This window comes from Achromobacter sp. 18P8.1.1 (genome assembly GCF_057799415.1).
On record NZ_JBYOKH010000012.1, the window covers coordinates 56,421 to 114,091 of the forward strand.

General features: G+C 64.8%; 46 protein-coding genes (2 of these 46 cut by a window edge). 19 read left to right on the plus strand and 27 right to left on the minus strand.

The window, feature by feature from the left end:
- Positions 1–542, plus strand: partial view of a four-carbon acid sugar kinase family protein gene (locus tag AC27VE_RS10365; protein WP_488703780.1) — the 3' end only. The gene continues 808 nt to the left of window position 1, outside the view; 542 of the gene's 1,350 nt are visible here — the last part of the coding sequence; its start codon lies beyond the left edge, outside the window; the stop codon is at positions 540–542.
- A gap of 79 nt (positions 543–621) precedes the next feature.
- Positions 622–1,059: an energy transducer TonB family protein gene (locus AC27VE_RS10370; RefSeq protein WP_488703781.1), complete on the plus strand. Its 438-nt coding sequence runs from the start codon at positions 622–624 to the stop codon at positions 1,057–1,059.
- A gap of 54 nt (positions 1,060–1,113) precedes the next feature.
- Here the strand turns inward: AC27VE_RS10370 and AC27VE_RS10375 are convergent, their stop codons facing one another.
- Positions 1,114–3,477 (minus strand): DNA internalization-related competence protein ComEC/Rec2, encoded by a 2,364-nt coding sequence (locus AC27VE_RS10375; protein WP_488703782.1) that lies wholly within the window; start codon positions 3,475–3,477, stop codon positions 1,114–1,116.
- Positions 3,478–4,045: 568 nt separating this feature from the next.
- Here AC27VE_RS10375 and AC27VE_RS10380 point away from each other — a divergent pair.
- Entirely contained in the window at positions 4,046–6,013 is a 1,968-nt protein-coding gene (locus tag AC27VE_RS10380) for an alkyl/aryl-sulfatase (protein ID WP_488703783.1), read from the plus strand.
- A gap of 88 nt (positions 6,014–6,101) precedes the next feature.
- On the opposite strand, the gene AC27VE_RS10385 is transcribed toward AC27VE_RS10380, so the two are convergent.
- From AC27VE_RS10385 to AC27VE_RS10400, 4 genes are all read right to left on the minus strand, one after another.
- Entirely contained in the window at positions 6,102–6,383 is a 282-nt protein-coding gene (locus AC27VE_RS10385; protein ID WP_488703784.1) for a hypothetical protein, read from the minus strand.
- On the minus strand, positions 6,380–6,637 hold the full coding sequence (locus AC27VE_RS10390; RefSeq protein WP_488703785.1) for a hypothetical protein: 258 nt from the start codon (positions 6,635–6,637) through the stop codon (positions 6,380–6,382). Before AC27VE_RS10390 ends, AC27VE_RS10385 begins: the two co-directional genes overlap by 4 nt.
- Positions 6,638–6,726: 89 nt before the next feature.
- Positions 6,727–7,617 carry a hypothetical protein gene (locus tag AC27VE_RS10395; protein ID WP_488703786.1) on the minus strand — a complete coding sequence of 297 codons (891 nt, stop codon included), beginning with the start codon at positions 7,615–7,617 and terminating at the stop codon, positions 6,727–6,729.
- Between the two features lie 125 nt (positions 7,618–7,742).
- Positions 7,743–9,179 (minus strand): MltF family protein, encoded by a 1,437-nt coding sequence (locus AC27VE_RS10400; RefSeq protein WP_488703787.1) that lies wholly within the window; start codon positions 9,177–9,179, stop codon positions 7,743–7,745.
- A 429-nt stretch (positions 9,180–9,608) separates the two neighbouring features.
- Between AC27VE_RS10400 and AC27VE_RS10405 the strand changes: the two genes are divergently transcribed.
- The 3 genes from AC27VE_RS10405 to AC27VE_RS10415 all read left to right on the plus strand — a co-directional run bounded on the left by AC27VE_RS10405 (position 9,609) and on the right by AC27VE_RS10415 (position 13,260).
- Entirely contained in the window at positions 9,609–10,475 is an 867-nt protein-coding gene (locus AC27VE_RS10405) for an RNA ligase family protein (protein ID WP_488703788.1), read from the plus strand.
- A 10-nt stretch (positions 10,476–10,485) separates the two neighbouring features.
- Complete coding sequence (locus tag AC27VE_RS10410) at positions 10,486–11,622, plus strand: AAA family ATPase (RefSeq protein WP_488703789.1); 1,137 nt, start codon at positions 10,486–10,488, stop codon at positions 11,620–11,622.
- A 198-nt stretch (positions 11,623–11,820) separates the two neighbouring features.
- Positions 11,821–13,260, plus strand: a complete 1,440-nt coding sequence (locus tag AC27VE_RS10415; RefSeq protein ID WP_006225245.1) for an NAD-dependent succinate-semialdehyde dehydrogenase — start codon at positions 11,821–11,823, stop codon at positions 13,258–13,260.
- Positions 13,261–13,326: 66 nt separating this feature from the next.
- Here the strand turns inward: AC27VE_RS10415 and AC27VE_RS10420 are convergent, their stop codons facing one another.
- The 8 genes from AC27VE_RS10420 to AC27VE_RS10455 form a co-directional block, all read right to left on the minus strand.
- A complete protein-coding gene (locus AC27VE_RS10420) occupies positions 13,327–14,274 on the minus strand; it encodes a Bug family tripartite tricarboxylate transporter substrate binding protein (RefSeq protein WP_280028220.1) in 948 nt (315 codons plus the stop codon).
- A 169-nt stretch (positions 14,275–14,443) separates the two neighbouring features.
- Complete coding sequence (locus tag AC27VE_RS10425; RefSeq protein ID WP_280028221.1) at positions 14,444–15,241, minus strand: TetR/AcrR family transcriptional regulator; 798 nt, start codon at positions 15,239–15,241, stop codon at positions 14,444–14,446.
- A gap of 123 nt (positions 15,242–15,364) precedes the next feature.
- A complete protein-coding gene (locus AC27VE_RS10430) occupies positions 15,365–16,117 on the minus strand; it encodes a maleate cis-trans isomerase family protein (RefSeq protein WP_280028222.1) in 753 nt (250 codons plus the stop codon).
- Entirely contained in the window at positions 16,114–16,578 is a 465-nt protein-coding gene (locus AC27VE_RS10435; RefSeq protein ID WP_488703790.1) for an acyl-CoA thioesterase, read from the minus strand. The genes AC27VE_RS10430 and AC27VE_RS10435 overlap by 4 nt, the downstream gene beginning before the upstream one ends.
- Entirely contained in the window at positions 16,575–17,732 is a 1,158-nt protein-coding gene (locus AC27VE_RS10440; RefSeq protein ID WP_280028226.1) for an FAD-dependent monooxygenase, read from the minus strand. The genes AC27VE_RS10435 and AC27VE_RS10440 overlap by 4 nt, the downstream gene beginning before the upstream one ends.
- Entirely contained in the window at positions 17,729–18,583 is an 855-nt protein-coding gene (locus AC27VE_RS10445) for a VOC family protein (protein ID WP_488703791.1), read from the minus strand. Before AC27VE_RS10445 ends, AC27VE_RS10440 begins: the two co-directional genes overlap by 4 nt.
- A complete protein-coding gene (locus AC27VE_RS10450; RefSeq protein WP_280028229.1) occupies positions 18,580–20,283 on the minus strand; it encodes an AMP-binding protein in 1,704 nt (567 codons plus the stop codon). The genes AC27VE_RS10445 and AC27VE_RS10450 overlap by 4 nt, the downstream gene beginning before the upstream one ends.
- 57 nt (positions 20,284–20,340) lie before the next feature.
- A complete protein-coding gene (locus tag AC27VE_RS10455; RefSeq protein ID WP_488703820.1) occupies positions 20,341–21,525 on the minus strand; it encodes an alpha/beta fold hydrolase in 1,185 nt (394 codons plus the stop codon).
- Between the two features lie 332 nt (positions 21,526–21,857).
- Between AC27VE_RS10455 and AC27VE_RS10460 the strand changes: the two genes are divergently transcribed.
- The 7 genes from AC27VE_RS10460 to thiM all read left to right on the plus strand — a co-directional run bounded on the left by AC27VE_RS10460 (position 21,858) and on the right by thiM (position 29,538).
- Positions 21,858–23,369, plus strand: a complete 1,512-nt coding sequence (locus tag AC27VE_RS10460) for an amidohydrolase family protein (RefSeq protein ID WP_454677268.1) — start codon at positions 21,858–21,860, stop codon at positions 23,367–23,369.
- A 113-nt stretch (positions 23,370–23,482) separates the two neighbouring features.
- Entirely contained in the window at positions 23,483–24,589 is a 1,107-nt protein-coding gene (locus AC27VE_RS10465; RefSeq protein WP_488703792.1) for an ABC transporter substrate-binding protein, read from the plus strand.
- A gap of 10 nt (positions 24,590–24,599) precedes the next feature.
- Entirely contained in the window at positions 24,600–25,499 is a 900-nt protein-coding gene (locus tag AC27VE_RS10470; RefSeq protein ID WP_488703793.1) for an ABC transporter permease, read from the plus strand.
- On the plus strand, positions 25,496–26,314 hold the full coding sequence (locus AC27VE_RS10475) for an ABC transporter permease (RefSeq protein WP_488703794.1): 819 nt from the start codon (positions 25,496–25,498) through the stop codon (positions 26,312–26,314). Before AC27VE_RS10470 ends, AC27VE_RS10475 begins: the two co-directional genes overlap by 4 nt.
- A gap of 16 nt (positions 26,315–26,330) precedes the next feature.
- Positions 26,331–27,200 carry an ABC transporter ATP-binding protein gene (locus AC27VE_RS10480; RefSeq protein ID WP_488703795.1) on the plus strand — a complete coding sequence of 290 codons (870 nt, stop codon included), beginning with the start codon at positions 26,331–26,333 and terminating at the stop codon, positions 27,198–27,200.
- 30 nt (positions 27,201–27,230) lie between these two features.
- Positions 27,231–28,589 carry an LLM class flavin-dependent oxidoreductase gene (locus AC27VE_RS10485; RefSeq protein WP_488703796.1) on the plus strand — a complete coding sequence of 453 codons (1,359 nt, stop codon included), beginning with the start codon at positions 27,231–27,233 and terminating at the stop codon, positions 28,587–28,589.
- A 127-nt stretch (positions 28,590–28,716) separates the two neighbouring features.
- A complete protein-coding gene (gene thiM / locus AC27VE_RS10490; protein ID WP_488703797.1) occupies positions 28,717–29,538 on the plus strand; it encodes a hydroxyethylthiazole kinase in 822 nt (273 codons plus the stop codon).
- A gap of 3 nt (positions 29,539–29,541) precedes the next feature.
- Here the strand turns inward: thiM and AC27VE_RS10495 are convergent, their stop codons facing one another.
- Entirely contained in the window at positions 29,542–31,644 is a 2,103-nt protein-coding gene (locus AC27VE_RS10495; protein ID WP_488703798.1) for a TonB-dependent receptor, read from the minus strand.
- Positions 31,645–31,901: 257 nt separating this feature from the next.
- Here AC27VE_RS10495 and AC27VE_RS10500 point away from each other — a divergent pair, with 257 nt between their 5' ends.
- Positions 31,902–34,022: a 5'-nucleotidase C-terminal domain-containing protein gene (locus AC27VE_RS10500; RefSeq protein WP_488703799.1), complete on the plus strand. Its 2,121-nt coding sequence runs from the start codon at positions 31,902–31,904 to the stop codon at positions 34,020–34,022.
- 56 nt (positions 34,023–34,078) lie between these two features.
- Here AC27VE_RS10500 and pgaD read toward each other — a convergent pair whose 3' ends face one another.
- From pgaD to pgaA, 4 genes are read right to left on the minus strand one after another with little or no spacing between them, the layout of a single operon-like run.
- Positions 34,079–34,573 carry a poly-beta-1,6-N-acetyl-D-glucosamine biosynthesis protein PgaD gene (gene pgaD, locus AC27VE_RS10505; RefSeq protein ID WP_006225255.1) on the minus strand — a complete coding sequence of 165 codons (495 nt, stop codon included), beginning with the start codon at positions 34,571–34,573 and terminating at the stop codon, positions 34,079–34,081.
- The gene (gene pgaC / locus AC27VE_RS10510; protein ID WP_427956834.1) at positions 34,566–35,834 is read right to left on the minus strand and encodes a poly-beta-1,6-N-acetyl-D-glucosamine synthase; all 1,269 of its coding nucleotides are present in this window, start codon (positions 35,832–35,834) and stop codon (positions 34,566–34,568) included. Before pgaC ends, pgaD begins: the two co-directional genes overlap by 8 nt.
- Positions 35,831–37,945, minus strand: coding sequence for a poly-beta-1,6-N-acetyl-D-glucosamine N-deacetylase PgaB (gene pgaB / locus AC27VE_RS10515; protein ID WP_488703800.1), 2,115 nt, complete (start codon positions 37,943–37,945; stop codon positions 35,831–35,833). The genes pgaC and pgaB overlap by 4 nt, the downstream gene beginning before the upstream one ends.
- A 12-nt stretch (positions 37,946–37,957) precedes the next feature.
- Entirely contained in the window at positions 37,958–40,333 is a 2,376-nt protein-coding gene (gene pgaA, locus AC27VE_RS10520) for a poly-beta-1,6 N-acetyl-D-glucosamine export porin PgaA (protein WP_488703801.1), read from the minus strand.
- Positions 40,334–40,789: 456 nt separating this feature from the next.
- Here pgaA and AC27VE_RS10525 point away from each other — a divergent pair, with 456 nt between their 5' ends.
- Positions 40,790–42,010 carry an MFS transporter gene (locus AC27VE_RS10525; protein WP_006225259.1) on the plus strand — a complete coding sequence of 407 codons (1,221 nt, stop codon included), beginning with the start codon at positions 40,790–40,792 and terminating at the stop codon, positions 42,008–42,010.
- Positions 42,011–42,051: 41 nt separating this feature from the next.
- Here the strand turns inward: AC27VE_RS10525 and AC27VE_RS10530 are convergent, their stop codons facing one another.
- The 5 genes from AC27VE_RS10530 to AC27VE_RS10550 are packed head-to-tail and all read right to left on the minus strand — an operon-like array spanning position 42,052 to position 47,838.
- A complete protein-coding gene (locus tag AC27VE_RS10530) occupies positions 42,052–42,810 on the minus strand; it encodes an iron ABC transporter ATP-binding protein (RefSeq protein ID WP_488703802.1) in 759 nt (252 codons plus the stop codon).
- Positions 42,807–43,733 carry an iron chelate uptake ABC transporter family permease subunit gene (locus tag AC27VE_RS10535; protein ID WP_488703821.1) on the minus strand — a complete coding sequence of 309 codons (927 nt, stop codon included), beginning with the start codon at positions 43,731–43,733 and terminating at the stop codon, positions 42,807–42,809. Before AC27VE_RS10535 ends, AC27VE_RS10530 begins: the two co-directional genes overlap by 4 nt.
- Before the next feature lie 58 nt (positions 43,734–43,791).
- The gene (locus tag AC27VE_RS10540) at positions 43,792–44,766 is read right to left on the minus strand and encodes an ABC transporter permease (protein ID WP_390882141.1); all 975 of its coding nucleotides are present in this window, start codon (positions 44,764–44,766) and stop codon (positions 43,792–43,794) included.
- A 49-nt stretch (positions 44,767–44,815) separates the two neighbouring features.
- Positions 44,816–45,766 (minus strand): siderophore ABC transporter substrate-binding protein, encoded by a 951-nt coding sequence (locus AC27VE_RS10545; protein ID WP_488703803.1) that lies wholly within the window; start codon positions 45,764–45,766, stop codon positions 44,816–44,818.
- Between the two features lie 50 nt (positions 45,767–45,816).
- Complete coding sequence (locus tag AC27VE_RS10550) at positions 45,817–47,838, minus strand: ligand-gated channel protein (protein ID WP_488703804.1); 2,022 nt, start codon at positions 47,836–47,838, stop codon at positions 45,817–45,819.
- Between the two features lie 212 nt (positions 47,839–48,050).
- Between AC27VE_RS10550 and AC27VE_RS10555 the strand changes: the two genes are divergently transcribed.
- Together AC27VE_RS10555 and AC27VE_RS10560 are read left to right on the plus strand one after the other, a co-directional pair.
- The gene (locus tag AC27VE_RS10555; RefSeq protein ID WP_280028250.1) at positions 48,051–48,764 is read left to right on the plus strand and encodes a response regulator transcription factor; all 714 of its coding nucleotides are present in this window, start codon (positions 48,051–48,053) and stop codon (positions 48,762–48,764) included.
- Positions 48,764–50,158, plus strand: a complete 1,395-nt coding sequence (locus AC27VE_RS10560; protein ID WP_488703805.1) for a sensor histidine kinase — start codon at positions 48,764–48,766, stop codon at positions 50,156–50,158. Before AC27VE_RS10555 ends, AC27VE_RS10560 begins: the two co-directional genes overlap by 1 nt.
- Before the next feature lie 70 nt (positions 50,159–50,228).
- Here AC27VE_RS10560 and AC27VE_RS10565 read toward each other — a convergent pair whose 3' ends face one another.
- The 4 genes from AC27VE_RS10565 to AC27VE_RS10580 form a co-directional block, all read right to left on the minus strand.
- Entirely contained in the window at positions 50,229–52,481 is a 2,253-nt protein-coding gene (locus AC27VE_RS10565; RefSeq protein WP_488703806.1) for a TonB-dependent receptor domain-containing protein, read from the minus strand.
- 211 nt (positions 52,482–52,692) lie between these two features.
- A complete protein-coding gene (locus tag AC27VE_RS10570; RefSeq protein ID WP_427956871.1) occupies positions 52,693–53,511 on the minus strand; it encodes a TatD family hydrolase in 819 nt (272 codons plus the stop codon).
- A 40-nt stretch (positions 53,512–53,551) separates the two neighbouring features.
- Complete coding sequence (locus tag AC27VE_RS10575; RefSeq protein WP_006225269.1) at positions 53,552–54,256, minus strand: ABC transporter ATP-binding protein; 705 nt, start codon at positions 54,254–54,256, stop codon at positions 53,552–53,554.
- Positions 54,249–55,481, minus strand: a complete 1,233-nt coding sequence (locus tag AC27VE_RS10580; RefSeq protein ID WP_006225270.1) for a lipoprotein-releasing ABC transporter permease subunit — start codon at positions 55,479–55,481, stop codon at positions 54,249–54,251. Before AC27VE_RS10580 ends, AC27VE_RS10575 begins: the two co-directional genes overlap by 8 nt.
- Before the next feature lie 178 nt (positions 55,482–55,659).
- Here AC27VE_RS10580 and AC27VE_RS10585 point away from each other — a divergent pair, with 178 nt between their 5' ends.
- Both AC27VE_RS10585 and recJ read left to right on the plus strand, forming a co-directional pair.
- On the plus strand, positions 55,660–56,604 hold the full coding sequence (locus AC27VE_RS10585) for a hypothetical protein (protein ID WP_488703807.1): 945 nt from the start codon (positions 55,660–55,662) through the stop codon (positions 56,602–56,604).
- Positions 56,586–57,671: the 5' portion of a single-stranded-DNA-specific exonuclease RecJ gene (recJ, locus tag AC27VE_RS10590; RefSeq protein WP_088590131.1), read on the plus strand. Its footprint extends 615 nt past the window's final position; only the first 1,086 of its 1,701 coding nucleotides appear in the window; its start codon is at positions 56,586–56,588; its stop codon lies off the right edge, out of view. The genes AC27VE_RS10585 and recJ overlap by 19 nt, the downstream gene beginning before the upstream one ends.

A 57,671-nucleotide genomic window follows, 5' to 3' on the forward strand; every position in this document is an offset into this window, starting at 1 on the left:
CCCCCGCCGCCCCCTTGGCGCCTGCGGCGGGACCTGTCCTGATCGTGGCCGGCAGCCTGTCGCCCGTCACGGCCCGGCAGATCGCCGCGTGCCAGCAATACACGCGCCAGCCGCTACAGGTCCAGCGACTGCTGGACGACCCGGACTACGCCGCGCAGCAGGTGCGGCAGGCTGCCTCGTTGCTGGCCGAAGGGCGCAACGTGCTGGTCCACACCGACCGCCCCGCGCAAGCCGTCACCGCCCAACAGGCGGCCGCCACGGCAAGCGGCACCGCGCAACTTGCGGCGTCGATCGTCGCGGCCAGCGCCCAAGCGGGCAAGCGGCTGTCACGCATTGGCATCGCCGGCGGCGATACTTCCAGCCAGGCCACGCTGGCGTTGGGGTTGTGGGGGCTGGCCTTCCATCGCGTATTGGCGCCAGGGGTCACCGTCAGCGTCGCCCGCAGCGACGATCCGGTCATCGATGGCGTCGAACTGATGCTCAAGGGCGGCCAGATGGGCGGCGACCAGCTGTTCGACGATCTGGCCACGGGCACGGCATAAGGCGCGAGCGGTCGTCGGTTATGCTGGCCGGGATTTGTCCGGCGGATGGCCGGACGGCCCCCACCCAGGAGATCCCCTCATGTCTTGGCGGTTCCGCGCATCTCTTATCGCCGCCCTCGCCCTGTGCCTGCCCTTGCCTTTGCTCGCCAGCACCTTGACCACGCAGGCAGAATGGCACACCGCCATCCGCCAGCAGCTGCAACGCAAGATCGAGGCGCCCCCACAGATCCACGAGGCGGCCGCGGACCTGAACGTCCAGGTGCGCATCGTCATCCTGCCCAGCGGCGTCATCGACACCGTGACCCTGGCTCGATCCTCGGGCAACGTCGCGGTAGACAATGCGACGCTCGCCATGATCCGGCGCGGGGGCAAACTGCCCGCCTTCACCCCTGACATGGCGCCCGACAAGCAAATCGTCATGCTGCCCGTGCGTTACGTTGTAGAGAAAAGCGACATCGCTCCCCCGCCGTCGCCGCCGCCTCTCGTGAAGCAAACCCGCAAGAACGCGCCGGACTGATCCAAGGCCTCTTGTGCCCATGCGGGCCATGAACGGCATCGCGCCCGGCTCCGCCTAGCGCCCGTGCCAATACCGCCGCCCGCGGTCCCGCTGCGACCACACGTCCAACCCTTGCATGGTGGATACCGCCATCACCGCCCCGTTCCGGTCGCTGCGCCAGAATGCTGCCCCCGCACGCAACCAGCGCCGCTCGACCGCCGGCGCCGGATGCCGAAAACGGTTCAGGTGACCGGCTTGCGCCAAGGCGTGGCTGGCCTGTGTCGCAACCACCCAGTCCCGTCCAGACGATGACGCCGAGCCGTGATGCGCCGCCATCACCACATCCGTCGCAGGGACGCCGCGCGCGACCAGTTCGCGCTCCTGCGCAACGCCGATGTCGCCCGTCAACAGCAGCGAATGGCTGACGCCCTCCACGCGCAGCACGCAACTGTCCGCGTTGCGGTCGGCAACCGCTCCGCTGCCGCCACCGGCCGGATGCAGGAAGGTGAACGTCACGCCATCGACTTCCCAGGCGTCGCCCCGTCGGCACCGCAACCTCTCTTGCGGCAAGGCCGGCTGCGCAGCGGCATCCGGCCACAGCCGAGCATCCCGCCGCACAAACGCCGCCACATCAAACGACGCATAACTGCGCCCCACCGGCACCGCGGCCAACACCGCCCGCGTGCCGCCCACGTGGTCCTGGTCGGCATGCGACAGCACCAGCACGTCCAGCGCGCCGATCCCGCGCGCCTGCAAAAACGGCGCCACCACGCGTTCGCCGGCGTCGCTCCCGCCGTAATGGCGCGGGCCGGCATCGAACAGCAACGTCTGGCTTGCGGTTTCAACCAGGATGGCGCTGCCCTGCCCCACATCCAGCGCGCTCATCCGCCAATGGCCAGGGTCCGGACGGTCCGGCCTCCAGCACAGCAATGGCAGCATGCATACCCACCCTGCATACCGCGCCGGCCAGCCCCGCGTCTGCAATGCCCACACCATTCCCGCCACCGCCAGCAGCAGCCACGGCCACGGTGCCGCCGCCACCGCAAAGCTCGCCCAGCCCGCGTTGCCGACCCACGCCACCGGCACCATCGTGTAATCGAACGCGGCCACCCCCAACTGCCCCACCCAGGCCGCGGCGCTTTGCGCACCCGGCACCACCGACAGCGCCGCGCACAGCAGCGCCAGCGGCGTCACAACGAACGTCACCGAGGGAATCGCCACCGCGTTGGCCAGCGGAGACCCCACCGATACCTGATACACCAGGAACGCCAGCAGCGGCGTCAGCCCCAAGGTGACCAGCAACTGCAGGCGCGTCGCCTGCCCCAGCCGGGCCATCCAGCGCTGGCGCCAGCCCGCCTCCACGTCGAACGGCGCATCCGCGATACGGAGCAGAATCGCCACCGCCCCGAACGACAACCAGAACCCCACCGACAACGGCGCCCACGGGTCCAACGCCACCACCCCCGCCGCCGCGCACGCCAGCACCCGGCCTGCCGTCAGCGGCAGCCGCGACATCGCCGCTGCCAGCACCACCGACAACATGAAAAACGTACGCCGCGCGGGCACGCCCCATCCCGCCAACAGGCAATACAGCAAGGCCACGACGGCCGCCGCCGCGCCGCCCGCAACGCGCGACGGCGCAAACTCCGCCAAGCCCACGCCCCGCCATCGCGCCCGCCGCCACAGCGCCGCGACCAGCACCCCCGCAATGCCGGCGATTGAGGTCACGTGCATGCCGCTGATTGACACCAGATGCGTGATGCCGCTGCGGTTGAAGATGCGCCAGTCGTCCCGCGCCACACCAGCCTGATCCCCAATCGCCAACGCAATCAGCACGGGCGCATAGCGATGCTCCCCCAACGCCTTGCGCAAGCCCTCGCGCACCAGATGCCGCGCCCGTTCAATCGCGATGCCCGGCGACACCCAGGGCGCGTCATCCAGCAAACGCGGCTGCCCCCGCACCGTGCCCACCGCGCGCAAGCCCCGGGCAAACATCCGCGCCTCCGCATCGGGCCCCGCCGGGTTCAGCACGCCATGCGGACGCCGCAAGACCAGCGCCATGCGCCAGACCTGGCCGGGCAGCAGCTGGGGAAGTTCCTGCAAGCTTCCGCGCTTTGCGCCGGGCGGCGCCTGCCACGTCACCTGGATGCGCGACGGAATGCCGGGCCGGGCGGGTTCCGCCAACTCGGCCACGAAGCGCTGATGTTGTTCGTCTCCGTCCGGCAGTTCAGCCACGCGCACGATCAGGCGCGACACCTGATCCTGGTGGAGGTCCGCCAAGGCGTCATCCAGGCGGTGTTGGGCCTGAAGGCTGGCGTTGAGCGTGCCCGTACAAAGTCCCAGCGTTAGGGCACAGGCAATACGAAGCGCGTCGGGGCGGCAGCGCGCCCAGCAGCCTGCGGCAACGATCCCCCCGCCCGCGACCAGCCACAACAGCATTCGTCCCGGCAATGCCGGCAAGCATTGCACCAGCGCTGCGCCGGCGACGAACGCCAAACAGAATGAACGACCGGTAATGACCCTCTCCCAAAGCCAGGAGCGTAGGTCGTGGCGCAACACGCTGGGGTATCTAGTGAACGGGGTTGTCCGCCTCGGGTGGCCGTAAGGAGGGCTTGCCGATCGATAGGGGGACCCATGCGGAGATGACGGAACGTTAGACGCGAGACTGTTTCGTCAACGCCACCGCTTTACCCATGGTGACAGCACCACTGGCATAAGGCCAGTTGACAGGAGCCTGCTTGGAAATTGCGGTCTGACACCGTACTCGATACGTATCAAAGAGCTTCCTGAATACAACGTACTGAATGCCCGGAGATTGCGCCAATGCAGCCAGGATCGTGACCGGGTTTTCCCCATCTCGCAATTCTGCGATTTACAGCTTTCTCAGCCCAATTTAGAGTGGTGTAGCGCCACCAGACAGGTGCTTCGAAACATCATTCTTGTGCGCGTCGTTCTTGGATTTCCTACCTGTATCAATCGTACCCACGTAACTTTTGAGAGGTCTGCGATGTTCCATACCTTCAGCACAAAAATTGCGGTCACCATGCTGGTGGCGGCGCTAGGATCCGGGGCGGCGGTAGCGGCGCCCAAAGAGGCGACGGACGCCACCAAGCAAGCTAACGACGCCTTAGCCAAATACCTGCCCTTCTCAAACAAACAAGACTTCGAAAACGCCCGGCGCGGTTTCATCGCGGACTTGCCCAGCCCCACCATCAAAGGCCAAGAGGGCAACACCGTTATCGACCTGGCGCAGTACGACTTCCTGAAGCAGGACGGCCCCACCCCACCCACCGTAAATCCCAGCCTCTGGCGGCAGTCGCAGTTACTGGCTATCCGCGGACTGTTCAAGGTCGTTGACGGCATCTATCAAGTGCGCAATATCGACTTGGCGAACATGACGTTTGTGCGCGGGAAAACGGGGTGGATCGTGATCGATCCCCTGACGTCCACCGAAACCGCCAAAGCCGCCCTCGACCTCATCAATGAAAAGGTGGAAAAACTGCCCGTCACCGGCGTGATTTTCACGCACTCGCACGTGGATCACTTTGCTGGCATACGCGCCATCGTTGATGAAAAGGACGTCCGCTCGGGCAAGATTCCGGTGATTGCGCCCGAAGGGTTCATGGAAGAAGCCGTTAGCGAAAACGTGTTCGCCGGCAACGTCATGAGCCGCCGCGCATCTTATATGTACGGCAACCTGCTGCCCAAGAATGCGCAGGGCAACGTGGGCGGCGGTTTGGGCCTGACCACGTCCGCGGGCACGATTACCTTGTTTGAACCCAACAAGATCATCGACAAGACCGGCGAGACCATCACGGTGGACGGGACCGAGGTCGTATTCCAGATGGCGCCCGGCACGGAAGCCCCCGCCGAGATGCTGTTCTACTTCCCGCAGTTCAAGGCCATCGACCTGGCCGAAGACGCGAACCACACCTTGCACAATATTCTGACGCTGCGTGGCGCCAAGGTGCGTAGCGCGCAAAAGTGGGCGCATACCCTGGGCGAGACCATCGACCTCTGGGGCAAGGACGCCGTGGTTTCGTTCGGCAGCCATCACTGGCCGCAATGGGGCAACGAGAACGTCGTGGCGCACCTGGAAAAGCAGCGCGACCTTTATAAGTACATCAACGACCAGACCTTGCGCATGGCCAATCAAGGCATGACCATGCACGAAATTGCTGAAGCGTTCGTGCTGCCCGACAGTTTGGCCAAAGAGTTCTACAACCGGGGCTACTACGGCAACTTGAAGCACAACGTGCGCGCCACCTATCAGCTGTATCTGGGTTTCTGGGACGGCAACCCCGCCAACTTTGACCCCCTTCCCCCCAAGGAAGAGGCCGTTAAGTATGTGGAGATGGTCGGAGCGGACAAGATGATCGCCACCGCCAAGGCCGCCTTTGACAAGGGCGACTACCGTTGGGCCGCCACGGTAGCTAACAAGGTTGTGTTCGCCGACCCGAAGAATCAGGCGGCGCGCGACGTGCAGGCGGATGCGCTGGAGCAGTTGGGCTACCAGGCTGAATCGGGCCCGGCCCGCAACTTCTATTTGTCTGGCGCACAGGAACTGCGAGGCGGCGTGCAAAAGATGGCCACGCCCAACACCAGTTCGCCCGACATCATCCGTGGCATGACCACCGAGATGTTCCTGGACTTCCTGGCCATCCACTTGAATGGACCCGAAGCGGGCGCCAAGTCATATGCCTATAACCTGATCTTCCCGGACATCAAGCAGAAGTACATATTGACGGTGAAGAACGGTGTGATGAACTACAGCAAAGATAAGCAGCTGGACAAGGCCGACGGCACGGTCACGCTGAATCGCACCACGCTGGATGACATCGCGTTGGGCAAGCTGAAGCTGGGTAATCTGTCAGAAAGCGGCGAAGTGCAGATCGAAGGCGACAAAGCCAAGTTCAAGGAAATGCTGACCAACTTCGACAAGTTCGATTTCTGGTTCACCATCGCCGAGCCGTGATCGTCGTCAGAGAAATGCCCCCGGACGGTTGCCCGGGGGCATTTTCATGGCCTGAACTTTTATCACAGCAACGTGAACAACAGCTTGGTCAGCGTACCAGCGTGGCCATTTGCACACAAAGCGACGGCACCGACACCTCGTGATAGAAGACGTTGTGCGCCCAGGTTCCCGCCACCACCGCCAATACCGCGAAAATGAACGGTGCAAAGACCATGGGCAAGCGGCCCAGAAAGCCCAAGCCGCCCACGCGGTCTGGGTGGGACGGTACCAGCTTGAGCGGCAAGCGCGCGATGCGCAGCAACACGATGCCGGCCAGTACCAGCCGCCATACCCACGCCAGCCGCAACACCGAGAACAGCGGACGCGTCACCAACAGAAACCACCACGCCGAAAACGAGCGCTGGCGGTCTGCCGAACCCGTCCACACCAGCTCGTCGGGATTGGGCGCAACCTGACGCTGTCGGCAACTACCTGCCGGAAGCGCGGCGCCAGCGCTTCGTCCACCAGCCCCGTGCGCCAGAACTGATCCAGGCACATCGGCACAAGCTTGTGCGCGATGCCCTCGGCCAGCACCAGCCGGCGTTGCAGCCGGAAGAACCAATCATTGCGGACCAGCGAAAACAATTCGATGCCGAGGCCGGGCGAGCGCTCTTGATTCTTGGGGGTCCGCCTCTAGCAAATATCGGCTGGCTGCACCTTCGGCTCGGATCAGCCTAGAAACTGACGGCGAGTCCCACCGAAAAACCGGAAACATTGTTGCCGAACACGTAGCGGCCCACGAGTCGTGTCCGCGTAATGAAAACGTTATGGGCGCTGGAATCCAGCTCCAGGCCGGCGCCCACCGACGTCAAGCGATCGAAGCCAAGAATGCCCCGCTGATCCCCCAGAAACTCCGAGTGCGTCAGCTCTAGCACGTAGCGCAAGGGACGATCCAGCGCCATGATTCCGGTCGGGGCTCGGTAGCGTGTCCACAGATTCAGTGACTGGGCGGTGGCGCGGCCTGTCACCGCGCTTGAGCTGTCAAAGCTCTGGAGTCGCATATCTGAATAGCGCAACTCGACATCGACCTTGTACTTTTCCCGGTAATGCTCATAGTCCAGCATGATGGAGCCACCCAAGCCATAAGCATTGAGCGAACCTCGATCCAGAAAGTCGATCTCGGTGTCTGTTTTACGACCGACGTACCAACTTGCTGCCCGCAGATCGCTGGTAACGTTACCCAACGCAAAATTGAAGATGGGCCGCAGCTTCAACTCGTCGGTCAACTTGAAGTCCCACCCGATGCCCCCGGTGGCCGACACGCTGGTCCACTTCGCCGGGATCTTTCGGGATTCGGTTCCATCTGACGCAATAAACGCCGGATCGTAGCGGCTGCCCGCCAGAACGCCCTCCAGGTAGATAGGCACGGACTTGCTGATGGTGTCTCCGCCGCCAAGCTGGGTCATACCGAACTCGGTGGATCCAGACACCCCAGCCCCGCCACTGCCGATCGACAACGAACTCGTCGTTATGTCTGGCACGATGGAGAACGACATCAGGGCCAGTACGCCGTTGGCGCGCTTTTGGAGGTCAGGCTTGATTAGCCGCAAGCCGTTTTGCGCCATGACCGGCGCCGCCAAACATACTAGGGCGACACTACTGATCCACCGGGCGCTCCGACGCGCGCCCCATCGCTTCAACAGTGAACGGAATACACGCTGGCGTGCCATCGTCATTGTGTTTTACTCGCTTAGTCTGCCGCCTTGGCGCCCTGTGCACGCACTAACGAATATGCAATGTAGTACTTATAAATATTGCTGACGTATTGGACCGTTTCCCGCCCTATGCGCTGAGCGGCGACTCGCTCCACGTTATCGAACCAGACGTTTGGGTCCAGCCCTTTTGCAGCGGCCTCCTTGCGCAGCTGACTGACCCTGCCTGGTCCGGCGTTGTACGCCGCAAAGGCGAACAAACCTTTGTTCAGATCCGTCATCGGTTCCTTCGCGTAATACTGATCAATCATGAAGCGGATGTACTTCACGCCGCCATGGATGTTCTCTTCTTCGCGCCGGATGTCACCCACTTTCAGGTCTTTCCCCGTGGCAGGCATGATCTGCATCACGCCCACCGCACCCACCGCACTTTTGGCCTGCTGATCCAGCCGTGACTCCTGGTAGCCCTGCGCCATCATCAGCAGCCAGTCAATGCTGTACTGATCGCTATATTTACGGAAGAACTCCGCCAGGCGATGAAATTTATCGATCTCCCCCGGGTCCGTCGCGGCCTTCACCCACTTCACCGACTTCAAGTACTTTGTTAGTTGCTGGTTGCCGAACGAGGTGCCAATGCGGTTCTTCTCCATGAAGGGATTCAGCGTGGCGGCGAGCTTGGGCGAATCTTTCCGGAAGGCAAAAGCGATGTCACTACCTGAATCCACCTCCAGGTTTTCATACACCCGAATCTGCTGAAAAATCTGCTTCCAGAAATTTGCCAGATAGCGATCCGACACGGTGTACTTCACCAGGTCGGCGCTGACCATTTCCAGAATATCGTCGGTTTCGAACACGCCAGGCGCGTCGCGGATAATTGTGGGCTTGAGCCCCTTGGCTTGCAGCTCAGCGTTCAGCTTCTTGACGCTGCCGTAATAGCTGCTGGCGGGGTTGAGGAACAGCTCTTGTCCCGCAAGATCGTCCAGTGACCTCAATTCCGGCGCTGCCGGCGCGGCGACGATAATTTCGCGTACTCCCGTTGCGAGCGGCGTGCTGAAATCAACTTGCTTCTGGCGTTCTTCCGTCACCGTCAGATTGGCGGCGATGATGTCGCCTTTTCCTGCCAGCAAATCGGGAATCAGACGTTCCCGAGACGTAGGTAAAAAGACAACATGGACTCGAACGTTCTTGTTCTTCAACTGGACGTTCAGGTCGTTCTCAAACGCCGTCATCATGTCGGCAATGATGCCGCGCTGCGTGCCGCCTTTGTCCAAAAAGTAGAGGGTTTTGTTGTAGGGCACCAGCACCCGAATCTGCCTGCGCTGGATCATCCCGTCGAGGTCACCAGTCCACGGTTTGACGTTATAGGCAAGTGCCAGGGGGTCTGAATTGGGCGGTGCATCCGAGGCTCGGGATATGCCTACGGGTGCGAAAGGCAGCAATGCGCAGAGCGCCAGGGCAAAAAGACGGGATGGCATACCACCTCCGAGCGAGGGAACGATGTGGCTTTCTCGTCATGCAAACCCTCGCGACCGAGTTGCGTCTCGTGGCTTAATTCATTATGTAGAGCACATTCTGCCTACGCTACTTAGTGTTAACCCGGCCCAACAAGCCCCCGCCACACCCCGCATTGACAAACCCCTTCCCGGTATCTTAGGATTCGCCCTCTTTTCCACCCCCTTCCTTTCTGAGTGCAACCGTGTCTGCCATCCGTCACTACGCCTAAACGCCGACGACTACCGCCCTGGTAATCGCGGTCTGCCTGCGCGCCCCTTGCTGCTCGACGCCTGCGTCTTGAGCGCATGTCACGGGGTCCAGGCGCGGTTCCAGGAAGCACACACCCCACTCGCTTTCCTTTCCCGTCCAGACTGCGTCGTCGGCTTTTCCACTGCTTTGGAGAAGACCCCATGACGCAAGATTTCTGCGCTTACGCGCAATCGCTGGACCTGTTCCGCTACCCCCGCACGCCGCACCTGGAAGGCTCGCGCCTGCAAGACGGTGACGAAGGCCATGACCATGTGCCGTACCGCCGCTTGGCCGGCCTGCATCTGGTCGTCGAAGAAAAGCTCGACGGTGCCAACACCGGCATCAGCTTCAGCCCCTCGGGCGAACTGCTGCTGCAATCGCGCGGGCATTATCTGGTGGGCGGCGGCCGCGAACGACAATTCAACTTCGTCAAGGCATGGGCCGCGGCGCACACCGACTGGCTGTTGAAACGCCTGGAAGACCGCTATGTGATGTACGGCGAGACGCTGACGAAGAAGCACTCGGTGTTCTACGACGCCTTGCCGCATCACTTCTTCGAGTTCGACGTCCTGGATCGCCACAGCGGCGACTTCCTTTCCACCGACGCGCGCCGCGCCTTGCTGGCAGACGGCCCCGTCCTGTCCGTGCCGGTCCTGTATGAAGGCGTCGCCCCGTTCAGGCTTGACACGCTCAAAGCCCTGCTGCGGCCGTCGCTGGCCAAGACGCCGGACTGGCGCGAGGCCTTTGAGGCCACCGTGCTGCGCGAAGGATTGGACCTGCAACGCGCCTGGAAGCAATGCGACAAGTCGGACCTGTCGGAGGGCCTGTACATCAAGGTGGAAGCCGACGGCAGGACAGTTGCCCGCTACAAGTGGGTGCGCCGCGACTTCGTGCAGGCCATCCTGGACTCGGACAAACATCATTCCGAACAGCCCTACGTGCCCAACCTGCTGGCGCCCGGCGTGGACCTCTATGCACCGCGCCTCGCGGTGGACTGGGACACGCTGCGCGGCGCCGCTGGACAATAAGGAATAGATCATGCAATACGCACAATTGCAGGCGCTCACGCCTGCCCCCGGCCACACGCCGGATTACGACGCCTGCCTGGCGGCATTTCCCGCTCTGGAACTGGCCAAGACCACGCCGCAAGACCCGCGCTATCACGGCGAGGGCGATGTCTGGACCCATACGAAAATGGTGGTGGAAGCGCTGCTCGCCTTGCCCCAGTACCAGGCGGCGGCCCGGGCTGACCAGGAAGTGGTGCTTCTTGCAGCCTTGCTGCACGACGTTGCCAAGCACAGCACCACGGTCATCGACCCGGTCACCGGCGCCATCGGCCAGCCGGGCCATTCCCGCAAGGGCGCCATCGATGCGCGCATCGCGCTATGGGATGCCGGCGTGCCCTTTGCCGTGCGCGAAGCCGTATGCAGATTGATCGCGGTCCACCAGGTGCCGTTCTTTGCCCTGGAGGGCTCGCGCCGCGGCAAGACGCCCGAGTTCATCGTGCGCGAACTGTCCTGGCAGGTCGACATCCCCCTGCTCGCCATGCTTGCCGAAGCCGACATGCGTGGGCGCATCTGCGCGGATAGCCAACGCGTGTTGGACAACATCGCGCTCTTCTGCGAGTTGGCGCGCGAAGAGCGTTGCTTTGGCCAGCCGCGGGCCTTCGCCGATGTCCATACGGCGGTCAGTTATTTTCGTGGCGCCGACGTGCATCCCGATTACCCGCTGTTTCAGGAATCGGGTTCGCGGGTCATTGTGATGTCGGGCCTGCCCGCATCGGGCAAGAACACCTGGGTCGCCCGGCATCATCCCGATCTGCCGGTGATTTCATTCGACGATGCGCGAGAGGAATTGGGCCTGCGCCACGGCAAGAACGAAGGCATGGTGGCGCACTTGGCCATCGACCGGGCCCGCGAGCTGCTGCGGCGCAAGGCGCCCTTCGTCTGGAACGCCACGCACCTTAGCGAACTGATGCGCAAGAAGACGCTGGATCTGCTGTATTCCTATGACGCACACGTCGAGCTGGTCTATCTGGAGCAGCCGCGTGCCGAATTGCTGCGGCGGAACAGCCGGCGTGATACGTCCCTGTCGAACAAGACGCTGACCGGCATGCTGCACCGCTGGGACCTGCCGCTGCCGACCGAGGCGCATCGGGTGACGTATGCCGTGTGACCGGACGAGCCTGCTCTGCCCTGACCCGGCAATCCGCTGAGGCCCTCGGCAAGCCCTTGGCCAGCGCTCGCCCCAGGGGCGCGCGTCCGAGCGCGGAGCTCCCCCGCTCAGGCGCCCGCCCCCCGGGCGGTGGATTCGTCCGGATTTTCGGCGTAGAGTCATTGTTTCCCTACTGACCGGACGCGTTACGGAGACCCCATGGCCGATTACCCCAATACCCTGCTTCTCATCGACAACGAATGGCGCGAAGCGAAAGGCGGCGCGCGCATTGACGTCGTCAACCCCGCCACCGGCCAGAAGATCGGCCAGGTTGCCCACGCCAAGCGCGAAGACCTGGACTTGGCGCTAGCCGCCGCGCAGCGCGGGTTCGAAACCTGGCGCGACACGTCCGCCCATGAGCGCTGCGCCGTCATGCGTCGTGCCGCCGCCCTGCTGCGCGAACGCGCCGATTCGGTGGCCCGCCTGCTGACCCAGGAACAGGGCAAACCGCTGGCCGAAGCGCGCGGTGAAGTGCTGGCCGGCGCTGAAATCATCGACTGGTTCGCCAACGAAGCGCTGCGCGTCTATGGCCGCATCGTGCCGTCGCGCAACCCGCTGGCGCAGCAATTGGTCATCAAGGAACCCGTCGGCCCCGTCGCGGCGTTCACCCCTTGGAATTTCCCGGTCAACCAGGTCGTCCGCAAGCTGGGCGCCGCGCTGGCCACCGGCTGCTCCTTCCTGGTGAAGGCGCCCGAAGAAACCCCCGCGTCCCCCGCCGCCCTGCTGAACTGCTTTGTCGACGCCGGCATCCCCAAGGGCGTGCTGGGCCTGGTCTTCGGCTCGCCTGCCGAGATTTCCAGCTACCTGATCCCGCATCCGGTGATCCGCAAGGTCACGTTCACGGGCTCGACCCCGGTCGGCAAGGAACTGGCCGCGCTGGCCGGCCTGCATATGAAGCGCGTGACGATGGAACTGGGCGGCCACGCCCCCGTGATCGTGGCCGAGGACGCCGACGTCGAACTCGCCGTGAAGGCCTCCGGCGGCGCCAAGTTCCGCAACGCCGGCCAAGTCTGCATTTCGCCGACGCGCTTCCTGGTCCACAAGAGCATCAAGGCCGCATTCGAGAAAGCCTTCGTCGCCCACGCCGAAAAGCTCAAGCTGGGTGATGGCCTGACCGAAGGCACGACACTTGGGCCCCTGGCCAATGACCGCCGTTTGACGGCCATGGACAAGATCGTCAAGAACGCCAGCGAAAAGGGCGCGCGCATCGCCACCGGCGGCGCGCGGGTCGGCGGCGCGGGCAACTTCTTCGCGCCCACGATCCTTACCGACGTCCCGCTCGACGCCGACATCTTCAATGAAGAACCGTTCGGCCCGATCGCCGCGATCCGCAGTTTCGAAACGCTGGACGAGGCCATCCGTGAAGCCAACCGCCTGCCGTTCGGGCTGTCCGCTTATGGCTTCACCAAGTCGATCAAGACGGTACACGAGCTGTCGCGCCGCCTTGAAGTGGGCATGCTCTGGGTCAACCAGCCCGCCACCCCCTCCGCTGAACTCCCGTTCGGCGGCGTGAAGGATTCCGGCTACGGCTCTGAGGGCGGCCCGGAAGCGCTTGAGGCCTACCTGGTGACGAAGGCGGTCTCCGTCGTCGGCGTCTGATACGGCCTGCGTGCCACCGGTTCGGCGCTGCGCCGGCCGGCGGCCATCAAGGTGCAGGCACCGGGGCTACTCCGCTTTAACCTGCGCCTTGGTAATGACCCCGCCCCACTTGGTTTTTTCCTCGTGGACAAAAGACCCGGCCTCAGACCGGGTCTTGATCATTGGGAACGTCCCGATGTCCGCCAGCCGCCCCTGCACGTCAGACTCTCGCAGGACATCATTGATCGCGGCATTCACTGATTCCAGCACACCCGCCGGCGTTCCCTTCGGCGCAAAGACGGCAAACCAGCCCGATGTCACCATGCCGGGCAGCGTGGACTTGACCAAGGGGATGTTTTCGAACCCGGGCAACGCCTCGTCCGCACTCATCGCAATCGGCACCAGCTTGCCCGCCCGCACAAGCGGCACTAGCGGGGCCACCCCGTCGATGTAGACGGGGATATCGCCTTTGATCAGTGTCTGCAAAGCCTGGGACGTACCGCTGAAACTGACCTGCCGGAAATCGCGATCACTGAGTTGTCCCATCAAGTACACGGACAAGCTCGGAATCGACCCGCGGGTGGGGCTGCCGATCACCAGATCAGAATCCTCTCCCCCTTTGGCCGCGGCGACAAGGTCCGCCACGGTCCGGTACGGCGTGCCTGGCGTCGTGACAAGCATCATCGGCGTGTAGCCCAACGTCGCCACCACGTCGGTATCGCGCTCGATATCGAACTTGGCGGCCTGGTACAGGAACGGCGTGGTCACGGCGGCCGCCGCGTGGAACATGGCCAACGTATAGCCATCCGGATCGGCGCGCGTCAGCGCGCTCATGCCGATGATTCCGTTGCCGCCGGGCCGGTTTTCAACGATCACCGGCTTGCCCCAGCGCTGCCCCAACTTGTCGGCGACCAATCGGGTGATGATGTCCGGCGCGCTGCCCGCAGCGGTCGGCGCGATGAACCTGACCGGCTTGTCCGGAAACGTCGCCGCCTGCACCGCGCTGGAAGCCGCGCAACTTGCCGCGACGGCCATGCCTAACAACCACTGATGAAGCCTCATGATGTCTCCTTATGCGGCGTCATCGCGGCAGCCGCCTCGTGCGCACATTATTAACAGTCTATCAATTAAAATATAGATTTAATTGATAGACTGTTAAATAAGGGTTTACACCACAGCTCGACACCCGCGACCGCGGGACGATTCAGGCGGTCTTGGTTGCGCGCGGCTTACGCTTGGGTGGCACGGCGGCGCCTAGCTTCACGGTCCAGTTCGCGATGCCGTCAAGCAGGATCTGCAGACCGGTTTCGAAGGCCAGGTCGGTGTCCAGGCTGGAGAACGCGTCGCTGACGTAGCGCGCGCCGGGGTACTGCTCGGCGGGCATGGATTCCAGGCGGCTCTGGATGAAGTCGCGATGGTAGATGGGCAGTTGCTTGGCGGCCTCGGCCCGGCTGCTTGCCACCAGAAACTGGGCCAACAGGTGGTACGCCAGGGCGACCTGCTTGGCGGAGAACCCGCCCTGCATGAATGCCGTCGTCGCATGATTGAAGAACGCCGCGCCGAAATCGGTTTCACCCGGTTCGACATCCTGGAACAGGCGAAATCGGTTGTGGGAAGCCACATAGGTGCTGACGCCGGGATTCTCGACGGCAAAGGCCAAGCTGACGCGCGCGATCGTTTCGACATCGGCGCGCCAGTTGCCCGTCAATGCGGGCATTCTGGCCAGCCGCTCGCGGTAGTAATTGTTCAGCACGCCCGTGATGAGCTTGTCCCGCCCCCCCAGGTAGTAGTGAATCAGCCCAGGCGCCACGCCGAAGTCCTTGGCCAGCTGCACCATCGAGATCTGGTCCAACGACGTTTCACGCGCCAAGAAAATAGCGCGCGCAATGATGGTGGCGCGGCTGAGCGTCGCCTGGTCGTTGATGGGTGATTCGACCCTGGGCGGACGGCCGCGCTTGCGCGGCGCAGCCTCGCTGGCGGTGGGCCTCTTGATGGCGGGCATATCGGCACTCTTGAAGATTGGGAGGGTTGGAGGCATCCTAAAGTCTTATTGCCCCCCTGGCAAATAAACTGGCCACCAACCCGCCCGCAGGCGTCTGCGCCCCTCCCTGCCCTCGACTTCGGCCTACAGCCCCGTTCGGCTTCCCAGATACGCGCCGGCCCCTGGCGCCTCCAGCGCCAGGTCCAGCTGCGCAAGCATTTGCCGGGCGGTGCATATGGCGGTCGATGTCACCGGGATACCCAGAGCCGCTTGGGCACGTTCAATGGCCGCCAGCGACGGCATTTGCACGCAGGCCGACAGCACAACGGTATCCACGCCGGCGGTATCAAGCGCCTTTACGTCCTCGAGCAACGCAAGGGGATCCCGCTCTCCCACTTGCAGGTTGTCCAGGATGCTGAAGTTCCGGAAGTCCTTCACTTGGATTCCTTCCGCCTCGATGTAGTCGACAACCACCCGGGTCAGGGCATCGCTATACGGAGCCAGAAGCGAAATGCGTTTGGCGCCGAACGCCTTCAATTGATCGACTAGCGCACCTGCCGACGTCATGATCGCGGGAAGATGGGACGTGCCTTGCAGCGCCTCTTGCAATTCGCGCTGCGCCTGGCGGTGATAGCCCAGCCCCATACACATCGTCGCCACCAAGCAAGCCGTGCTCATGACATCGACGCGGGCATCCGCCAGTTCCAATGCGCAGCGGCCCATGTCGCGGTTCATTCGCTGCAATTCCTCGGGCACCACGCGATGCATGCGTACCCGACTGGCATGGAAAGAAAACCGCTCTGGAAGAACCTGCATGCGCGCCCCGAAAATCGCGGGGACTTCGCGTTCCATCGTGACATTCGAGCTGGGAACGATCTGGCCGATCTTGTAGGTCATGCCGCGCCTTCATGGGTGTGAATTTCGCATGCGCCGTGGGCAAGCAGCACGGCCCGAAGCGACGCCGGAACCGGTGTCCCGATCCGCTCGTCCTGACGCACGCAGATAGGTGAAAAAACCGCCGAAAAAACGGCGGATCCGTCGGGTCGGCGGGCCTCCAGTTCAATGTCGAATGATCGGGTACGCAGGGCGCCCAGGCGGCACTCGATGAAGATCAAGTCTCCCGGCCACAGTGTGCCGACGAAGTCGAACGACATAGCCCGGCACGGCGTGCCAACGTCGTGGGCGTCACCCAATCGGCACCCTTCACCCAGATGCCCGGTGTAAAGCGCGACCGCGCCCAGCACGTAGTCGGGAAAGCGTCCGGTATAGACAACGCCGGCGGGATCGCAATCGCCCCACCGGACTTCCCGGCGGACGACGAACGGCGCCGTGGTCAAGACCATTTCCGTGGCATTCATGAGCGCGCTCCGGAGGGCGCGGCAACCAGACCCGCAGCCTCGAAACCCATGACCAGCGCGGGGTACTGTTCACGCAGCCGTTCGATGTCGACTCGCCCGGTGCGCGTCATGAACCGCAGCACGAATTCCTGGGGCTCATACGCGTCCATCCATTCCCGAATATTCTCGTACCAGTTGAACGAGGCTTCGGAGGCCCCGATCAGCTTCTGCTTTTGCGGTTGCCGCTCGGCGACATACGCCTGCAGGGCGCGCGGGATATCGTCGGGCGACCCGTCCAGCGCCTTGGCCAGCGCGATGGCATCCTCCATGGCAATGCGCGTGCCCGAACCGATGGAGAAGTGCGCGCTACTCAGCGCATCGCCGATCAGCACCCGGTTGCCTACATGCCAGTTACGAGCACGGATGACTGGGAACTGGCGCCAATTGGAATGGTTGGAGACCAGCCGGCAGCCCTGCAGTTCCGGCGCGAAGACGCGCTCGAATACGGTTCGCCGCGCTTCGGCGCTCATCGCCTCCATGCCCAACGACTGCCAGGTGTGGTGATCGCACTCGGCCACGAAGGTGCTCATCGATTCGGAGTACGGGTAGTAATGCGCAACGAAGTAGCCGGCGTCCTGCTTGCGGAACACCAGACTAGGGGACGAAAAGGCCTTCTCGACGCCAAACCAGGCGAAATGGTTGGAGAGACTGGCGCGCTCAACGTCGAACGCATCGGCCTCACTGTCGCGCACCCGGGAATGGATGCCGTCTGCACCGACGACAACGTCCGCGTCCAACGCGCCGAAGTCCTCGATACGCTCTTCGTACCGGATATCAACACCCAGGCTCCGGGCGCGACCGCTCAGGATCTGCAGCAGCTTGATGCGCGGGATGGCGCCGCCACTGCCGGGGCGCTTGATCGTGACCGGTGTATCGCGGGACACAATCACCTGCCGGTCGCTAAAGCGCATCGCCGCCACCAGCGCGTCGAACACCTGCGGCTCGGCGTTTCGCAAGTGGGCAAGCCCGGTATCGGCCATGACCACGCCGAAGCCGAAGGTGGCGTCCGCGGGATTCTGCTCGTACACCGTAATGCTGGCCTCGGGCTGAGACTGCTTCAACAAGATCGAGAGGAACAGGCCTGAAGGCCCTCCTCCAATGATGGCAGCTTTCATACGTGCTCCAGCGGAGCGATCACCAAGGAATCCATATCGAAACGCTCGATGCGGCCCGCCAGCCCGCCTGTCAGCGCGCCGTACCAAACGGCGGGCTTGAATCCCAGCGCTTTGCGTTGGAAGGTCAACGCCGGCGAACCCTCGATGCGGACGTAACCGTTGCCGGCAGGCTGCACGGCGTAGCCAGGCGTGGCCGCGGCAATCTCGAGCAGCGGTTTGAACTCCAGGACATCCAGCACGTAGACGGCGGCGTTTCCCGTGGGGCTTCCACCGAGTGCCGCGCCCTTCGCCTGCCAGACGGGCTCAATGGCGGTGAATCCCTCTTCCTCCAGCCGCATCGCGGCCTCCAGGGTGTTCTGGGCGTCGGCCGCATCTTCGCCGCTGAACGGACGCACCTGCCATGTGATTTCAATCGGATACCCGTTGGGGTCGTTGAAATAGATGGATTCGATCACCTCGTGACGAATCTGATAGCGCAGCGCAATGCCGACCGCCTCCACCCGAGCACGCCATTGCAGCAGCTCTTCTTCACTTTCCACCCGCCACGCCGTATGCGTCGCGCGATCCTGATAATGGTCAGTTGGAACCAGGTGTTGCGGCCGCTGCGTCCCGATGTAATAGAAGAACGCAATCGTGCTGCCATCGCCGCTGTCGAAGAAAAAATGCAGGAAGTCCGGATGATTCTCCGGCCCCCAGCCTTTCGCGGAAATTGCGTGCACAAGCGGCAAGCCCAGCAGGTCGCGATAAAAGCGCACTGTTTCCGAGAGCTTCCATGTCGGCCTGGCGGTGTGGTGTACCCCATGCAAACGCACGGAAGGCGCGGCCGAAAAAGGGGATAAGGACGTGTTCATTGGGAATCGACTCCATTCGTGGTGTGGCCGCTCTCGGCCTGCAACAGGGCGGCGATCTGACTTCGCAAAGCCTTCTTGCTGAGTTTTCCGGAGGCCGATAGCGGGAACTCATCCACGACTTCAAGCCGCTCGGGCCATTTGAACTTCGCCAACCCGGCCTCTTGCAGATGGCGGCAGACCAGGGGCAGCGTCAATGGCGATCCGGCGCTCCGGGCAATCACGAAGGCACAGACGCGCTCCCCGTAAACCGGGTCGGGCATCGCCACCACGGCAGAAGTCAAGATTTCCGGATGCCCGTTCAGCACGTTCTCCACTTCCTCGGCGTTGATCTTCTCGCCGCCTCGGTCTACGACGTCCTTGATCCTTCCGCAGAAGAAGTAGTAGGCGGCATCCCCGAAGACCTGCCGCCGCATCAGATCGCCCGACCGATAGAAACCATCCGGCGTGAAGCGATGCACGTCTTCGGCTTCGGACTTGTAATAGCCGCTGATCGTGTAAGGTCCCTTGAACAGCGCCTCGCCGACCTCGCCTTCCGCTACCGGCACGTCCGTGCCGATCTGCACGATCCTGACCTCATCGTGCGCGGAAACCGGCCTGCCCACCGAATGCTCCAGCACGTCGGCGCAATCGCCGTCTCTTGCGAACATGATCACGCCTTCGGTCATGCCGAAGATGTGGAAGACCGGCGAACCGGTGGTGCGGCGCATCCCTGCGGCATTGCGCGGGGTGACGAATCGACGACGCGCTTTCTCGTCTGGGCTGGCACGCTGCAGTTCGGGCAGTATGCGCGTAAGAATCGGACCCGCCACGCCGAACCACGTGGGCCGGTACTTGCTCACCAGGCCTTGCAAGGTGGCATCGTCCAGGCTGCGGCAGACGGTGACCTTTGCGCCGCTGAGCAGGAACGGGCCGAAAAAGCAGCCCATGTTCAGGTTGTGCATGTATGGCGTGGGAAAGAACAGCACATCATCTGGCGTGTACTGGTTCCAAGCGGCGACGGCGCGCATGTTGTAGAGATACTCGGCCTGAAAGCGCGGGATGATCTTGGGTACGCCGGTCGTGCCGCCCGACAGCTGGAACACGGCGACCTGGAACGGATGATGCGCAATCCCCGCAAGCCGGGTGCGCGCGGCCGCCAGCGGCATCGACGCAATAAGCTGGTCGATGGTCGCGGCTGACCCGCGGGCGCTGCCCCGCGCTTGCACCACGAACGCCAGCGACGGCACGTGTTGCTGCATCTGCTCGGCAAACGCCACGTCGTCGAACTTGGGGTCATCGCCTTGCACGAGGTGCAGGCGCGCCTCTGCCAGATTCCCCAGATACTCGATCTCCAGCTTGCGGAACGCCTGCAACGAGCAGACCGGAATGATGCCCGCCTTCAGGCAAGCGCAAAACATGACCAGCAGCTCATGGCTGTTGCCGCACTGGAAGATCGCGCGGTCCAGCGGTTGCAGCCCCAGATCCAGCAGCGCCGCAGCCAGGCGATCGCTGCGCTCATCCAGTTCGCGGTACGTGTATTCCGCGTCCGGCCCCACCAGGGCGAGGCGATCCGCATGGTCGGCGAAGGCTTGGCGCAACCCGTCCGCCAGCGTTTCCTGGGTCAGCACGCCCTGCTGCAGATACGCAGTCAGCCGGGCCGCGTCGGGGTAGCGCACCCCGACCAACCGCTGCGCCGGCAGGATATTTTCCGAACTCGACATAATTTCCTCTTACGCCCCAGACAGGCGTGTCTCCTATCCCTTTATCCGCGAACCGCTTCAAAAGCGCGCACGCAGCCACTCCACCAGATGCCGGGCCGCCACGACCCTGCCCGCAGGTTCGTCCTTGCCCAGCGCCATACCGTGATGATTGCCACGAACCCGAACGTGGGTTTTGTCAGCGGAACCGATCTGCGCATGGATTGCCGCGATGTCGGCGGGAAACGTGCATTGGTCACCGGTGTATTCGATCAACAGCGCGGGTTGAACCGCAGCAGCCAAGGTCCGTTCCAGCGACGCATTGGACGACAGGCCAGACCACGTCGACAGCCACGATTCCGGGGTGACGACGCGTGCGAAACCGACGCTGCCCCAATTCGACACGAACGGATCCTTGCCCCACAGAGATCCGATCTTTCGATCCGAAGGATCCAAAGAAGTGTCCCAAGCCCGGGGATCCGCATCGGTACGCCAGACATGGAAAATCGGCGAAAACGCCGCTTGCACCCGATCCGGCGCCTGTTGCGATCCCGCTTTGACCCTTGCGCGGGCCGACTGCTTGTCGGCCAGCAGCGTGCGCGCGCGTTGGTCGATGCGTTTGACGCGCTCCACCTGCGCCGCGCGATATCGGTTGAGAAAAGCGGGCTCGTAGTGCGCCCGCCCCGCTTGCGGGTCAAACCCGTTGGCCGGCAAGAAAGGGTCGAGCTCCGGGTCGCTCTGCATCGGATCGTTCTCATCCAGTACCGAGGGGTCCAGGCCTGACATCAGCAGCTTGCCCTGCCCCGGGTGCGGCGACAGCAGCACCAGCCCGTCCACTTGCGGCATGTCTAATTCAGCCAACCCGGTGGGCCGGCCCGCCGGGGTCTTGGCGATGCGCTGCGCCGCATCGACCTGGGATTGCTGGTTGTATAGCGAATACAGGCCCGCCCCGCCCGAGTTCCCAAGAAGGGCAATGCGCTCATACCCGAGTTTGCGCAGGTGCTGCATGCCGGCAGCGACGTCAAACAAGGCGATCTCATGCTCCAGGCGAAGGTCATTGCCAATCGAGCGCGGGCCCTGCACCCAGCACGCGCAACCCGCGTCCAAGACAGCAGGGACCATGTAATGCGTCACCGACATTTCGCGCGGATGCATCAGCGAAACGACGGTGCGCTCTTTACCCGTGGCCGTGAACAAGAAACCCAGCGTGCGCTGGCCATCCGCGGTGCCCAAGGCGTACGGAACCACTTTATACGGCCGCTGCATCAGTTCGGCGTCCCAAGACGCTCCGCGCATGCCTGCCGTCACTGCGGCGTTCTCGATATCTGCCATGTGCAACCCTCAATTAATTAACACCATGGCAATTAATTTATTGTTTATTTGCCCGGGTGTCAATTAAATCGTTAATGCCCATGGCGTGACCGGGGCGGCAGCCTCGCCCCGCGCACGACGAAGCCTCCTGCCATAAGTACATCACTCAGAACGACATTTCGAATTCATCGTTTGGCTGCGCCCTTCCCTCCCGTACTGTGATGTGTCCGTGCCGACCTTGCCGCAACGCGCAAGGCGCCGCCTTCGCTTCATTTTCGGAGACCTCCATGAATGACCGGCTGCACCGTACCCAGGCGTCCCGTTCCACCGCCGTCAAGGCGAAGCTGGACTACCCGGTGATCGATACCGACGTACACGTCAACGATTACGCGCCCGTTCTGGAGGACTACATCCAGCATTACGGCGGGGCCAAGCTGGTGGACATCCTGCGCAAGACTCAGGGCTCGCGCTTCGCCACGAAATCCGAGGGCAAGGACTGGTACCAGCAGACACCCGACGAAAGGCAATACCACCGCACGCTGCGCGCCCCGTGGTGGGCGCGCGTCACGCGCAACACCCTGGATCTGGCCACCGTCACCTTGCCCGAACTGCTGTACGAGCGGCTGGAAGAGCAAGGCTCGGACTATTCCATCCTGTTTCCGAACGATGTGCTGGCCCCGCTGGGCGCCGGCAATGAATTCCGCCAGCCACTGCACCGCGCGATCAATCACTTCCATGCGGATCAGTACCGCAAGTACAGCGACCGCCTGACGCCGGTGGCCGGCATTCCCATGTACAACCCGCAGGAAGCCATCGAGGAACTGGAATTCGCGGTCAATACGCTGGGCTTGAAGGTCGCGAACATACCGGGCGGCGTACGCCGGCCAATCAAGGCCATCGCCGACAAATACCCGCCCGCGCAATACCCGGATATCGCGCGCCATGCGTCGTACGTGGATTTCTTCGGCCTGGATAGCGAGTACGACTACGATCCGTTCTGGGCCAAGGCGGTAGAGCTTGGCGTGCCGCTGGCCACGCACTACGGCAGCCAGGGCTGGACGGGGCGGCACTCCATCAGCAACTACATGTTCAACCACATCGGCCACTTCGCCGACGGCTCGCAGGCCTTTGCGAAGGCCCTGTTCTTCGGCGGCGTCACCCGCCGCTTTCCGGGCCTGCGCGTGGCGCTGCTGGAAGGTGGCGCCGACTGGGGCGCGCATGTATACGCACACCTGGTTGACCGCTGGGAAAAGCGCAACCGCAACGCGGTCCAGCATTACAACCCCGCGAATGCAGATATCGACCTGCTGGCGGACCTGTTCGAACGCTACGGCGCAGACCTGCTCCAAGGACGCAGCGTGGACAAGTCCACCTTGCTGGAGGACAGCCTTGGCGTCTCTGCCCTGCCCCACAGCCGCGATCCGCAGGGCGACGAGCTTGACGATTTCGCGGCCGCCGGCATCGAAAGCATCGAGGACATCCGCACGCGTTGGGTCGACAGCTTCTACTTCGGTTCCGAAGCCGATGACAGAACTGTCGGCGCCGCCTTCAATGAACGCGTGAATCCGCTGAACGTGAAGCTCAATGCGATCTGGTCGTCTGATGTGGGCCATTGGGACGTGCCGGACCTGACCGAACCGCTGGCCGAAAGCTGGGACCTGGTCGAGCAAGGCGTGATCACCGAGGCGGATTTCAAGGCGCTGGTCTTCGACAACCCCTACCGCTTCTACACACAGGCGCATCCGCAGTTCTTCAAAGGCACGCGCATCGAGAAGACGCTGCAGGCGCGCGCCGCCTGACAGCCTGACCCATCCCTCACCTTCTGTCCGCTCCTGGCGGGCGGCGGTCTGCCCGTTTGCCGGCGCGGACCGGTTTCGCTCATCCCCGTTTTTCCTCTTTCTACGGAACGACCATGCACCTCCTGCCCTCTGCCCGCTTGATCTCACGACTGTTGCTGGGCGTTGCCCTGTGCGCCGCCGGTGCCGTGGCGTCGGCAGCGCCCGATGTGATCCGGATCGGCGTGGCAACCGCCGGCGGCGGCGATCCGATCACGTGGGGTGGCTCGCCCGGCGGCGTCGCCCGCGCCAACAACTGGCTGGAAGAAGCCTTCAAGGGCACCGGCACCCAGGTGCAATGGCTGTTCTTCAAAGGCGCCGGCCCCGCCGTGAACGAGGCCCTGTCGAACAAGCAGATTGATTTCGCCTACCAGGGCGATCTACCCGCGGTGGTGGGCCGGTCCAACGGCTTGAAGACCCGCATCCTGCTTGGCAGCGGCGTGCGCAACAACCTGTACGTGTCCACGCCCAAGGACTCCACGCTCAACGGCCTGGAGGACTTGAAGGACCGCAAGGTCTCGATCTTCCGCGGCACGAACGGACACCTGGTCGCCATCAATGTGCTGGCCTCCAAGAATCTGACCGAACGCGACATCAAGGGCGTGAACCTGGACGGTGGCAGCGCGCAGGCGGCGCTGGTGTCCAACGGCGTGGATGCGGCGTTCGGCGGCTACGAATACTTCAAGCTGCGCGACCAGGGCCTGGCGCGCATCATCTACTCCACCAAGGGCCAGGATCCGTCTTTCACGCGGCAGGCGGCGTTGTTGGTCCGCGAGGACTTCGAAAAAGAGAATCCCGACGCCGTGCAGCGGGTGGTTGACGTGTTCGTGCGCGCCGCGCAGTGGTCTTCGGAAGAGCAGAACCGCGACGCCTTGTTCAATATCTGGGCGCGCAGCGGCACGCCGTATGCCTCCTGGCAGGCGGAATTCGACGGCGACACGCTGGCCGTCCGCAATTCACCGCTGCTCGATGAATTCCTGACGGCGCGCTACCAAGCGGTAGCCGATGACGCGCTCAAGTTGAAGCTGATCCGCCGCCCGGTCAGCGTGGACGGCTGGTTCGAACCGCGCTACCTGAACGCCGCGCTGCAGAAGGCGAACCTGACCGGCCGCTGGACCGCCTTTAACGCGCAAGGAAAGCCGGCCGCAGGCGAGCGCCAGGCCGCCGCCGCGCCGGCGCGATAAGGAAAGCGCCATGGCAGAGAACACCCTGGACGCCCCCGTTTCACCCGCCCCCGTTTCACCCGCCCACGTTTCGCCCGCACCGGCAAGGCCACGTGCCGGCCGCGCGCCCTCCGCGTTGCTGCGCCATGCAGGGGGAAGCCTGCTGCCCTGGCTGCTGCCCGTCTCGTTGCTCATCCTATGGCAACTGGGCGCGTCCCAGGGCTGGATATCCGAGCAAGTGCTGCCGTCGCCCCACTTCGTCTGGCTGACGCTGCAAGACCTGTACACCAGCGGCGACCTTTGGCTGAACGTGCACGCCAGCCTGCAGCGGGTGCTAGTCGGCTTCGCGGTGGGCAGCGCCCTGGGCCTGGCGCTGGGCGCCGCGATGGGGCTGTGGCGTCCGCTTGAGGCCTATCTGCTGCCCACGTTCAACGCGCTGGTGCAGATCCCCGTGCTGGCCTGGCTGCCCTTCGTGCTGTTGCTGGTGGGCATCGGAGAACCGCTGAAATACATCCTGATCGCCAAGGCGGCACTGGTGCCCGTCACGCTTAACACCTTGCAGGGTTTCCGGCAAACGCCGGCAAGCCTGTTGGAAGTGGCGCGCGTCTACGGCTACACGCGCCGCCAGCAGGTGCTGGAAGTCGTGCTGCCGTATGCGTTGCCGACGCTCTTCACCGGCCTGCGCCTGGGCTTCACCAAGGCCTGGCTGTCGCTGGTCGTGGTCGAGTTGGTCGCATCCAGCGAAGGGTTGGGTTACCTGATCGTCTATGGCCGGCAATTGTTCCAGCTGGATCTGGTCATGGCCGCAGTCATCGTCGTGGGCGCCATCGGCTACGCCATCGACAAACTGTTGGACCTGGCCGAAAGCCGCGTCAGCGCCAACCAGGCAGGCACCCGCCTGGGCGTATCGAATACCGGAGCCCGCCTATGACCACCACTCAGACCGGCCTTGCCCCGGCGTCGCACCGGGTCCCCGCCTGGCGCGCCTGGTTGGGCGCCCGCTGGCGCGGCCTGGTGCTGCCTGCCGTGGCCATCGCGGCGTGGTGGGCGCTTGCACACCTGGGATGGGTGTCAACGCCGTTGCTGGTGTCTCCCGGCAAGGTGCTGGACACCGCCGCCAACCAGATCGCCTCGGGCCAATTGTGGCGGGCGCTCAGCGCCAGCCTTGCGCGCGAGCTGACGGGCTTTGCCATCGGCACCACGCTGGGCCTGGCACTCGGTGCGCTGCTGGGGCTGCTGCCGCTGTTCAACCGGATCGTGGGACCCAGCTTCAACACCTTCAAGCAGATATCGCTGTTTGCCTGGATTCCGCTGATCTCCGTGTGGTTCGGCCTGGGCGACGTCGCCAAAGTGACCTTCCTATCGCTGGCGGCGTTGGTGCCCGTGGTCGTCAACACCTGCGACGGCATCCGCAATACGCCGGCCTCGCTGCTGGAAGTGGCCCGCGTATTCGGCTATTCGCGCTGGCAGACGCTGCTGCATGTGGTGCTGCCGGCGGCCGCGCCCTCGATCTTCACGGGCGTCTACCTGGCGCTGATCTATTCCTGGCTGGCCACGATCGGGGCGGAATACCTGTTGGTGGCCGGCCATGGCATCGGCAACACGTTGATCGAAGGCAGCGAGCATTTCCAGATGGACCTCGTGATCTTCGGCATGTTCGTGATCGGCGTGGTGGGATGGTCCATGAACGCATTGGCCCGCGCGTTGGAGCGCCGGCTGGCGCGGCACCGCTTCGGCGCCGCATGACAACGGAAGAAATGGAATGACGGATACCTTCGGCAAGGAATTGAGCATCCGCGGCGTGGGCAAGCGCTATGCGGGCAGCGGCGACGGCGCACAAGCCCTGCAGGTGCTGCAGGACATCAACCTGGACGTGCCCGCGGGCCGCTTCGTCAGCATCGTGGGCGCCAGCGGCTGCGGCAAATCCACCCTGCTGCGCCTGATCCTGGGCCTGGACGATGACTACACCGGCCAGATCCTGCTGGACGGCAAGCCCGTGCAAGGCGCCGGGCTGGACCGCGGCATCGTGTTCCAGGACCATCGGCTGTTCCCCTGGCTCAATGTAGAACGCAACATCGCGGCGGGCCTGCGCAATGCGGCACTGACCAAGGCCGAGAAAAAAGAGCTGGTGGCCGAGCATATCGCGTTGGTGGGGCTGCAGGGCTTCGAGAAGTCCTTCCCGCACCAGATCTCGGGCGGCATGGCCCAGCGCGTGGCCATCGCGCGCGGCCTGGTGAACCGGCCGCGCGTGCTGCTGCTGGATGAACCGCTGGGCGCCCTGGACGCGCTGACGCGTTCGCGGTTGCAGAACGAACTGCAGCGCATCTGGGAAAAAGAGCAGATCACGATGATCCTCGTCACCCACGACGTGGAAGAGGCCGTGTTCCTGGGCGACCGCGTCGTGGTGATGCAGCCACGCCCCGGACGCATCCGCCGCATCGTCGACGTCGACCTGCCGCATCCGCGCAACCGCAGCGACTTGCGTTTCATCCGGCTGCGCGACGACGTGCTCGGAGACTTCCTCGACCCCGACGGCCGCATTGCCGACAACGAGCGCCTGCCGCCTCCGGGCGCCCTGACGGCCACGGTAGGCACACTGCCTGCCCTGGACCGCCTGCGCATGGCCTGGTAGCCCCCTTTCCCGCATTGACCTGGAAACCCGATGAGCACTCCTTCCCGCCAAATCAAGCTGGGCGCCTTTCTGATGCAGACCGGCCACCACATCGCCGCGTGGCGCCACCCCGACGCTTCGGCCGACGCCGGCCAGAACTTCCGGCACTACGTGGACCTGGCGCGCAAAGCCGAGGCCGCCAAATTCGACGCGGTCTTCTTCGCCGACTCGGTCGGCGTGCGCAACACGCACAGCGCCTCGCTCTCGCGCACGGCCCGCGCCGAGCATTTCGAACCGCTCACGCTCCTGTCCGCGCTGGCGGCCGTCACCGAACGCATCGGGTTGATCGCCACGGTATCCACGACCTACAACGAGCCCTACCATGTGGCCCGCAAATTCGCGTCGCTGGACCTGATCAGCGGCGGCCGGTCCGGCTGGAATCTCGTCACCTCCAGCGGCGAAGGCGAAGCGCAGAACTTCAACCTGGACACGCACGTGGCGCACCCGTTGCGCTACCAGCGCGCCGAAGAGTTCTACGACGTCGTGACGGGCTTGTGGGACACCTGGGAAGACGACGCGTTCATCCGGGACAAGCACACCGGCGAATTCTTCGATGCCAGCAAGCACCACGCCCTTCACCATACAGGCAAGCACTTCTCCGTCCGCGGCCCCTTGAACGTCGGACGCTCCCCCCAAGGCTGGCCAGTCGTGGTGCAGGCCGGCGCGTCCGAGGCCGGCCGCGACCTGGCGGCGCGCACGGCCGAAGTCATCTTCGTGGCGCATCAAACGTTCGACCAGGCGCGCGAGTTCTACGGCGACATCCGGCATCGCGCGGCGCAACACGGCCGAGACCCCGACGGCATCAAGATCATGCCGGGCATCTTCCCCATCGTCGGGCGCACGCAAGAAGAAGCCGAAGAGAAATTCCAGACGCTCCAGGATCTGATCCATCCTGTCGTGGGCGTGTCGTTGCTGTCGAACATGATCGGGGGCATTGACCTGTCTTCCTACCCGGTGGATGGACCGCTGCCGTCGCTGCCCGAGACGAACGGCGGCAAAAGCCGCCAGCAGTTGCTGATAGACCTGGCGCAGCGCGAAAACCTGACCATCCGGGACCTCTACCTGCGCATCGCCGGCGCACGCGGCCACCAGCAGGTCGTCGGCACGCCGCAAAGCATTGCTGACCAGTTGCAGCAATGGTTCGAGGAAGGCGGCGCCGACGGCTTCAACATCATGTCGCCCTGGCTGCCCGGTGGCCTGGACGATTTCATCGAACACGTGTTGCCGGAACTGCGCCGCCGCGGCCTGTTCCGCACCGAATACCAGGGCACCACACTGCGCGAACACCTGGGCCTGCAACGGCCGCCCAACCGCCACACCCTGGCGCGCGAGCAACCGCGGGCGGCGTAGAGGGGCGGCGGCCCCCCGCAGACGGCGGCCCCCGCAAAGGGCGGCCCCCGCAAAGGGCTCCGCACCCGGCTTGACAAGGGCGGCCGCCAGCCAGACCATACGCAGATCCCCCTGATCCCCTTTGCGTATGGCTGATTCCCTCTCTGACAACGCCGCCCTGGCCCGGGCGTCGCAAGACCTGTACGCGGCCGTCCGCCGCGATGCCCCGCTGGTGCAGTGCCTGACCAATTTCGTCTCCATGAACTTCGCGGCCAACGTGCTGCTGGCGATGGGCGCGTCGCCCGCCATGGTGCACGCCACGGACGAAGCGCCGGAGTTCGCGCAGATCGCCGGCGCGGTGGTCATCAATATCGGCACGCTGTCGGTGCCCTGGCTGGAAAGCATGCTGCTGACCGCGGACGCCGCCCGCCAGGCAGGCATCCCCTGGGTGCTGGATCCGGTGGCCCACCACGCCACCGCCTTCCGCCGCGACGCCGTACGGCACCTCTTGGCCTTGCGCCCTGCCATCATCCGCGGCAACGCCTCGGAGATCATCGCGTTGGCCGGCGGCCAAAGCACGGGCAAAGGCGTGGATGCGCGCGACGCCGTGGCGCAGGCCGAGCAATCCGCACGGGCCATCGCCGCCGCGCACCAAACGGTCGTGGCCGTTACGGGCGAAACCGACTATGTCACCGACGGCCAGCGCGCCGTGCGCATCACAGGCGGGTCCGCGCTGATGCCACGCGTCACCGCCACGGGCTGCGCCCTGACCGCGCTGGTCGGCGCCTTCGCGGCCGTCTCCAAGGGCGACCCCTATACCGCCGCCGTCGCTGCGCTGTCGTGCTTCGGCATCGCCGGCCAACGCGCGGAAGTCTTGGCCGAGGGCCCGGGTTCCTTCGCCTGGCGCTTCCTGGACGGGCTGGCGGCGTTGGAAACCGACAGCCTCACCCGGGAATCGCCCTTGCGCTGACGGCTACATCCGATACTGCAAGCTCAACATGGCGTTGCGCGGCGCGCCCGGCATGTTCAGGTTCGGGCTGCTGCCGTGCGCCGACACGATGTACCCGGCGTCGAACAGGTTGTACACGTTCAATTGCACCGCGTACGGGCCCTTGCGCCACCACGCGGCGGCATCCGCCGTCACGTAGCCCGGCAGCGTGACCGTGTTGCCGGGGTTTGCGAAGCGTGCCCCCACCAGATTCAGGCCTGCGCCCGCGCCAAAGCCTTCGCCCAGGTCCTTCGTCACCCAGATATTGGCGGCATGGCGCGGGGTCAAGGTGGCGCGTTTGCCTTCCACGTCCTGCCCCGCGTCGCGGGCCACCGACTTGGTGACGCGCGCATCCAGATAGGCGTAGCCCAGCATGGCGCGCCAGCCATTGGACAGGTCGCCGGACAGCGTCCATTCCGCGCCGTCAGTCCGTTGCGTGCCGACCGGCACGAGCGTGTTGGTGACCGGGTTGGTCACTTTGATATCCGTACGTTCCAGGCGGAAAACAGACACGGTCGTCGACAGCTTGCCATCCAGGAAATCGTACTTGGCGCCGACCTCATAGTTGGTGGTCTTCTCGGGCGCCAGATCCGCGTTGTTGGCCGCCAGCGAGAACGCTTCGCCCGACGGTTGGTACGACTGGCTCCACGATACGTAGTACGACTGCACGGTATCGGGTTGGAACACCAACCCCAGGCGCGGACTCCAGTTGGAATCCGTGCGGGCCAGGTCGGTGCCATTGCGACGGTCTTCCGTCTTCTGCTCGAAGCGGTCGTGGCGCACACCGCCCAGCACCTTCCAGTGGTCCCCCAGCGACACCATGTCCTGCACATACAGGCCCAGCGTATTGAAACGGCCCAGGTTGCTCGTGCCCGGATTGCCGGGAATCTGCAACGGCAAAGTCGGCAGCACGGGATTGAACAGGTTGACGGTCGCCACGGCGTTGGCCGAATAGTTCACAAGATCCTTGTTCTGCTGCCCCACTTCCACGCCATACAGGATGTCGTGGCGCACCGAGCCCCACTGCGCGCGCTGCATCAGTTCGGTCTGGTTGGTCCAGCCATGTTCGTCGCGCAGCACGTTCGACCGGTTCAGCGTGACCGTTTGCGCGGCTTCGTTCACGACGCCGGGCAGCGTGTTGTTGCGGTTCAGCGTGTAGTGGTAGTAGCGCGTGGCGTTGCGCAGCGACCAGTTTTCATTGAAGCGATGGTTCAGCGTGCCGGCATAGGATTGGACGCGCGCCTGCGAATAGTCCACGTCGCGCGCATTCTCGGCGCCGTAGTACGTGGACGGGTCCACATCCACGGGCCGGCCGTGATAGGCGGGAATGCCGAAGTCCGTGATGCGGCGGTCTTCAAGGAATTCGGTCTGGATCAGGAACGTCGTGTCCTCGCCCAGGCGCAGCTGCGCCGACGGCGCGATGGCCTTGCGGTCCAGGAATTGCTTGTCGCGGTAGCTGTCGCCCTTTTCGACAGCGCCGGTCAGGCGCCAGGCCATGCTGCCGCTTTCCGTGGCGCGCCCCAGGTCCAGGTCCAGCCGGCGGTCATTCCACCCACCGTAGCTCAATCCCAACTGCGAGATGTCTTCGCCCGGCTTCTTGGTAATGCGGTTGATGAGGCCACCCGACGAGCCTCGGCCATACAGCACCGCCGCCGGGCCCTTGATGACGTCGATGCGCTCCACGTTGGACAGGTCGCGGAAATACAGCGCGTCGTCGCGGAAGCCGTCCACGAACTGGTCGGCAATGGCGGTGAATCCGCGGATCGACACCTGGTCGCGCTGGCCGTCGCCGGTTGAAAAGCTGACGCCCGGCACGTTCTTCAATGCATCCTGCATCGAATTCGCGTGCTGGTCGCGCATGACTTCGGCGGGCACCACGTTCACCGTCTGCGGAATGTCGCGCAGCGGGGCGTCGATCTTCGTCGCGCTGGTGGAGTCCGGCGGGTTATAGCTTTTTTGCGCATCGTCGCTGCCGACGACGCTGACGGCGGGCAAGGTCGGCGTGGTGGATTGGCCGTGTGCGGGGGCCGGGCTGGCGAACGGCGCCAGGGCAAGCAGTGCTGCGGAGAGGGAACGTGGGGCGTGCATGGCCGTGACAGGTCTTTCTGAAGTCGTTTGAAATGGAACGAGTTGCCATTCTCTTGACAATGAGAATCACTCGCAATTTATTTATCATTCCGTTGCGCGCCGGCCACGATAAATGAGACAAGCGTCCAATTCAGTTCTGCGTCAGCTTCTGTGTGCCACCCGTGCGCGAACCCGCCCACCGCACCCCCCAACGGCATGTCACTCCCAGGTCACACACTGTCCCCAAAATCGATCTCCTTAAACCCGGAGGAAAGACGGTGAAGCCATACGTACGAAAACTCTTTGCGGTGTCCGCCAGCCTGACGCTTGCAGCCGGTTTGGCCGGCTGCGGCGGCGATGACGACGACGATGACGCCGGCACGGTCACGCCCCCGCCCCAAGCCAGCGTGCCGCAAGGCGCCGCGCTGGATCTGGCCATTCTTGCCACCACCGATCTGCACGCCAATGTGCTGGGCTACGACTACTACAAACTGGCCGAAGACAAGAGCTACGGCGTGGACCGGACCGCCACGCTCATCGCCAACGCCCGCAAGCAGTACCCCAACACGCTGCTGTTCGACAACGGCGACACCATCCAGGGCACCGCCCTGTCCGACTACCAGGCGCTGGTATCGCCGGTGCAGTGCTCGGACATGATTGCCATCTACAAGCAGATGAAGCTGCTGGCGTATGACGCGGGCACGATGGGCAACCACGAATTCAACTATGGCTTGCCCTTCCTGTCGCAAATCACGAACGTGGATTTCGGCCTGGCCGGCATCGGCAAGGGCACGGCGCAGACCAATCCCGCCGGCTCCAAGGACTGCGCGGCGCCGGGCTTTCCCTTCGTTTCGGCCAACGTCGTCTCGGCCGCCAGCAAGCAGCCCATCTTCAAGCCCTGGGTGTTGCTGGAGAAGACCTTCAAGGCCACGGACGCCAACGGCAAGACGATCGACGTGCCGTTGAAGGTGGGCGTCATCGGCTTTGCGCCCCCGCCCATCCTGCAATGGGACAAGGCCAATCTGGAAGGCCACGTTGAGGTCACCGGCTGGAAGGAAACGGCGCAGCGCTTCGTACCCGAGATGAAGGCCGCCGGCGCGGACCTGATCGTGGCGCTGGCGCACGGCGGCATCGACATGAAGACGGCGTATAGCCCGTCAATGGAGAACGGCGCGGGTTATCTGAGCCAGGTGCCGGGCATCGACGCGCTGATCACCGGCCACCAGCACTTGCTGTTCCCCGATACCAGCGCCACGTCCCAATTCCGCGGCCAGCCCGGCATCGATCTGGAGAAAGGCCTGATCAATGGCGTGCCGGCGGTGCAAGCCGGTCAATGGGGCAACAACCTGGGCCAGATCACGCTGAAGCTCGCCTATGACAAGGGCTGGAAAGTACAGAAAGATGCGACCAGCGTGCAGCGCATCTCGACGCGCCTGACCGCGCAAAACGGTGCCACGCCGGCAACGTACGTGGCCTCGGACACCGCCGTGCAGCAACTGGTGCAAGCCGAGCACACGGCCACCATCGCCTACGTGAAAACGCCGATCGGACAGAGCCAGTTCGACATGGCAACCTACTACGCGCTGACGGGCGACGTGTCAGCCCTGCAGATCGTGAACATGGCGCAGATCGACTACCTGACGGACTACATCGCCAAGAACAGCCCGTCGTACGGCAACCTGCCCATCCTGTCGGCCGCCGCCCCGTTCAAGGGAGGCCGTAACGGTCCCGGCGACTTCACGTTCGTCAAACAGGGCAACGTGGCGATCAACAACGCCGCCGACCTTTATCTCTATCCCAACACGCTGCAAGTCGTGCGGGTAACGGGCGATACCGTGCGCCAGTGGCTGGAAAAGACGGCCGAACAGTTCAAGCAGATCGATCCGGCCCAGGTCGCCCCGCAAGACCTGGTCGACACCAGCTTTCCCACGTTCAACTTCGACGTGCTGTATGCGGCGGGCAATGCGCTGAAGTACGAGATCGACGTCAGCCAGCCCAAGGGCTCGCGCATCTCGGGGCTGACCTACCAGGGTGCGCCGCTGAACCCGGCTGCGCAGTTCCTGGTGGTGACCAACAACTACCGCGCCAGCGGCGGCGGCGACTTCCCGGGCCTGGCCGGCGGCAAGGGCGACATCGTGCTGCAAGCCCCCGACGCCAGCCGCGACGTGCTGATCAGCTACATCAAGAAGAACGCCACGCTGGATCTCGCCACCTACGGCCTGGACCGCAGCTGGCGCTTCAAGCAGTTGGGCGCGCTGGCCGGGCCGGTGGTGTTCTGGTCGGTGCCGGGCACGGTGGCGATGGCTGCCACGCATGGCGTGACGAACGTGTCGGTGTATGACGCCACGCCGGATGCAACGACGCAGCTGTCGCGTTACGCGGTGGACCTCAGCCAGTAGGTCGTGAGCGGTGAACGGCTAGCGGTGAACCGTAAGCGCTCCGCTTCCGTGCACCCTCAGCGCCGGGGCCGCCGCCGCACGGGCTCGCTCAGCGGTTTGAGCACGGCGTCGCGGAACTGGCCCTGGTCGTCGTGCATGGCGACCAGGCTGCGCGCGCGCTGCCACACCGTCATCTGCCGCACGGGCACGCGCGCTACGGCGGCCATATCCTGCACCCGAACGGGACGCGCCATGGCTGGCGTGTCCCGTTCCCTGTTTTCCGCATCTTCGCGATCGCGCACGAGCCTTGCCGTCACCATCATCACCAGCAGCAACACCATGACCCCGGCCGCGCACAGCAGCAAAAAGCGGCGGTCGGACGTGGAGGACGCCGTCGTCATGAAGAAGTCCCAATAGACAAAGAACAGGAAGACCGCCCATACGGCTACGAGCAGCATCGGCCGCAACAGGTTGAACCACAGCCATCGTCCTGCTCCCAGCGCCGGCCCCGCAATGCGTAACCATGTCGACAACGACCGGTCGGTGTTGTCGATGATGGGTGCTTCAGACATCTCTTTCTCCTCGGTCCGGGCTGACCCAGACGGCTCGTTTCCCACGCCGGCGCAGCAGCACTGCCGGCACGGCGACCACGGTCGTAACCATGTTGATGAACCAGAACCCCACCGGGTACCAAAAGGTCCAGAAGTAGTAGCGCAGCAAGGCGCGGTCGTAGCGCCGGTCCACCAGCATGCTGGTCAGGATTTGCAACATGCAGGCCAGCGCCAGCAACAGGCCGTGCCATTGCGGCAACAAGCCCACCCGCCACGCGTTCGGCAGGCCCATGGCGGTGCCGATCACCCCGCCCAGCAGCACCAACGCCATCAGATAGGCCCACAGCACGCTCAGGAAGTATTCGGCGTAGATCGGCCACATGCGTCGCATGCGCCAACGCGCGATCTGCGGCGAATACTTCAACAGCGTCTGCACGCCGCCCATGGCCCAGCGCAACCGCTGGCGCCACAGGCCAAGCAGCGTCTCGGGCGTCAATATCCAGCTCAGCGCACGCGGCTCGTAGCCGATGCGCCAACCCGCCAGTTGCAGCTTCCAGCTGATGTCGATGTCCTCCGTCAACATCTCGGCGCTCCAGAAGTCCACATCCGCCAACGCCTGGCGGCGGAACATGACGATGACGCCCGACACGGTGAACAGGCGCCCGTAGAGCTGTTGCGTCCGTTTGATCAGGCCGATGATGGACGAGAACTCGCCCACCTGCATACGCCCGAGCAACGTCGTGCGGCTGCGGATACGTGGATTGCCCGTCATGGCGGCGACTTTTCCATCGCGCAGGAAATGCCGCAGCAGCCACGCGATGGCATTGGCGTCCAGCAGGGAATCGCCGTCGATGCCCAGCACATATTCGCCTTGGGCCAGCATCGACGCCGTGGTCAGCGCCACCGCCTTGCCCTGATTGTGATTCTGATGCACCACGCGCAACAGCGGATGGCGCAACGCCAGCGTGCTCAGCCGATCCCCGGTGCCATCGGTGCTGCCGTCGTTGACCGCGATGACTTCGTAGTCCGGATAATTCAAGGCCATCAACGCGTTGATGACCTCGTCGATGTTGTCCTCTTCGTTGTAGCAAGGCACCAGGATGCTGACCTTGGGCTGCGTGGGCAGCAGCGTCAACGGGTCGATGCCCGCATGCTGCTTGCGTTCAAACTGGATGTAATGCGCGAGGCCGCCGGTGATCCACAGCCAGGCCATGCAGAACGGGTAATAGAACACATAGGCCAGCACCAGGCTTGAGGCGGCATCCCAACTGATGGCGGTCATGGGTTGCGCCCCTTGGTAGCGGACGGCGAGGCCGGGGCCGCAACCCTCCCCGCAGCCGGAGCCTGGGCGGGGTCGCGGAAGAACTCACGCCGCAGCTCCTGCTGCACGGACAGATGCGGCTTGATGGCATCCAGCGCGGGCTGGTCGTTCAGGAAGTCGTCGGGGTAGTAACCCAGGTTGCGCACGCCCGCCGTCCGCAGCAGCGTGAAATGCCGGTCCAGCACGTCATCGGGTATGGGCTTGCCGGTACGCCAGTCGCGCGACTGCAATTCAAACAGCGTGCGGGCCTGCGCACCCGGCACCGCCGCCACGGCGTGCACCAATTCCCGCAGCCAGGCGTCGGGGTCGGCGGCCTGCTCCATGTAGGGCATGGCTTCCAACGCCGTGTAGTCATAGGCTTCCAGGAATGATTCAAAATGCTGTGCAAAGCGCGCCTGCGACGCTGGCTCGAGCAACGGCCGCGCATACATGTTGCGCGCGGTGCGCAATACCGGCTGCCATCGGCGCAAAATGTCTGACAGTTCATGCGTGAAGTCGATCAACGCCTGGGTTTTCAGCTGCGTCCAACGTTGCGACAAGCCGGGCGACGCGCGGATGGCGGCCACGTCCGGCGGCAGGCCCCAGCCACGATAGGCTTGCAGCGCTGCGGGGCTGGCGTCCTCAAAATCGTTGAACAACGCATCGTCGTGGTAGAGCACCCCCGCAAACGACGCATATCGACCGAGATCGTCGTAGATGTCGAAGATTGCCTGGCGCGCCAAGGGATCAAAGATCGACAACCGGCGGTAGGTGTCGCCCGCGCCAGGCGGCGCACCCGGCATCTGCTGCACCACGCGATGCGCGGCCGGGTCCGAGTCCGGCAGCACGAAAGACGACACCGGCATCCATGCGTAAACCTGCACGTGCGCGCGCGTGCGCAACTGCCAGGCCACGCGGCTGAACAGGTCGGCCCGCATCGGCATGCGCCGGTTCGGGAAATACAAGGCGTCCGCCACGCCATCGCCGTCCGGATCCGCGAACGCCTGTAGGAACACGCTGCTGGGCTGCACACGTTGCACCCGGTCCAGCAAGCGCGACAGGTTGCGCTCCTGCTGCACGGGGTCGGGGTCATACACGTAGTCCAGGTCCACATGCATCATGCGGTTGGGTTCCGCGCGGCTGGCGCCGGCGGCCGCAGGCGAGCGCAGTTCACGCAGCAGTTGTGGGCCTTCGTCCTGGTAGCCGATCAAGCCGCGTCGCATGCGGTTCAGCGGCACGTCCGCCGTGTTGGGGCCATCATCCAGCGTCAAGGCGATGGGCATGCCCGCGGCGTCGGCGGCCGCGATGGCCGCCTCGTTGTATGCGCCATACGGCCACACCACGGCCCGCACCGGCACGCCCGTGTGGCGTTCGATGTCGGCCTTGTTACGCTGCAAGTCTTCGGCCAGCCGCGCCCGGTAAGCAGCGTCCGACTCATACGACTGCGTGGCGGGGTCGTATCGATGCACGGTGGCCGCGGGCAATAGATTGCCCTGGGGATTCGCCTGAATGCCGCGGTGCATGGCATGCGTATGGCCGGCCAGTTCCACCAGACCGGACTGAGCCATTTCACGTGCCTGGTCCCAGGTCAGGAAACTGGCGTTTGGCGCTGGCGCCCATGCGCGCGCGCCCTCACCGCCCGCCCCCTGTGGCCCGTCGACCCACGCGCTCACCACGCCCATCACGGCGGGATATCCGAAGCGCTTGAGTAGCGGATAGACGACGGTATAGGCGCTTTGGTAACCGTCATCGAACGTCAGCAGCACAGGCTGGGGCGGCAGCGGCGCCCCACCCGCCCGCGCCGCCACGATCTGCGACAAGCTGACAGGGTGATAACCCGCGCTGCGCAGCCACGTGAACGCCGCCAGCAAGGTGCTTTCATCCACGGCCGTGGCGTCCGGCGAGGTCTCGAAGCTGGCTCGCACGTTCTTGCGCACGTCATGAAACGTCAGCACGCGAAATGTCTGGCCGTCGTCTGGGTCGGCGGCCATGAGCGTCTGGGCAGCAGCGGGCGCGGCCACAAGCCACAGGCACAACCACAAGCCCAAGCCCCACCCCAGCACGCCGCTTCGCAGGCGCAACCTTGTCACCATCGCTTGCTCCGTTCAGTAAAAGGGAATGGCCACATTCAGATAGCCGACCGTGCGCCGCTCGCGCTGGCCGTCATACGGGTGCCAAGCCGTGCCGATGCCGTACGTCAGCGACCAGCCCGGCCGAACCGTCCATTCGTGTTCGTAACGCAGACCGGCCATTGCTTGCGACCCGTAGCCGTGTTGCCGATACGACCCTGCGCTCACGTAAAAGCGCTGCACCATCGTCCTGTCGTCGCGCTTCCAGGTCAGCAGCTGGTAGCGCGCCTCAAGCTCCACCGAACCATCCGACTCCGGGCTGTAGTACGGCACATCGGTGTTGCGATTGCGGGACACGTCCGTGCGCAGCGTGGTCTGGAATTGTTGCGAGGGGCCACTGAACCAGCGCTCGGTCCACGACAATGCGCCACCTTGATTCACATTGCCGTCCGTGAACTGCATACGCTGATAGCTGAGATCAAAGCGGCGCGATTCGTTAACCAGATACGCAGCGGACACTTGCGCCTGACGGCCCGCAATCCCGGCGTCGTAGGCGCGCCACGGAACGTCCAGCGCGTTGCTGTCGTATGACGCGCTCAGTTCAACGTGGTCGCCCAGGCGATAGCTGCCGCCCACGGCGAAGCCGCCGTTGCGCGGGCCACCGGTGTCGCGGTGCGCCTCGGCTTCCAGGTTCCAGCCGTCGCGCTCCCAGCGCAAGCCCAGGCCGGTGCGGCCGCGATGCGCGCGTCCGTTGCTGGTGTCGCCGTAGCTCCAAGCCTGACGCGCGAACACGCGCCACTGATCGTCGATCAAGCCGGATTGCAGCCGCGCATCGATCAGGAAATCTTCATCGGATAGCGCGCTGGAATGGTTGCCCTTGCCGTACTGGGACTGGACGTTCAGCGTTGCGCCGCGGCTTGCCGCCTGATCGCGCGCGGCGTTCTGCACCAAGCCCGCTTCGGGATATTCCCGATGCAATTGCGCCATCGCGGCGCGGCTATCGCGCTGTTGGCCCGTGGCCGCCAGACCTTCGGCCACCGCGCTTCTGACGGGCACCGCATCCGGGTGATCGGTGGATGCCGCCTGCGCCATGGACAGTGCCTGGTGCGGATGCTCGCGCGCGGCGGCGGCCCGCGCCCGGCCTTCGGCGAACGCGGCGTTGAACGGCGCTTCACGCACCAGCATCTCGTAGGTGGCCTCGGCGCGCGCCGGCTGATCGGTATATAGGTAGTAGCGCCCCCGAAGATCGCGCACGCGGGCGTAATCCTCGTTCGGCGTATCGGGCAGCGGCGCTTGCCGCACGGTAGGCGGCGTTGCCGCTTCCAGCTGTTGCAACAGCGCGTCTGCCGCGGCGAAGCGCCCGGTATCAATGTAGGCGTAGAACAAACCCACGTGGGTGTCGCTAGGCACGGGCAGGCGCTCTCCCGCCAATTCAATGGCGCGTTCGTACAGCGGCACGGCGCGATCCGAACGCCGTAACCTCGCGTATGCATCCGCCGCAGGAGACAAACCGTAGTACGGCACGTTCACCCCTTGCCCCGCCAACGATTCATACTCGTCCACGCACGCCTGCACCTCGCCGCGCGCATTCAACGCCACCAGGCGGTCGACGCGCGCCCGATCGCGCACAGCCCGTGTTGCGGCGTCTGTCGGCTTGCCAAGTTCGGCCAGCAGCGTATTGGACGCGGCCAGCGCCTGGTCAAGCGCGTCGTAACGCCTGGCCCCGCCCACGATGTCGCGCTGCTTGATGCCCCAGGCGATGTCCTGGCCAATGGCCTGCTGACGCAAACTCAGGATCTCGACATCACTAAACAAGGGCGGACGCGCTTCGTCCAGCGCGGCGCGAGCGGCGCCCTGCCGCGCCATCACAAACACGTCGGCCCGCTTTGCGCTACGCGACTGGGGCATGAGTTCAAGCGCATGGCCGTACGCTTGCGAGGCGCCGCGGAAATTTCCTTCCTGCTCTTGCACGGCGCCCATCAGTTCGGCCGCCGCCGAGCGGACTTCCCGGGGCGCGGTCTCGTCCGCCCACACGCTCGCGGCAACCGCGCGCGCTACCGCCGGCGCATTGTCATCAAAGGCGTACTGCGCCTTGCGCAGGCGGGTCAATGCCTCGTCCGGGGCACGCCGCACCAGTGCACGGACCACGCGCCGCTCGTCTTCGACCGCACCCAGATGGCGCGCCGACACAAACAACACATCCAGCGTGTAGGCCGGCAGACCGTCAACGCCCTGGGCTTGGGCCAGCGCCAGCGCTTGGCGGTCTTGTCCGGCACGCGCCAGCAAGGCCACCGCGTCCGCCAACACGCGCGAGCGCGCATCGGCTGGCGGTGCGGTGCCGTCGTTACCGGTCAGCCACGCCCGAAGAATGCGCGCCACATCCTCGGGGTGATCCACAGCCGTCTGGCGCACCAGAAAGTCGTGCAAGGCAGGCGAATATGGCTGTTGTGCCGCGGCGGGCGCCACGCCGCCCATCACCAACGACGCTGCGAGGGCGAGCGGTGAGAAAGAGGGTATTCGGTTCTTTTTCGATAGGAATTCCAGCATCCGTCATGGCACCGCCTCGTGCATGCCACCGCCGCACGGATAGGTGTCGCTATTGGTCTGCGGATGAAGGTATCAGCAACGTGTCCCCGATATCGACAGCGAAGCCGACAAGGTGTGTAGCGATGTTACGCAGCCGACGCATTTCCTTGCTCGTCTGACCGCTCGGGGCATTTTTCTTACATCTGAGCCTTCCCGCTCATGGGCGCCAGTCATTTACAAAGCAGGAACAAAGCGCACGCAGACATTTAAATGACAGCTTACGGTGCTTACAATGACGCTGTTGCGCCGCAACATCCGCAGAAATCTCCCCCTAGTACATCCATGTCCCACCCCTCTTCTACGCAGCACCGGCCCGCACTGGTGCTGCTTGCCCTTGCTGTCGGCAGCTTCGCCATCGGAACCACCGAGTTCGCCACGATGAGCCTGCTGCCCTACTTCTCTCAGTCGCTCGGCATCGACGCACCCACCGCCGGCCACGTCATCAGCGCCTATGCGCTGGGCGTGGTGGTGGGCGCGCCGATCCTTGCCGTGCTGGGCGCCAGAATGCCCCGCCGCCGGCTGCTTATCGCCCTGATGGGGCTGTTCGCCATCGGCAACGGCCTGAGCGCGATCGCGCCTGACTACCACTGGATGCTGTTCTTCCGCTTCCTGAGCGGGCTGCCCCACGGCGCGTACTTCGGCATTGCGTCGCTGGTGGCCAGTTCGCTCGTGCCCGCCAACCGGCGCACCATGGCCGTGGGCCGCGTGTTTCTCGGGTTGACCGTCGCCACCATCGTGGGCGTGCCCCTGGCCAACTGGCTGGGCCAGGTGATCGGCTGGCGCTGGAGCTTCGCCCTGGTGTCGCTGCTGGCCGTGCTGACAATGGTCAGCGTGGCCATCTTTGCGCCCGACACCCCCGCCGACCACAAGGCCAGCCCGCTGCGCGAACTGAGCGCGCTGGGCCGCGGCCAGGTCTGGATCACGCTGGCCATCGGCGCCGTTGGTTTCGGCGGCTTGTTCTCGGTCTACACGTATCTGGCCGACACGCTTGGCGCCGTCACGCAGGTGTCGCCGTCGGTCGTGCCGTTCGTGCTCAGCGCGTTCGGCGTGGGCCTGACAGTCGGCAATATGGTGGTCCCGATCTTTGCCGACCGCGCGGTGATGCGCACCGCCGGCCTGCTGCTGCTGTGGTCGGCCGTGGTGCTGGCGCTGTTCCCGCTGATGGCGCACAACGTCTGGCTGATCACGCTGAATGTGTTCCTGGTGGGGGTGGGCGGCGCGTTGGGCACCGTGCTGCAAACCCGCTTGATGGACGTGGCGGGCGATGCGCAAGGCCTGGCCGCGGCGCTGAACCACTCGGCCTTCAACACCGCCAACGCGCTCGGCCCCTTGCTGGGTGGGCTGGCGATTGCCGCGGGCTATGGCTGGACGTCGACCGGCTGGGTCGGCAGCCTGCTGGCGCTGGGCGCCATGCCCTTGTGGTTGTGGGCCGTCCTGCTGGAACGTCGGCATCGTGCGGCGCGCCAGGGCAACCTCGTCGCCAGCACGGAATCGGCGCGCTGACGGCTTCCGGTGGGGCCGGCCGATTCAGGCCGGCGGTGGCCCTACCGGTAATACACGCAAATCCGCTTGCCGCCGATTTCGTGCACATCGATCGGCAGTTCATACAGCGGGCTCAATACCTCGGCGCGAATCAATTCCGCCGGGGTGCCCTGATGCGCGATGCGCCCCTGCCGCATCGCCACGATGCGGTCCGCATAGCTGGACGCAAAGTTGATGTCGTGCAGCACCAGCACCACCGTCTTGCCCAGCTCATCGGCCGCGCGGCGCAGGGTGCCCATCATGGCCACCGCATGCTTCATGTCCAGGCTGTTCAAGGGCTCGTCCAGCAACACGTAGCGCGTGTCCTGGCATAGCACCATCGCCACGAATGCGCGCTGACGTTGCCCCCCGGACATCTCATCCAGATAGCGGCCGGCCAGGGGCTCCAAGTCCAGATAGGCGATGGCGCGGTCGATGTGCACCTTGTCGTCCAGCGTCAACCGCCCCCCGGTGTGCGGGTAGCGGCCAAACGCGACCAGGTCGTTCACCGTCAGGCGCAACGGCAGGTGATTGTCCTGGCGCAAGATGGAAAGCCGGCGGGCCAGTTCGCGGCTATCGGCGCGGGTCACATCCAGCCCATCCACCTTCACCTGCCCGGCCGACATCGGCAGCAAGCGGCTGATCATCGACAGCAAGGTCGATTTGCCTGCGCCGTTGGGTCCGATGATGGCGGTAACGCCGTTGGCCGGCAGTTCCAGGTTGACGTCGTCGACAACCACGCTGTCGCCGTACTGCTTGCTCAAATGTTGGATTTCGATCATCGGCGCCCCCTGCGCAGGATCAGGAAGAGGAACATCACGCCGCCCACGAATTCGATCACCACGCTGACCGTGGTGTTCAGGCCCAGCACGCGCTCCAGCAGCGTCTGGCCGCCCACCAGGAAGATGACGCTCAGGAAGGTGGCGGCGGGGATCGTGTACCGATGCTTGTCCAACCCCATCGCCTGGTAGGCCAGGTTGCTGACCAGCAGGCCGAAGAAGGTCACGGGACCCACCAGCGCCGTCGACACCGACACCAGCACGGCAATCGCCACCAGGGTCAGCATCAGGCTGCGGCGGTAGTCCACGCCCAGGTTCACCGCGATCTCGCGGCCCAGCGCCAGCACGTCGTAGCGATGCCGCATGCGCCAGACCACCAGCGTGGCCACGCAGACAGCTGCAAACGCGATCGGCAAGAGCGACACGCGCACCGAATTGAAACTGGCGAACATGCGGTCCTGCAACACCAGGAATTCGTTAGGGTCGATCAGCCGCACCACGAAATTGGACAGGCTGCGAAACAGCAGCCCGAAGACGATGCCCACCAGCATCATCAGATGCAGGCTGCGCACCGCATCCGAGAACAGCCACCGGAACAACAGGCAGGCAAACGCGGTCATGGCGCCGACTTCCAGCAGGAAGGCCGCCACCGGGTGGCTCGCAGCCGTCGCCGCCTGCCCGAATCCGAACACCACAACGGCCTGGATCAGCAGGTACAGCGCATCGAAGCCCATGATCGCAGGCGTCAGGATGCGGTTGTGCGTAATGGTCTGGAAGAGCACCGACGACACCGCCACGGCATACGCCACCAGCAGCATCGCCGCCAGCTTGCCGCCGCGAAACGGAATGACGAACGACCACTGGCCGTTGGCGCCCAAGGTCATGAATGCCACGACGCACACCAAGGCGGCCACGCCCAGCCACATCAGGCGCAGCGGCTGCGGCGCGCACCGGACCGGCTGGCGGGTGACGGCAAGCACTGTCTCAGCCAAGGCGGTTCCTCCTCGTGCGCAACAGCCACAGGAACAGGATGCTGCCCAGCACGCCGACGACCGTGCCGATGGGGATTTCATACGGGTGGATGACCAGGCGGCCGATGATGTCGCAGGCCAGCACGAAGACGCCGCCCAGCGCCGCGACCCAGGGGATGGAGCGGCGCATGTTGTCTCCCAGCACTAGACTGACGGCGTTGGGCACGATCAGGCCCAGGAACGGGATGCCGCCCGCCGTCACCACCACCACGGCCGAAATCGCGGACACGATCAAGAGGCCGACGAATGTCAGGCGTGCGTGGTTCAGCCCCAGGTTCGAGGCGAATTCACGGCCCATGCCGGCCACCGTGTAGCGGTCGGCGGCGGCATACGCCGCGCACGCCAGCGCAAAGCCGATCCACAACAGTTCATAGCGGCCACGCAGCACGCCCGAGAAATCGCCTGTCGTCCAGGCGTGCAGCGATTGCAGCAGGTCGAACCGGAACGCCACAAAGGTAGTGACCGCGTGGATCACGCCGCCCAGGATCAGGCCGATCAGCGGCACGATGAAGGGCGTGCGCAGCGGCACCCGGCGCAACAGCGCCAAGAACAGCAAGGTGCCGGCCAGCGCGAAAGCCGTGGCGGTCAGCATCTTGCCGATCACCGGCGTATCCGGCGCCAGCAGGGTAATGACCAGGATGCCGAGCGTCGCGGACTCGACGGTGCCGGCCGTCGTCGGTTCCACGAAACGGTTGCGCACCAGCATTTGCATGATCAGGCCCGCAACCGCCAGCGACATGCCGGCCAGCAGCAAGGCCACGGTGCGCGGCACGCGGCTGACCATCAGGAAGCGCCAGGCGCGGTCGGCCTCTTCGCCTCCGCCCCATAGCGCGGCCAGCGACAACTGCCCCGCGCCCAGGCTGACGCTGGCGGCGCACAGCACCACCAGCAGCACCAACACGGCGGCCAGGCCGCCCCAACCGCTCACCTTTCGCCGCCAATTCACCGGCGACCCTTGCTCGCAACACCCATGCCGCTTACTTTCCTTGCGCCAGCGCCGCGGCGATCTCGTCCACGTTCTGCTGCATGGAAGTCAGTCCGGCGCTGCCCAGCAGATACCAGTTGAAGCCGTTCAGGTACACCACGCGCTTGTTCTTCCAAGCCTTGGTCGGGCGCACCAGATCGTTGTCCAGCATGCGCTGGGCCGATACGCCTTCGCGGCCGATCGCGGCGTCGCGATCAATCACGAACAGCCAGTCGGGATCGGTCTGGGCGATGAATTCGAACGAGATGGCCTGGCCGTGATTGGACACGTTCAAGCCCACGACGGCGGGCTTCACGCCGAATGCATCATGGATTACGCCAAAGCGCGAACCCGGACCGTAGGCACTCATCTTGCCGCCCGTCGTCAGCACGATGAGCGCGGTGCCGGCGTTGGCCGCCTGGCCATGCAGCGCCGAAATCGACGCGCGCAACGCGTCCAGCTTTTCCTTGGCCTGCGGCTGCTTGCCGTAGATGGCCGCCAGCGTCTCGGTGTTGCGCGTCACGCTGCCGACCAAGTCCTTCGGGTCGACCGTCAGGTCGACGGTGGGGGCCAGCTTGGTCAGTTCGTCGTACTTGGGCGCCGACCGCCCGGCCACGAAGATCACCTGCGGCTGGGCGGCATGGATGACCTCGTAATTCGGTTCGAACAGCGAGCCGACCTTCAAGTAACGCTGGTCTGCGTACTGGGCAAGCTGGGGCGGCAGCTTGGCGACCGCCGGCACGCCCATCGCTTCGATTCCCAGCGCGTGCATCGTGTCCAGCACGGCCATGTCCATCACGACGGTCTTGGTCGGATTGGCCGGCACGGCGGTCTCGCCGCGCGCATGCTTGACGGGCACCGTGGCCTGCGCCGCGCACACGCCCGTTGCCGCGCCCATCGCCAACGCGACGCCTGCCTGCATCAACCAGCGGCGGGCACAGCTCGTGTTTCCTTGCATCGTCATACGCACCTCTTTGTGTTGCGGGGGACGCAAGCGCCCCCCTACTCTCAAGATCAGAACTTCACGCCGACGCCCAGCCAGTAGCGGCGGCCGTCTTCCACGAACTCGTAATCGTCATAGGTCACCTGCTTGTCGAACAGGTTGTAGATGCCGGCATACACCGACACGGTCTTGTTCACCGCATACGAACCGCCCAGATCCACGAAGGTGTAGGACGGCGCGATGAACGAGGACGACGACGCGCTGGTGATGGGCTGGCTTTCCTTGCCGCGGTAGTTCACCCGAGCCCACGCTTGCAGTGCGTCAGACGCCTGCCAATTCAAGGTGGTCGTGAACAGGTGCTTGGGCAGCTGGTTCAGCGGCTGGCCCTGGTATTGGCCGGACTTCTGCTCCGACTTCGTGAACGTGTAGCTGCTGGTCAACGACCAGTCGCGGCCCAGCGGCAGCTTCAGGTTGGCTTCCACGCCGCGCGACACCGCCTTGTCCACGTTCATGTAGGTCGTGGGGTCGGCACCGAACTGGTTCGGGCCTTCGGGGCATTGCGAGGCCGGGCACCCGACGCGGGTGATCTTGTCCTTGAAGTCGTTGTTGAACACGGTCAGGCCGGCGTTGAAGCCTTCGCCGTCGTCATACAGGATGCCGATTTCCTCGGTCACCGACTTCTCGGGCGTCAGGTCCGGGTTGCCGTACATGTTGCCGCCGCGGCTGACCTGGCCCCAGCCTGCCACCGTCTGGCGCAAGTCCGGCGCACGGAAGCCCGTGGACACGCCGCCCTTGAGCGTCCAGCGTTCGGCCATCTGCCACACGCCGTACAGGCGCGGGCTGAAGTGCGTGCCGAAGTTCTCGTCATCGTCCATGCGCAGGCCGGCGGTGACGGCAAAGCTGTCGGTCAAGCGCCATTCGTCTTCGGCAAACAGCGCCCATTGGTAACGGTCGATCTTGCTGGGGCCGCCGGCCAACTGGTTGCCGGTCTGGTCGTTCAAACGCTGGCTGAGGTAGGTGCCGCCCAGGGTCAGCATGTGCGAGCCCAGGGGCAGCGTCCAGCTGGTCTGCAGATTCAGGTTCTTGATCTTCATCTGCCGCGAACGGTTGTCGAACTCTTCCTGCTGCACGTAGCTGTCCGACACCGCCCAGCCCCAACGGCCGGTATGCGACAAGGCCCACTTGTTGCTGCGGTAATCCGTTTCCGACGATGCCGGGCAGCCGGTACGCCCGCATGCGACACCCGGCGCCAGCGGCGCGACCGTCTTGCCCAGCGTGTTCTCGTACTTCTGGCGCATGGTCGTGCCTTCCAGCACGATGTCGTGGTCACGGTTCGGCGTCAGCGCCAGCTTGGCCGTCACGCTGTCCGAATTGCGCTTGCGAAAGCCGTTGACGATGTTGTCTTCATCGCGCTGCGATGCCTGGCCATAGATCTGCAAGCCCAGCAGGTCGGTCTTGATGGGGCCGGACAGATAGAAATTGCCCTGGTAGATATCGCCCGACTTGTTGCTTTCCTGGATAGTGGTGTCCAGGCGGATTTCGCCGCCCCACTCGTTGGGCACCTTGCGGGTGATGATGTTGATCACCCCGCCCATCGCATCCGAGCCATACAGCGACGACATCGGGCCGCGCACGACTTCGATGCGTTCGATGGCGGCCAACGGCGGCGTCCAGCCGCCTTCCACGCCGGCGGAATCCGAGTTGGTACGAGTTTCACGCGAGCTTTGGCGCTTGCCGTCGATCAGGATCAGCGTGTACTGCGGGCCCATGCCGCGCAGGCTGATGTCCTGGCGGTCGCCCCCGCCCGTGATGATCACGCCCGGCACTTCCAGCAGCGCGTCGTTCACGTCGCGGTAGAACTTCTTGTCCAGGTCTTCGCGGGTGATCACGCTGATCGACGCCGGCGCGTCCTTGATCTGCTGCTCGAACCCGCTGGCAGTCACCACGACGGTTTCCATCGTCTTGGCGGAATCGGTTGCCTGCGCCCAAACCGCCGCCGGGGCCATGCCCAGTCCCGCCGCGCAAAGTGCCGCCGCCAAACGCGTGCGCGACACCCGAATGCGGCCGCCCAAGGCCAGATCTTTGCTGCTCATGATTCCGCTTTCTCCCGTACCGAACCCGCGGCGCACCCCGTGTGCGGCGCTGAGTCCAGCCCTCATTTCTTAATGAAAACTATTCTCATATTAGAATTGAGGGTGTCGGAACCGGGCAAACGCCTTTCCACAACTTTTACCTTCTTCGCACTTCTTGACACTCGGCGGCATGGCCATGCGCCACACTACCGGGTGCGGGACACTTGATACGGATGCCTTTTTCTCACTCAGCGGTGGCGCACCGCATCCTGCTGATCGACGACGACGTCGAGCTTGCACAGATGCTGCGCGAATACCTCGAACCCAATCACTGCCTGCTCACGCTGGCTCATACCGGCGCCCACGGCCTTGCCCTGCTGGCGCAAGACGACTACGACCTGGTGCTGCTTGACCTGATGCTGCCGGACGGCAACGGGCTGGACTTGCTCAAGCACTACCGCCGGCGCTCGCGCCGGCCGGTCATCATGTTCACCGCCCACGGCGGCGAGACCGACCGCGTGCTGGGGCTGGAATTCGGCGCCGACGACTACCTGGCCAAGCCGTTCAGCCCGCGTGAACTCAAAGCCCGCATCACGGCGGTGCTGCGGCGCTTCGAGGAAGTACCGGAAGCCACCACCCCCACGCTGACGCTCGGGGCCTTGACGCTGGACCCCGCCAGCGGACGCGTCCGCCTTGATGGTGAAGACATCCTGCTGACGGGCGCCGAACAACGCATCCTGGAATTGCTGATGCGCGCCCCGGGGCAAGTCATCGCCCGCGAACAGATCGGCATGTACGCGCTGGGCCGCCGGCCGGAACGCTACGACCGCAGCATCGACACCCACATCAGCACCCTGCGCAAGAAGCTGCACCTGGACGCGTCCGGCGACTCCCTGTCGATCCGCAATCTGCGCGGGCTGGGCTATGTGCTGGCGGGTGCGGCCTGATGCCGTGGCCGCTGCCCACCCGATCGCTCTTCTGGCGCGCGTTCCTGACCTTTTGGGGCGCCATGACGATCATCCTGGTGTGCGGCATGCTGTTCACCGCGACGGTTGCCTGGTATCGCATCAATTCGCTTGACGGCCTGAACCCGGCCAGCCTGACCCACGACGCCCGGCAAGTCGCCCGCAACCACGGCGTCGACGGCCTGCAACGCTGGGTCCAAGCCATGGACCAACGCTACTCGGCGCTCAAGATCTACGTGCTGGACGCCCAGGACGCCGAGATCCTGGGCCGCACACTGCCCACCCGCATGCACGACTGGCTTGCCGCGTACCGGGCGGCGACCGACCAGTCCCCGCAAGCGGACTACCTGCAGCCTGACCCGGTCGGAGAACGCGTTTCCTGGTGGCAGCCGCAGCTTCTGCCGCTGCCCGACGGATCCCAATTGCTGATGCTGTTCCTGCCCTTTGACTCGTCGCATTGGGAAGTGCTGGGGCTCTCGCCCGTGGCGCTGGCGCTGCTGCTCTTCGCGCTTGCGGTAACCGCCCCTTTGTGCTGGGCACTGACCCGCCACGTCACCGCGCCCCTGACGCAGTTGCGCCAGGCCACGCACGCGCTGGCCGCCGGCCGCCTGGATGCCCAGACGCCGCCCAAGCTGGCTGGCCGCAAGGACGAGCTCGGCCTGTTGGCGCGCGATTTCAACGCCATGGCGGACCGGATCAAGGCGCTTGTCGACACCCGCGAACAGCTGCTGCACAACATCGCGCACGAATTGCGCTCGCCGCTGGCAAGGCTGCGGCTGGCGGCCGAACTGGCGCGCCGCAAGGATGAACGCCAGGACGTGCAGCTGGACCGCATCGAACGCGAATGCGAACGCCTGGACGCCCTGGTGGGCAGCACGCTGCGCCTGGCCCGCCTGGGCGCCCAGCCCGAGCCCAGCGATACGCTCGACCTGACCGACGTCGTGACCGCGGTCGTGGACGATGCCCGCTACGAGGCTGGCGAACAGCAAGTGCGCATCCTCTGGGAAAGGCCGCCCCCGGTAGCGGTGATGGGCGATCGCGATAGCTTGGCCAGCGCCATCGAGAACGTGCTGCGTAATGCCCTGCGCTTCGCCCCCGCGCACAGCGCGATTCGGGTCCGGCTCTCGATCGGTGTGCGCGAAGCCTGCCTGGAAATCGAAGACCGCGGGCCGGGCGTGCCCGCAGCGGACCTGGAATCCCTGTTCGAGCCGTTCTTCCGCACCGCATCCGGATCGAAGGCGCCAGGTTCCGGCGCCGGCCTGGGCCTGTCCATCGCGCAAGCCGCGATCGCCGCGCACAAGGGCCGGATATCGGCGCGCAATGTCTCTCCGCAAGGCCTGAGCGTCCGCATGGAACTGCCGCTACTCACAGACTGAACGAAAAAAGGCCCCGCACACCGGCGGGGCCCTCCGGAGAATGCCCGGCCAAAGCCAGGCATTAGGCGGATCAGAACGTGATGTTCGCCGACACCCACAGGCGACGGCCTTCCAGCACCTGGCGGTACGAATTGGTCCAGTTCGCGTTGACCGCCGGCACGTTGGCGCCGACCTTCGTCGCGCCATAGTTCACGAAGTTCTTGTCGAACAGGTTGAAGACCGAAGCCGACAGGGTCACGTTCTTGTTGACCACGTAGGAACCGCCCATGCTGGCGAGCCAGTACGGGTTGTAGAACACCTGTTCCTTCTCCCAGTTCATGTCGTTGAACTGCTTGGCGCGGTATTCGCCACGGACCCACGCATTGAACTGGTCGTTGATGCGCCAGTTCAGGCCCAGGTTCAGCGCATGGCGCGGCTGCGAACCCAGGGGCTGGCCTTCCTTCGCGCCCGAGGTCACTTCACTGGCGGTCAAGGTGTAGTTGCCGTTGAACGATACGCCGCCATACAGCGGAATGCGGCCCCCCAGTTCAAAGCCCTGGATGGTGGCGGTGTCGATGTTCACGCGCTGCGAGAAATTGTCCACGGGAACACCGTTGCGCTCCCAGACGCCCAGATCCAGGCACCCCGGCGCCGGCCCGCCCGTGGCCAGGCAGTTGGGGACGTTCTGCGAGTCGATCTTGTCCTTGAACTTGGTGTGGAAGGCGGTCAGGTTGCCCGACAGGCCCTCGCCGTTGTCAAACAGCAGACCCAATTCGGACGAGGTGCTGCTCTCCGGCTTCAGTTGCGAATTGCCCAGCAGCGGCATGGTGCCCTGCGCGCCCAGACCGATGATCCCGTCCGTCATCAGGTTGATGTCCGGCGTCTTGTAGCCCTTGCTCACGCCGCCCTTGACGGTCCACATCGGCGTGGCGTTCCACACCAGATAGCCGCGTGGGCTCCACTTGCCGCCGAACTGCTCGTTGCGGTCGTAACGTGCGCCGGCCGTCAGCGCCAGGTCATCCACGATGCGCCATTCGTCCTCCGCGAACAGCGCCCACTGGTACTGGCGCTGATCCAGCGGCGCAGAGACCAGCGTGTCCTTGAACTGCTGCTCGCGCCATTGCCCGCCCATCGTCAAGTTGTGCCGGTCGTTGAACAGCGGCATCGTCCACTTTGTGTCGAACACCCAGTTGTCGTATTCCAGGTCACGTTTGGCGCCGTCGGAGGGCCGGCGCGGCGAGTTCATGGGGTTGGTGCGGCCGATGGTTTCGGTCGTGTCGTAGACCAGGCTGGTGTCGGAACTGATGGAACCGCTGTAGCGGCCCAAATGCGTCAGCGCATAGCGCTGGCGGTTGAACTTCATTTCGGGATCGTAGCCGCCGCCCTGGCGGTTGGGCGCGATGCTCGTATTCAGCGTGCCCAGTTCACCGTTGGCGTTGTCGTACGTTTGCCAGTTGCTATCCACGTCGAACAGGATGTCGTGGTTACGGTTGGGGGTCAGCGCCAGGCGCAAGCCCACGTTCTGCTGCTTGCTGTCGCCCAGGCCGGAGAAGCTGGCGATGTCGCCGGTGTAGTTGCCGCTGTTGAACTCGGCCTGATTGACCGGATAGCTGCCGTTCGCGCTCAGGCGGCGGTACTGGCCGCCACGCAAGGTCAGGCCCAGCTTGTCGGTCTTGATCGGGCCGCTCAGGTAGAACGCCGCGCCGTAGTTGTTGCCGAAGGCGTTGTCCCCCTGCGCCGTGCCGTCCAGCGTGATCTGGCCCATCCAATCCTGGCTGACCTTGCGAGTGATGATGTTGATCACGCCGCCCATTGCATCCGACCCGTACAGGGTCGACATGGGCCCGCGCACGACTTCGATCCGCTCGATGGCCGCCATCGGAGGAATGAAGTTGGTGTCCACATCGCCAAAGCCGTTGGGGCGTGCGCCCGAGCTGTTCTGGTTCAGGCGTTTGCCATCCACCAGCACCAGCGTGTAATCGCTGGGCAGCCCGCGGATGCTGATGTTCATGCCGCCCGCTTTACCGCCCCGCTCCACCGTCACGCCTTCCACGTCGGCCACCGCATCGGCCAGGTTATGGAACGGCTTGGTCTCCAGTTGTTCGCGGGTGATCACGGAAATGGACGCCGGCGCGTTCTTGATTTCCTGCTCGAAGCCCGCGGCGGTCACCACAACGGTATCCATCTGGGCGACGCCCATGGTGTCTTCGTTCGCGCCGGCCGCGGATTGCGCCTGGGCGCTGCCCGCTGCGGCGATCGCCAAGGCCAGCGGCAACAAGCGGAAAGACGGGAAATGGGCGGGACGAGCTCCCCCGGAGCCCTTGATGCATTTCTGAGTCGACATAGGGAATCAATTGAGACCACCCCGGTAGGGCGGCGCGCATTGCGCTGATTGGAATTTTCAGTGAACGGCAATGATATTCATTCCCAATATTCGATTCAACTTTTTGTCAGGTTTTATTCAGCTTTTAGCAAGTTTCCAGAAAATTCTTAGAAAAATGACGCATCCGCACGACAACTGCTGTTATCGCGCTGCGTACATCGGGGGACGGAAGTCAGTCGGCGTCGGCCAGGATGGCGGCCGGCAACCGCGGCAGAACGCGCATGGCATTGGCGGTGGTGGCATGAGCCACCTGGGCGGCCGTGATACCGCGCAGGTCTGCCAATACGCCGGCGATGCGGGCCAGCTCGCCCGGCCGGTTGCGCCGCTGAGGGGGGTGCAGCCAGGCCGGCGGTATGTCCGGCGCGTCGGTTTCCAGCACCAGATGGGCCAGATCCACCTCTACCGCGTGGCGGCGGATCTGCAAGGCGCGTTCATAGGTCATGGCCCCGCCCATCCCCAAGGCAAAGCCCTGGTCGATGAACGCTTGCGCCTGCTGCGCGCTGCCGTTGAAGGCGTGCGCGATCCCCCCGATGCGGCCATGCCGGCGCAGGTATTTCAAGAGGATGTCTTGCGACCGGCGCACATGCAGCAGCACCGGCAGGTGGAACTCCGCCGCCATGGCCAGTTGCGCGGCATAGAAGCGTTCCTGGCGTTCGCGTGGTTCACCCGACGAGATCTCGGGCACGAAGAAATCCAGGCCGATCTCGCCGATGGCGACGAATCGCGGATCCCCCAACGACTGCTTGATGGTGTCGCGCAGCACATCCAGGTCGGAATCGTCGGCGCGCTGCACGTACAAGGGATGGATGCCCAGCGCGTAAGCGCCTCCGGCGATCTGGCCGGCCAGATCCCGCACGATGGGGAAATTGGCGCGTTCGATGGCCGGAATCACAATGGACTGGACGCCGGCCTCGCAAGCATGGTCGGCCACCTGCTGGCGGTCGGCGTCGAACTCGGCGGCGTCCAGATGGCAGTGGGTGTCGATCAGCATGGGCGTGGCCTCCTCGACAGGATTATCCACCCGGATTGCCTTATCCCGATACCAGGCGGCCGTTTTCCATCAGCAATTGGCGGTCGGCGCGGGCGGCCAGTTCCGGGTCATGCGTCACGATCGCGAACGCCGTGCCCGATTCCTGGTTCACCCGGGTCAGCAATTCGAACATCTTGTGCGCCGTGTTGCGGTCCAGGTTGCCCGTCGGTTCATCGGCCAGCACGCACACCGGCCGCGTCACGAGCGCACGCGCCAGCGCCACCCGCTGGCGTTCGCCGCCGGACAGTTGCCCCGGGAAGTGGTCTTCGCGGGCAGCCAGCCCCACCAGCGCCAGCACCTCGCGCGCCGCCGCACGGGCCTTGTCACGGTTTTCCCGGCGGACGATCAGCGGCATCGCCACATTGTCCAGCGCCGAGAACTCGGGCAGCAGATGGTGGAACTGGTACACGAAACCCAGGCTGCTGTTGCGCACGGCACTCTTTTTGGCTTCGGACAAGCCCATCGCCAGCTTGCCGTCGACGGACACCGAACCGCTGGTCGGCACGTCCAACAGGCCCAGGATATGCAGCAAGGTGCTCTTGCCCGAGCCGGATGCGCCAACGATGGCGACCATCTCGCCACGCGCGACAGATAGGCTGACGTTGCTGAGCACTTCGATGCGCGCAGGGCCTTCGTCGTAGACCTTGACGATGTTCTCGGCCTGCAGGGCAGGCGTCAACGACGCACGATTCGGAGCATCAATCATGGCGCAGCACCTGTGCGGGTTGCAGGCGCGACGCGCGCCAGCTGGGATACAGCGTCGCCAGCAGCGACAGCACCAGGGAGGTCATGCCGATCGTGACGATATCGCCGATTTGCGGATCGGACGGCAAGGCGCTGATGAAATAGACTTCGCGCGGCAGGAAATGCACGCCCAGCAACCGTTCGATGAAGGGCACGATCACGTCCACGTTGTACGCGATGACAATGCCGCCCGCCACGCCCAGCAAGGTGCCGATCACGCCGATCAGCGCACCCTGCACCAGGAAGATGCGGGCCACTTCGCCCGGCCCCGCGCCCAAGGTGCGCAGGATGGCGATGTCGGACTGCTTGTCTTTCACGGCCATTACCAGCGACGACAGCAGGTTGAACGCCGCCACCGCCACGATCAGCGCCAGGATCAGGAACATCATGCGCTTTTCGGTCTGCACGGCTGCAAACCAGGTGCGGTTGTTGCGCGACCAGTCGCTGGCCATTACATAAGGCGGCAGCACTTTCTTCAGTTCGCTGGCCACTTCGGGCGCCTTCTGCATGTCGGCGATGCGCAGGCGCACGCCGGCCGTGCCGCTTTCGCGGAACACGCGCGCGGCGTCTTCGTTGTCGACGAACGCCAGCGAGGAATCGTATTCATAGTGGCCGGACGAGAACACGCCCACCACGGTGAACTGGCGCATGCGCGGCGCGAATCCGGCGGGGCTGATCGAACCTTGCGGCGCCATCATCAGCAGCGTATCGCCCAGTTTCACGCCCAGGCCGTCAGCCAGTTCATTGCCCAGCACCACGCCAAAGCCGCCGGGCTTCAGGTCGGTCAATTTGCCCGACACCATCTGGCGCGGCAGGTCCGACACGTTGCCTTCGGTGGCCGGGTCGATGCCGCGCACCTGCACGCCTCGCAACGCCTGGCCTCGCACCAGCATGCCCTGCGCGGCCACGAAGGGCGCGCCGGCCTTGACCTCGGGGTTCTGCTTGGCCGCGTCGGCAAACTGCTGCCATTGGTCCAGCACGCGCTCCGGCAAGCCGCCAGGAATGTAGAGTTCGATGTGCGGCAGCACCGACAGCATGCGGTCGCGCACTTCTTTTTGAAACCCGTTCATCACGGACAGCACCACGATCAGGGCGGCGACGCCCAGCGCGATGCCCGCCATGGAGCTGGCGGCGATGAAAGAGATGAAGCGATCGCGGCGCCCGCGTCGCTGGCGGATTCGGGCCAACCCGGCATAGCGGGCGCCTATCCAGAGTTCGTAGGGTATTTTCAGCACGTGCGCATTATGGCATTAACAGCCTGGGAATCGCGCCGCGGATGTGCGGTTCCACGACCAGGCGTGTCAAGCTATGGCAGTTGCCGGCGCCGCTTAGTTCCCCGGCCCCGCGCGGACTACAATCCCCGCCATGCTGATCGTCATTCCGGGCGCCCTGCCCGCCCTTCCCGTTGCCGCCGAACTGGCCAAGCTTCTGCCCGAACGCGCCCCCACGCTGCACAGTTGGCTGCTGGCCGGCGCCGCCCGGCCCGCCGCCTTCGACGTGCGTGCCCACGGTTGCACGGCCTTCGAATCCTGGCAATTGACCCGTGCGGGCTACACGCCCGAACCCGGCCTGCTGCAAGGCGCCGGCCTGGGGCCGCTGCTGGCCGCCGGCCGGGCCCCTGCCGGCGACGCCGTCTGGCTGGCCGAACTGGTCCACCTGGCGCTGGGCGCCGACCAGGCCAACCTGCTGGATCCGGGCCAGATGGACTTGCTGCCCGAAGAAACCGCCGCCCTGCTGGACACGGCGCGTCCGCTGTTCGAAGGCACCGGTTTTGCGGTGGATGCGCTATCGCCCCAACGCTGGCGCCTGCGGCTGCCCGACGGCCTGCGCCCGCAGACCGCCTCGCCGCAGGTGGTGGCCGGCCAGCGCTTGAACGAGTGGTGGCGCCAGGACACGGAAACGCGTCCCTGGCGACGGCTGCTGAATGAAATACAGATGGCGTGGCACGAGCACCCCGTCAACGACGCGCGCGCCGCCCGCGGCCTGGCGCCCGTCAACGCCTTGTGGCTGTATGGCGGCGGCACGCCCTGGCCCATCGCGCCAGCGGGCCCCGAACGCGTGCTGACCGGGCTGGACGCGCCGCAACGCACGGGCGACTGGTCCGCCTGGCTGGACGCGCTTGCTGAACTGGATGCCCAGCACCTGCGGCCGCTGGCCGGCAAGAAAGGCGTGCCCGACACGGCCACTGAATTGCTGCTGCTGGGCGACGACCGCCAGGTCGCCCTTACCCTGAAACCGCGCGGGGGCCTGCTTGGCTTGCTGCCCGCGCCCAAGAAAAACTGGAGCGCCTGGTGGTCACACCCCGCTTAACCATCCGTCCGGCCGACCTGGACGCCTGTCACGTCCTGGAAGCCTCGGGCATCCACCCCCTGCTCGCCCGCCTGTGGGCCGCCCGTGGCGTCACGCACCCCGACCAGACCAAGCTGGCCTGGCCGTCGCTGCTGCCGCCCGCCGGCTTGACGCACTCGGCGCATGCCGCCGGCGTGCTGGCCGACGCCCTGCAGGCCGGCAAGAAAATGCTGATCGTGGCCGACTATGACTGCGACGGCGCCACCGCTTGCGCCGTCGGGCTGCGCGCCCTGTCCGCCATGGGCGCAGACGTCGACTTCCTGGTGCCCAACCGCTTCGAAACCGGCTATGGCCTGTCGCCCGCCGTGGTCGACCTGGCCGTCCGGCACCGCAGCGGAAAGCCCGACATCATCATCACGGTGGATAACGGCATCGCCAGCGTGGACGGCGTGGCCGCCGCCAACGCGGCCGGCATCGGCGTGGTCATCACCGACCACCACTTGCCGGGCGACACCCTGCCCGACGCGCTGGCCATCGTGAACCCCAACCAGCCGGGTTGCGGCTTTCCGTCCAAGAACCTGGCCGGCGTGGGCGTCATCTTCTACATGATGCTGGCGCTGCGCGCCGAGCTGCGCCGCCGCGGCGTCTATGCGGCCGACGGCGGCCCGCGCCTGGACACGTTGTCCGACCTGGTCGCCTTGGGCACCGTGGCCGACGTGGTCAAGCTGGACGCCAACAACCGCCTGCTGGTCACGCAAGGCCTGCAGCGCATGCGCAGCGGCCGGCTGCAACCGGGCCTGCGCGCGCTCTTCGCCGTTGCCGGCCGCGAACCGCGCAGCGCCAACGGCTTTGACCTGGGCTTCGCGCTGGGCCCCCGCATCAACGCCGCGGGGCGCCTGGCCGACATGAGCCTGGGCATCGCCTGCCTGACCACGGATGACGAAGCCCAGGCGCTGGAAATGGCGCGCGAGCTCGACAACATCAACCGCGAACGCCGCACCATCGAAGCCGAAATGCGCGAGCAAGCGCTGGCTGCCATGGAAGAACCCAATGCCGCCTCGGGCGCTACCGTCTGCGTGTTTGACCCG

What these genes read in the sequence shown, in the direction of transcription:
- AC27VE_RS10370 (WP_488703781.1), top strand. Translation starts at nt 622, where the DNA reads ATGTCTTGGCGGTTCCGCGCATCTCTTATCGCCGCCCTCGCCCTGTGC.
- AC27VE_RS10375 (WP_488703782.1), bottom strand. Translation starts at nt 3,477, where the DNA reads ATGCTGTTGTGGCTGGTCGCGGGCGGGGGGATCGTTGCCGCAGGCTGC.
- AC27VE_RS10380 (WP_488703783.1), top strand. Translation starts at nt 4,046, where the DNA reads ATGTTCCATACCTTCAGCACAAAAATTGCGGTCACCATGCTGGTGGCG.
- AC27VE_RS10395 (WP_488703786.1), bottom strand. Translation starts at nt 7,617, where the DNA reads ATGGCGCAAAACGGCTTGCGGCTAATCAAGCCTGACCTCCAAAAGCGC.
- AC27VE_RS10400 (WP_488703787.1), bottom strand. Translation starts at nt 9,179, where the DNA reads ATGCCATCCCGTCTTTTTGCCCTGGCGCTCTGCGCATTGCTGCCTTTC.
- AC27VE_RS10405 (WP_488703788.1), top strand. Translation starts at nt 9,609, where the DNA reads ATGACGCAAGATTTCTGCGCTTACGCGCAATCGCTGGACCTGTTCCGC.
- AC27VE_RS10410 (WP_488703789.1), top strand. Translation starts at nt 10,486, where the DNA reads ATGCAATACGCACAATTGCAGGCGCTCACGCCTGCCCCCGGCCACACG.
- AC27VE_RS10415 (WP_006225245.1), top strand. Translation starts at nt 11,821, where the DNA reads ATGGCCGATTACCCCAATACCCTGCTTCTCATCGACAACGAATGGCGC.
- AC27VE_RS10420 (WP_280028220.1), bottom strand. Translation starts at nt 14,274, where the DNA reads ATGGCCGTCGCGGCAAGTTGCGCGGCTTCCAGCGCGGTGCAGGCGGCG.
- AC27VE_RS10425 (WP_280028221.1), bottom strand. Translation starts at nt 15,241, where the DNA reads ATGCCCGCCATCAAGAGGCCCACCGCCAGCGAGGCTGCGCCGCGCAAG.
- AC27VE_RS10430 (WP_280028222.1), bottom strand. Translation starts at nt 16,117, where the DNA reads ATGACCTACAAGATCGGCCAGATCGTTCCCAGCTCGAATGTCACGATG.
- AC27VE_RS10435 (WP_488703790.1), bottom strand. Translation starts at nt 16,578, where the DNA reads ATGAATGCCACGGAAATGGTCTTGACCACGGCGCCGTTCGTCGTCCGC.
- AC27VE_RS10440 (WP_280028226.1), bottom strand. Translation starts at nt 17,732, where the DNA reads ATGAAAGCTGCCATCATTGGAGGAGGGCCTTCAGGCCTGTTCCTCTCG.
- AC27VE_RS10445 (WP_488703791.1), bottom strand. Translation starts at nt 18,583, where the DNA reads ATGAACACGTCCTTATCCCCTTTTTCGGCCGCGCCTTCCGTGCGTTTG.
- AC27VE_RS10450 (WP_280028229.1), bottom strand. Translation starts at nt 20,283, where the DNA reads ATGTCGAGTTCGGAAAATATCCTGCCGGCGCAGCGGTTGGTCGGGGTG.
- AC27VE_RS10455 (WP_488703820.1), bottom strand. Translation starts at nt 21,525, where the DNA reads ATGCAGCGGCCGTATAAAGTGGTTCCGTACGCCTTGGGCACCGCGGAT.
- AC27VE_RS10460 (WP_454677268.1), top strand. Translation starts at nt 21,858, where the DNA reads ATGAATGACCGGCTGCACCGTACCCAGGCGTCCCGTTCCACCGCCGTC.
- AC27VE_RS10465 (WP_488703792.1), top strand. Translation starts at nt 23,483, where the DNA reads ATGCACCTCCTGCCCTCTGCCCGCTTGATCTCACGACTGTTGCTGGGC.
- AC27VE_RS10470 (WP_488703793.1), top strand. Translation starts at nt 24,600, where the DNA reads ATGGCAGAGAACACCCTGGACGCCCCCGTTTCACCCGCCCCCGTTTCA.
- AC27VE_RS10475 (WP_488703794.1), top strand. Translation starts at nt 25,496, where the DNA reads ATGACCACCACTCAGACCGGCCTTGCCCCGGCGTCGCACCGGGTCCCC.
- AC27VE_RS10480 (WP_488703795.1), top strand. Translation starts at nt 26,331, where the DNA reads ATGACGGATACCTTCGGCAAGGAATTGAGCATCCGCGGCGTGGGCAAG.
- AC27VE_RS10485 (WP_488703796.1), top strand. Translation starts at nt 27,231, where the DNA reads ATGAGCACTCCTTCCCGCCAAATCAAGCTGGGCGCCTTTCTGATGCAG.
- thiM (WP_488703797.1), top strand. Translation starts at nt 28,717, where the DNA reads ATGGCTGATTCCCTCTCTGACAACGCCGCCCTGGCCCGGGCGTCGCAA.
- AC27VE_RS10495 (WP_488703798.1), bottom strand. Translation starts at nt 31,644, where the DNA reads ATGCACGCCCCACGTTCCCTCTCCGCAGCACTGCTTGCCCTGGCGCCG.
- pgaD (WP_006225255.1), bottom strand. Translation starts at nt 34,573, where the DNA reads ATGTCTGAAGCACCCATCATCGACAACACCGACCGGTCGTTGTCGACA.
- pgaC (WP_427956834.1), bottom strand. Translation starts at nt 35,834, where the DNA reads ATGACCGCCATCAGTTGGGATGCCGCCTCAAGCCTGGTGCTGGCCTAT.
- pgaB (WP_488703800.1), bottom strand. Translation starts at nt 37,945, where the DNA reads ATGGTGACAAGGTTGCGCCTGCGAAGCGGCGTGCTGGGGTGGGGCTTG.
- AC27VE_RS10525 (WP_006225259.1), top strand. Translation starts at nt 40,790, where the DNA reads ATGTCCCACCCCTCTTCTACGCAGCACCGGCCCGCACTGGTGCTGCTT.
- AC27VE_RS10530 (WP_488703802.1), bottom strand. Translation starts at nt 42,810, where the DNA reads ATGATCGAAATCCAACATTTGAGCAAGCAGTACGGCGACAGCGTGGTT.
- AC27VE_RS10535 (WP_488703821.1), bottom strand. Translation starts at nt 43,733, where the DNA reads ATGTGGCTGGGCGTGGCCGCCTTGGTGTGCGTCGTGGCATTCATGACC.
- AC27VE_RS10545 (WP_488703803.1), bottom strand. Translation starts at nt 45,766, where the DNA reads ATGACGATGCAAGGAAACACGAGCTGTGCCCGCCGCTGGTTGATGCAG.
- AC27VE_RS10550 (WP_488703804.1), bottom strand. Translation starts at nt 47,838, where the DNA reads ATGAGCAGCAAAGATCTGGCCTTGGGCGGCCGCATTCGGGTGTCGCGC.
- AC27VE_RS10555 (WP_280028250.1), top strand. Translation starts at nt 48,051, where the DNA reads ATGCCTTTTTCTCACTCAGCGGTGGCGCACCGCATCCTGCTGATCGAC.
- AC27VE_RS10560 (WP_488703805.1), top strand. Translation starts at nt 48,764, where the DNA reads ATGCCGTGGCCGCTGCCCACCCGATCGCTCTTCTGGCGCGCGTTCCTG.
- AC27VE_RS10565 (WP_488703806.1), bottom strand. Translation starts at nt 52,481, where the DNA reads ATGTCGACTCAGAAATGCATCAAGGGCTCCGGGGGAGCTCGTCCCGCC.
- AC27VE_RS10570 (WP_427956871.1), bottom strand. Translation starts at nt 53,511, where the DNA reads ATGCTGATCGACACCCACTGCCATCTGGACGCCGCCGAGTTCGACGCC.
- AC27VE_RS10575 (WP_006225269.1), bottom strand. Translation starts at nt 54,256, where the DNA reads ATGATTGATGCTCCGAATCGTGCGTCGTTGACGCCTGCCCTGCAGGCC.
- AC27VE_RS10585 (WP_488703807.1), top strand. Translation starts at nt 55,660, where the DNA reads ATGCTGATCGTCATTCCGGGCGCCCTGCCCGCCCTTCCCGTTGCCGCC.